At 61.0% G+C, this 50,883-nt stretch carries 49 protein-coding genes and 1 tRNA gene; 14 read left to right on the top strand and 36 right to left on the bottom strand.

The genetic code is table 11. The annotated features are described in order from the left end of the window. Positions 1–119: 119 nt before the first annotated feature. Positions 120–350 carry a hypothetical protein gene (locus CGS49_RS13945; protein ID WP_143405815.1) on the bottom strand — a complete coding sequence of 77 codons (231 nt, stop codon included), beginning with the start codon at positions 348–350 and terminating at the stop codon, positions 120–122. A 248-nt stretch (positions 351–598) separates the two neighbouring features. On the opposite strand from CGS49_RS13945, the gene aroD reads away from it, so the two are divergent. Both aroD and CGS49_RS05225 read left to right on the top strand, forming a co-directional pair. Next, positions 599–1,354 (top strand): type I 3-dehydroquinate dehydratase, encoded by a 756-nt coding sequence (gene aroD / locus CGS49_RS05230; protein WP_097800854.1) that lies wholly within the window; start codon positions 599–601, stop codon positions 1,352–1,354. Between the two features lie 40 nt (positions 1,355–1,394). Continuing rightward, positions 1,395–1,916, top strand: a complete 522-nt coding sequence (locus CGS49_RS05225; RefSeq protein WP_097800853.1) for a GNAT family N-acetyltransferase — start codon at positions 1,395–1,397, stop codon at positions 1,914–1,916. A 204-nt stretch (positions 1,917–2,120) separates the two neighbouring features. Here the strand turns inward: CGS49_RS05225 and CGS49_RS05220 are convergent, their stop codons facing one another. The 8 genes from CGS49_RS05220 to CGS49_RS05185 all read right to left on the bottom strand — a co-directional run bounded on the left by CGS49_RS05220 (position 2,121) and on the right by CGS49_RS05185 (position 11,239). Continuing rightward, complete coding sequence (locus tag CGS49_RS05220; RefSeq protein WP_097800852.1) at positions 2,121–3,332, bottom strand: NADP-dependent isocitrate dehydrogenase; 1,212 nt, start codon at positions 3,330–3,332, stop codon at positions 2,121–2,123. Between the two features lie 77 nt (positions 3,333–3,409). Continuing rightward, entirely contained in the window at positions 3,410–4,597 is a 1,188-nt protein-coding gene (locus tag CGS49_RS05215) for a pyridoxal phosphate-dependent aminotransferase (RefSeq protein WP_097800851.1), read from the bottom strand. Between the two features lie 126 nt (positions 4,598–4,723). After that, positions 4,724–5,905 (bottom strand): cation diffusion facilitator family transporter, encoded by a 1,182-nt coding sequence (locus CGS49_RS05210; protein ID WP_097800850.1) that lies wholly within the window; start codon positions 5,903–5,905, stop codon positions 4,724–4,726. A 182-nt stretch (positions 5,906–6,087) separates the two neighbouring features. Then, positions 6,088–7,728, bottom strand: coding sequence for a phosphoenolpyruvate--protein phosphotransferase (gene ptsP / locus CGS49_RS05205; protein ID WP_097800849.1), 1,641 nt, complete (start codon positions 7,726–7,728; stop codon positions 6,088–6,090). A gap of 99 nt (positions 7,729–7,827) precedes the next feature. Beyond that, entirely contained in the window at positions 7,828–8,091 is a 264-nt protein-coding gene (locus CGS49_RS05200) for an HPr family phosphocarrier protein (RefSeq protein ID WP_097800848.1), read from the bottom strand. A gap of 290 nt (positions 8,092–8,381) precedes the next feature. Further along, a complete protein-coding gene (locus CGS49_RS05195; RefSeq protein ID WP_097800847.1) occupies positions 8,382–9,113 on the bottom strand; it encodes a DUF4830 domain-containing protein in 732 nt (243 codons plus the stop codon). Between the two features lie 101 nt (positions 9,114–9,214). Continuing rightward, positions 9,215–10,057 carry an HAD-IIB family hydrolase gene (locus CGS49_RS05190; protein WP_097800846.1) on the bottom strand — a complete coding sequence of 281 codons (843 nt, stop codon included), beginning with the start codon at positions 10,055–10,057 and terminating at the stop codon, positions 9,215–9,217. 12 nt (positions 10,058–10,069) lie between these two features. Beyond that, positions 10,070–11,239 carry a GH25 family lysozyme gene (locus CGS49_RS05185; protein WP_242975376.1) on the bottom strand — a complete coding sequence of 390 codons (1,170 nt, stop codon included), beginning with the start codon at positions 11,237–11,239 and terminating at the stop codon, positions 10,070–10,072. A 339-nt stretch (positions 11,240–11,578) separates the two neighbouring features. Here CGS49_RS05185 and CGS49_RS05180 point away from each other — a divergent pair, with 339 nt between their 5' ends. Together CGS49_RS05180 and CGS49_RS14535 are read left to right on the top strand one after the other, a co-directional pair. Further along, positions 11,579–12,637, top strand: a complete 1,059-nt coding sequence (locus CGS49_RS05180) for a PTS sugar transporter subunit IIC (protein WP_097800844.1) — start codon at positions 11,579–11,581, stop codon at positions 12,635–12,637. Positions 12,638–12,967: 330 nt separating this feature from the next. Then, positions 12,968–15,370 carry a beta strand repeat-containing protein gene (locus CGS49_RS14535; RefSeq protein ID WP_097800843.1) on the top strand — a complete coding sequence of 801 codons (2,403 nt, stop codon included), beginning with the start codon at positions 12,968–12,970 and terminating at the stop codon, positions 15,368–15,370. Positions 15,371–15,476: 106 nt separating this feature from the next. On the opposite strand, the gene CGS49_RS05170 is transcribed toward CGS49_RS14535, so the two are convergent. Continuing rightward, positions 15,477–15,986: an NUDIX hydrolase gene (locus CGS49_RS05170; protein ID WP_097800842.1), complete on the bottom strand. Its 510-nt coding sequence runs from the start codon at positions 15,984–15,986 to the stop codon at positions 15,477–15,479. A gap of 173 nt (positions 15,987–16,159) precedes the next feature. Then, complete coding sequence (locus tag CGS49_RS05165; protein WP_097800841.1) at positions 16,160–16,750, bottom strand: RICIN domain-containing protein; 591 nt, start codon at positions 16,748–16,750, stop codon at positions 16,160–16,162. 224 nt (positions 16,751–16,974) lie between these two features. On the opposite strand from CGS49_RS05165, the gene CGS49_RS05160 reads away from it, so the two are divergent. From CGS49_RS05160 to CGS49_RS13935, 7 genes are all read left to right on the top strand, one after another. Next, the gene (locus CGS49_RS05160; protein ID WP_097800840.1) at positions 16,975–17,496 is read left to right on the top strand and encodes a nitroreductase family protein; all 522 of its coding nucleotides are present in this window, start codon (positions 16,975–16,977) and stop codon (positions 17,494–17,496) included. Between the two features lie 8 nt (positions 17,497–17,504). Then, positions 17,505–17,999: a GNAT family N-acetyltransferase gene (locus CGS49_RS05155; RefSeq protein WP_097800839.1), complete on the top strand. Its 495-nt coding sequence runs from the start codon at positions 17,505–17,507 to the stop codon at positions 17,997–17,999. Between the two features lie 112 nt (positions 18,000–18,111). Next, positions 18,112–18,414: a YerC/YecD family TrpR-related protein gene (locus CGS49_RS05150; RefSeq protein WP_097800855.1), complete on the top strand. Its 303-nt coding sequence runs from the start codon at positions 18,112–18,114 to the stop codon at positions 18,412–18,414. 128 nt (positions 18,415–18,542) lie between these two features. Continuing rightward, positions 18,543–19,094: a DJ-1 family glyoxalase III gene (locus tag CGS49_RS05145; protein WP_097800838.1), complete on the top strand. Its 552-nt coding sequence runs from the start codon at positions 18,543–18,545 to the stop codon at positions 19,092–19,094. Between the two features lie 15 nt (positions 19,095–19,109). Next, the gene (locus tag CGS49_RS05140) at positions 19,110–19,994 is read left to right on the top strand and encodes a fumarylacetoacetate hydrolase family protein (protein WP_097800837.1); all 885 of its coding nucleotides are present in this window, start codon (positions 19,110–19,112) and stop codon (positions 19,992–19,994) included. 149 nt (positions 19,995–20,143) lie between these two features. Beyond that, positions 20,144–21,094 carry an ROK family glucokinase gene (locus CGS49_RS05135; RefSeq protein ID WP_097800836.1) on the top strand — a complete coding sequence of 317 codons (951 nt, stop codon included), beginning with the start codon at positions 20,144–20,146 and terminating at the stop codon, positions 21,092–21,094. 1 nt (position 21,095) lies between these two features. Further along, the gene (locus tag CGS49_RS13935; protein ID WP_143405814.1) at positions 21,096–21,281 is read left to right on the top strand and encodes a hypothetical protein; all 186 of its coding nucleotides are present in this window, start codon (positions 21,096–21,098) and stop codon (positions 21,279–21,281) included. 52 nt (positions 21,282–21,333) lie between these two features. Here the strand turns inward: CGS49_RS13935 and CGS49_RS05130 are convergent, their stop codons facing one another. The 7 genes from CGS49_RS05130 to CGS49_RS05100 form a co-directional block, all read right to left on the bottom strand. Further along, positions 21,334–22,752, bottom strand: a complete 1,419-nt coding sequence (locus CGS49_RS05130) for a M56 family metallopeptidase (RefSeq protein WP_097800835.1) — start codon at positions 22,750–22,752, stop codon at positions 21,334–21,336. Positions 22,753–22,762: 10 nt separating this feature from the next. Then, complete coding sequence (locus tag CGS49_RS05125) at positions 22,763–23,122, bottom strand: BlaI/MecI/CopY family transcriptional regulator (RefSeq protein WP_097800834.1); 360 nt, start codon at positions 23,120–23,122, stop codon at positions 22,763–22,765. A gap of 161 nt (positions 23,123–23,283) precedes the next feature. Next, positions 23,284–23,868 carry a sugar O-acetyltransferase gene (locus tag CGS49_RS05120; RefSeq protein ID WP_097800833.1) on the bottom strand — a complete coding sequence of 195 codons (585 nt, stop codon included), beginning with the start codon at positions 23,866–23,868 and terminating at the stop codon, positions 23,284–23,286. A gap of 15 nt (positions 23,869–23,883) precedes the next feature. Further along, a complete protein-coding gene (locus tag CGS49_RS05115; RefSeq protein WP_097800832.1) occupies positions 23,884–25,680 on the bottom strand; it encodes an ABC transporter ATP-binding protein in 1,797 nt (598 codons plus the stop codon). 154 nt (positions 25,681–25,834) lie between these two features. Further along, complete coding sequence (locus CGS49_RS05110) at positions 25,835–26,557, bottom strand: YggS family pyridoxal phosphate-dependent enzyme (RefSeq protein ID WP_097800831.1); 723 nt, start codon at positions 26,555–26,557, stop codon at positions 25,835–25,837. Positions 26,558–26,563: 6 nt separating this feature from the next. Beyond that, entirely contained in the window at positions 26,564–27,124 is a 561-nt protein-coding gene (locus CGS49_RS05105; protein WP_097800830.1) for a TIGR01440 family protein, read from the bottom strand. Between the two features lie 15 nt (positions 27,125–27,139). After that, positions 27,140–28,453 carry an SMP-30/gluconolactonase/LRE family protein gene (locus tag CGS49_RS05100; RefSeq protein WP_097800829.1) on the bottom strand — a complete coding sequence of 438 codons (1,314 nt, stop codon included), beginning with the start codon at positions 28,451–28,453 and terminating at the stop codon, positions 27,140–27,142. Positions 28,454–28,712: 259 nt separating this feature from the next. On the opposite strand from CGS49_RS05100, the gene CGS49_RS05095 reads away from it, so the two are divergent. Together CGS49_RS05095 and CGS49_RS05090 are read left to right on the top strand one after the other, a co-directional pair. Further along, the gene (locus CGS49_RS05095; protein ID WP_097800828.1) at positions 28,713–29,402 is read left to right on the top strand and encodes a response regulator transcription factor; all 690 of its coding nucleotides are present in this window, start codon (positions 28,713–28,715) and stop codon (positions 29,400–29,402) included. 15 nt (positions 29,403–29,417) lie between these two features. Continuing rightward, the gene (locus tag CGS49_RS05090; RefSeq protein WP_097800827.1) at positions 29,418–30,941 is read left to right on the top strand and encodes a sensor histidine kinase; all 1,524 of its coding nucleotides are present in this window, start codon (positions 29,418–29,420) and stop codon (positions 30,939–30,941) included. Between the two features lie 172 nt (positions 30,942–31,113). On the opposite strand, the gene CGS49_RS14180 is transcribed toward CGS49_RS05090, so the two are convergent. From CGS49_RS14180 to ruvC, 18 genes are all read right to left on the bottom strand, one after another. Next, on the bottom strand, positions 31,114–31,275 hold the full coding sequence (locus tag CGS49_RS14180) for a hypothetical protein (protein ID WP_179859033.1): 162 nt from the start codon (positions 31,273–31,275) through the stop codon (positions 31,114–31,116). 36 nt (positions 31,276–31,311) lie between these two features. Then, the gene (locus CGS49_RS05085) at positions 31,312–32,259 is read right to left on the bottom strand and encodes a pectinesterase family protein (protein WP_097800826.1); all 948 of its coding nucleotides are present in this window, start codon (positions 32,257–32,259) and stop codon (positions 31,312–31,314) included. A gap of 79 nt (positions 32,260–32,338) precedes the next feature. Continuing rightward, positions 32,339–34,627, bottom strand: a complete 2,289-nt coding sequence (locus CGS49_RS05080; protein ID WP_242975374.1) for a PP2C family protein-serine/threonine phosphatase — start codon at positions 34,625–34,627, stop codon at positions 32,339–32,341. A 186-nt stretch (positions 34,628–34,813) separates the two neighbouring features. After that, a complete protein-coding gene (gene gltX, locus CGS49_RS05070; RefSeq protein WP_097800824.1) occupies positions 34,814–36,277 on the bottom strand; it encodes a glutamate--tRNA ligase in 1,464 nt (487 codons plus the stop codon). Between the two features lie 158 nt (positions 36,278–36,435). Beyond that, complete coding sequence (locus tag CGS49_RS05065; protein WP_097800823.1) at positions 36,436–36,879, bottom strand: DUF6773 family protein; 444 nt, start codon at positions 36,877–36,879, stop codon at positions 36,436–36,438. A gap of 3 nt (positions 36,880–36,882) precedes the next feature. Further along, positions 36,883–37,080, bottom strand: coding sequence for a helix-turn-helix transcriptional regulator (locus tag CGS49_RS05060; RefSeq protein ID WP_097800822.1), 198 nt, complete (start codon positions 37,078–37,080; stop codon positions 36,883–36,885). Positions 37,081–37,237: 157 nt separating this feature from the next. After that, positions 37,238–39,547 (bottom strand): ATP-dependent Clp protease ATP-binding subunit, encoded by a 2,310-nt coding sequence (locus CGS49_RS05055; RefSeq protein WP_097800821.1) that lies wholly within the window; start codon positions 39,545–39,547, stop codon positions 37,238–37,240. A gap of 29 nt (positions 39,548–39,576) precedes the next feature. Next, on the bottom strand, positions 39,577–40,272 hold the full coding sequence (locus tag CGS49_RS05050; RefSeq protein WP_097800820.1) for a hypothetical protein: 696 nt from the start codon (positions 40,270–40,272) through the stop codon (positions 39,577–39,579). A gap of 79 nt (positions 40,273–40,351) precedes the next feature. Further along, on the bottom strand, positions 40,352–41,581 hold the full coding sequence (locus tag CGS49_RS05045; RefSeq protein ID WP_097800819.1) for a DUF5711 family protein: 1,230 nt from the start codon (positions 41,579–41,581) through the stop codon (positions 40,352–40,354). Between the two features lie 41 nt (positions 41,582–41,622). Continuing rightward, positions 41,623–42,423, bottom strand: a complete 801-nt coding sequence (gene truA, locus CGS49_RS05040; RefSeq protein WP_242975371.1) for a tRNA pseudouridine(38-40) synthase TruA — start codon at positions 42,421–42,423, stop codon at positions 41,623–41,625. Between the two features lie 236 nt (positions 42,424–42,659). Further along, on the bottom strand, positions 42,660–43,475 hold the full coding sequence (locus tag CGS49_RS05035; RefSeq protein ID WP_097800818.1) for an energy-coupling factor transporter transmembrane component T family protein: 816 nt from the start codon (positions 43,473–43,475) through the stop codon (positions 42,660–42,662). Continuing rightward, complete coding sequence (locus tag CGS49_RS05030) at positions 43,469–44,389, bottom strand: energy-coupling factor transporter ATPase (protein WP_097800817.1); 921 nt, start codon at positions 44,387–44,389, stop codon at positions 43,469–43,471. The genes CGS49_RS05035 and CGS49_RS05030 overlap by 7 nt, the downstream gene beginning before the upstream one ends. Before the next feature lie 15 nt (positions 44,390–44,404). Beyond that, entirely contained in the window at positions 44,405–45,247 is an 843-nt protein-coding gene (locus CGS49_RS05025) for an energy-coupling factor transporter ATPase (RefSeq protein ID WP_097800816.1), read from the bottom strand. A 173-nt stretch (positions 45,248–45,420) separates the two neighbouring features. Beyond that, positions 45,421–46,296, bottom strand: a complete 876-nt coding sequence (locus tag CGS49_RS05020) for a class I SAM-dependent methyltransferase (RefSeq protein WP_097800815.1) — start codon at positions 46,294–46,296, stop codon at positions 45,421–45,423. A gap of 104 nt (positions 46,297–46,400) precedes the next feature. Beyond that, positions 46,401–47,756, bottom strand: coding sequence for a phosphoglucosamine mutase (glmM, locus tag CGS49_RS05015; protein WP_097800814.1), 1,356 nt, complete (start codon positions 47,754–47,756; stop codon positions 46,401–46,403). 156 nt (positions 47,757–47,912) lie between these two features. Further along, positions 47,913–48,968 carry a Holliday junction branch migration DNA helicase RuvB gene (ruvB, locus tag CGS49_RS05010; RefSeq protein ID WP_097800813.1) on the bottom strand — a complete coding sequence of 352 codons (1,056 nt, stop codon included), beginning with the start codon at positions 48,966–48,968 and terminating at the stop codon, positions 47,913–47,915. Positions 48,969–48,971: 3 nt separating this feature from the next. Further along, positions 48,972–49,586, bottom strand: a complete 615-nt coding sequence (gene ruvA, locus CGS49_RS05005; protein ID WP_097800812.1) for a Holliday junction branch migration protein RuvA — start codon at positions 49,584–49,586, stop codon at positions 48,972–48,974. 110 nt (positions 49,587–49,696) lie between these two features. Beyond that, the gene (gene ruvC, locus CGS49_RS05000) at positions 49,697–50,209 is read right to left on the bottom strand and encodes a crossover junction endodeoxyribonuclease RuvC (RefSeq protein ID WP_097800811.1); all 513 of its coding nucleotides are present in this window, start codon (positions 50,207–50,209) and stop codon (positions 49,697–49,699) included. 235 nt (positions 50,210–50,444) lie between these two features. On the opposite strand from ruvC, the gene CGS49_RS04995 reads away from it, so the two are divergent. Further along, positions 50,445–50,520 (top strand) — tRNA-Val (locus tag CGS49_RS04995). Positions 50,521–50,883: the final 363 nt, after the last annotated feature.

Genomic DNA, 50,883 nt, shown 5'->3' with positions numbered 1-50,883 from the left:
GTTCGTCCTGAGCCAGGATCAAACTCTTTATAAATGATATTTATCACTTTTAAAGTGTTAAATCTTGTTCGCTCAGCACGCAATCGCTTGCGTCCTGTGTGAATTACTTTTGGAATTGTTTAACGTGTTTTTCCAACACGAAAATAGGTTCCGTTACAAGTTTTTCGATATTGTTCAATTTTCAAGGTCCTGTGCGCCTCAGCCTTAGCGGCTGACGACTTGATTATTTTACCACAGAAGTGGTTTTTTGTCAAGTCTTTTTTCGAAGCTTTTGAACTTTCTGAACTTGAATCATCTTGAAGTTCCTCGGCGCTAACCGGTCTTTCTTGACGTTCATTGGTTCTTTTCAAGGGCTTCGTGCTGAAGTCATTCTTTTGCCTCCGCGCTTGGCGCTCAAGTATAATACCACACCCCGGGACAGTTGTCAACACTTTTTGACATCTTTTTTCCAATTTCTTTGCGGCGGGGTAAATGCTCCTGTTTTTCTCCTATTATAATAACCGTCTTTTCTTGACAAGGCGGCGGGCAGAACGTATTATGGAGTCATTCTAGTATCCTGTATGATGTAGTTATCCTTATTATATAAAGGAGAAGTGCCATGTCCTGTGTCAACATCCGCAGCTACCGCATCGGGGAGGGCCGTCCCAAGGTCATTCTGCCCATTGTGGAGCGCACCGAAGCTGCTATTCTGGAAAAGGCTGCGCAGTTTTCAACCTTGCTGGCCGATTGTGTGGAATGGCGGGCAGACTGGTTCGAGAGCTTTCAGTCCCCCGCTGCCATTGCCCGCTGTGTACAGAAGCTGCGGGTTGCCCTGCGGGACAAGCTTCTGCTGGTGACCTTCCGTACCAAGGCAGAGGGCGGCGAGCGGGCGCTCTCCCATCCGGAATACCTTGCCTTTCTGCACCTGATCCTCGATACCGACTGCGCCGACCTGCTGGACATCGAGTTCTTCACCGCCGGGGCAGACCTGCCCAAGCTGGTGGAGCAGGCACATTCCGCCGGGGTCGCAGTGGTGTGTTCCAGCCACGATTTTGCCAAGACCCCACCCCGGGCAGAACTTGTCCATCGCATGGTACAGATGCAGCAAGCCGGTGCAGACCTGCCCAAACTGGCCGTGATGCCCCAAACCCGCACCGATGTGCTGGAATTGCTTGCCGCCACTGCTGAGATGGCTGACCGGCACCCGGAAACGCCCGTCATCACCATGAGCATGGGCGCTCTGGGGGCTGTGAGCCGTCTGGCTGGGGAGACTTTCGGCTCTGCCATGACCTTTGCCAACCCCGGGCAGGCAAGTGCACCGGGGCAGGTCTCGCTGAACATCGTAAATGAAGTGCTGAATGCACTGCATTTGTAACCAACAAATCGGAAGTTGTACCTCAAAGGAGTGATTCACCATGAACATTGAACGAATTACCAGCGAAACGCATCCGTTGTATCAAAAGGCAATGGAACTTTATAATATCAGTTTTCCGGCACACGAGCAACGTGAAACTCGTTCACAGAATCAGATTTTGACGAAGGATGCCTACCATTTCGATATAATCTGTGATGAGGGAGAATTTATCGGTGAAATTCTCTATTGGGAAATTGCCGGTTTCTTTTATATTGAGCATTTTTGTGTTCTGCCTGCTATGCGGAACAAGCACTACGGACAAAAGATTCTGAACGCTTATCAAGCGACTCCTTTAATTCTTGAAATAGACCCACCCGTGGACGAAATATCCATTCGTCGGAAGGGATTCTACGAACGTTGTGGTTTTGTGAAAAATCCCTATCGGCATATCCACCCGCCCTATCATGCAGAAAATCAGGGGCATGAACTTGTCATTATGAGTTCGCCTAGAATGTTGGAGGCTGATGAATATGAGTGTTTCAACCATTATTTGCAGGACACTGTGATGAAGAACGTATATTGACAACTTCGCGTTTGTGGAGCGAAGCAGAACAATGAAAGCCCCAGTGGGGCTTTTAAGCGACAGAACGGTCTTGCGTAGCAAGATGGAGGGGCTTTGCCCCGACAAGTTCCAGTTTGTCGCACATCCTGCCTAAAACATAAACCGGAACGATCTTCCCTTTTTCGGGTGGATCGTTCCGGTTTTTATGTTATATTGAAAATCGTTTTATGCCAGCTTGGCTTCCAGACGCTCACGGATGGCCTTGATAAAGCCCTCGCTGTCCACAGCGGTGGGGGTGATGCCCTCTGCCAGACCGCACAGGTCCTTGGTCATGATGCCCTCGTTCAGGGTCTGCAAGCTTGCGGCTTCCAGCGCCTCGCCAAAGTGCACCAGCTCCGGCAGATTGTCCAGCTCGCCGCGCTTCTTGAATGCGCCAGACCATGCAAAGATGGTGGCCATGGGGTTGGTGGAGGTCTTTTCGCCCTTCAGATACTTATAGTAGTGGCGGGTGACGGTGCCGTGGGCGGCCTCGTACTCGTACTTGCCGTCCGGGCTGACCAGCACACTGGTCATCATGGCCAGCGAGCCAAAGGCGGTGGAGACCATATCGCTCATCACATCGCCGTCGTAGTTCTTGCAGGCCCAGACAAAGCCGCCCTCGCTGCGGATGACGCGCGCCACGATATCGTCGATGAGGCTGTAGAAGTAGGTGATGCCGGCAGCTTCGAACTTTTCCTTGTACTCGGCATCGTAGGTCTCCTGGAAGATATCCTTGAAGGTGTGGTCGTACTTCTTGGAGATGGTATCCTTTGCGCCGAACCACAGATCCTGCTTCACGTCCAGTGCGTAGTTGAAGCAGCTGCGGGCAAAGCTGCGGATGGAATCATCCTTGTTGTACTGACCCTGCAGCACACCGGCACCCTCAAAATCAAAGACGGTGGCGCGCTGCTGGCTGCCGTCTGCACCGGTGAACACCAACTCTGCCTTGCCTGCACCGGGAATGCGGAACTCGGTGCACTTATACACATCGCCGTAGGCGTGGCGGGCGATGGTGATGGGCTTTTTCCAGTTCTTGACCACCGGATGAATGCTGTCGATCATAATGGGTGCGCGGAACACGGTGCCGTCCAGCACAGCGCGGATGGTGCCATTGGGGCTTTTCCACATCTCGTGCAGCTTGTACTCATCCATGCGCTGGGCGTTGGGGGTGATGGTGGCACACTTGACCGAGACGCCGTACTTCTTGTTGGCGAGGGCGGCATCCATGGTCACCTTGTCGGCGGTGGCGTCGCGGTTGGGCAGGCCCAGGTCGTAGTATTCGGTCTTGAGGTCCACAAACGGAAGGATCAGCTCGTCCTTGATCATCTTCCACAGGATGCGGGTCATCTCGTCGCCGTCCATCTCGACGAGGGGCGTGGTCATTTTGATCTTTTCCATAGCAGGGTTCCCTTTCCTCTCTGATGTATATTCCCAGCCCCGCGCCGCCAAACGCCGCGCCGGAGCGGTTCGGCTTTTTATTTGCGGTAGGCCGCCGCCAGCTTTTCGAGGGCAGGCAGACTGCGGCGCACCTTTTCAGTGTCGATGCAGTAGGCAAGCCGCACATAGCCCTTGACGCCAAAGGTGTCGCTGGGCACCAGCAGCAGGTCGAATTCCCGGGCTTTCATGCAGAAGGCGTTGGCGTCCTCCTCCAGAGCCTTCGGGAAGATGTAGAAGGTGCCGCCGGGGCGCTCCACCTCAAAGCCCAACTCGGTGAGCTTATCGTACAGCAGGTTCATGTTGGTCTCGTAGACGGACAGGTCGCTGGTGACCTCCTGGCAGCGGCCCACGGCACGCTGGATGATGCTGGGCGGGCAGTTGTGGCCGGTAAAGCGGGAGATCTGGGCCATCATATCCACAAGGATGTCCTCACCCTCACAGCCCGGGCGCACCGCCACATACCCCAGACGCTCGCCGGGCAGGCTCAGGCTCTTGGAGTAAGAGAAGCAGGTCAGCGTGTGGGGGTAGAATGCCGCCGGGTAGGGCACGGTCTTGCCGTCAAAGGCGATGTCGCGGTAAGGCTCATCGCTGACGAGGAAAATGTTGTGTCCGAAGGCCCTGCTCTTTTCGGTCAGGATGTCGGCCATGCGGGTGAGGGTCTCGGCCGAGTAGACCACACCGGTGGGGTTGTTGGGCGTGTTGATGAGCACCGCCGTCACCTTCTCGGTGAGCATTGCTTCAAACGCGTCCAGATTGGGCTGGAAGGCCGGGGCCTGCGGCGGCACCCCCTTCAACTGTGCACCGGTGCCCTCCACATAGGGACCATACTCCGGGAAGTAGGGCGCGAAGGTGAGCACCTCGTCGCCGGGCTGGGTGACGGCACGGATGGCGTGGGCAATGGCACCCGCCGCACCGGTGGTGGGGAAGATGTGCTTTTGCTCATAGGGCAGGCCAAACGTTTTCGTCAGGTGTGCTGCCACATCGGTGCGGAAGCCCGGGTCGCCCTGACTGGGGCAGTAGCCGTGCAGGTTGACCGGTTCTTCATTGGCCAGCAGGTCCTGCATAGCTTCGGTGAACTGGGGCGGGCAGGGCACGCTGGGGTTGCCCAGCGAGTAATCGAACACATTCTCATACCCGATGGCGGCAGCGCGCTGCTTGCCGTACATGAAGGTCTCGCGGATGACGCTCTTGTTGCCGAGCATCGCGCGGTAAGTCTCGTTCAGCATAATACTTCCCCCTGAAATTCTTGTTATCCTGGCTCCCCTTTGGGGAAGCTGGCAAAACCGAGAGGTTTTGGCGGAGAGGGCGAGGCCGTGAAGCAGCAAGCACCGGCTCACCTTCAGAAAGCTGTTTTATTTGTGGGCAGCCGTATAGCTCTGCTCCACCTTGATGATGCAGCTATAGGCCGCATCCTGCTCTTTGATGAACTGTTCCAGCTGGCTCAGCAGCTCCACCTGATCGCCGGTGTAGCCCGCCGGGAGCACCAGATCGAACAGCACGTTCGTGTGGGTCTTGCCCGGCACGATGCGCAAATCGTGCAGCGAGAGCTCCGGGTCGAGCTGGCGCAGCTTTTCGGTCAGCCGGGCGCGCAGCACGCCCACAGCCGCATCCGAGGTGACGATGGGGTCATAGTGGATGGTGACCATCAGGCGGTCGTTTTTCAGAAAGTCCCGCTCGATGTTGTCGATCAAGTCGTGGGCATCCAGCGGGTCCTGCTCGGCGGGCAGCTCCACATGGAGCGAGGCGAACTGATGACCCGGACCGTAGTCGTGCACCATCAGATCGTGCATGCCCAGCACGCCGGGGTAGGAAAGCACCTTCTGCTCGATGTGGTCCACAAGGTCCTCGCTGGGGCTTTCGCCCAGCAGCGGGCTGAGGGTGTCCCGCACAAGGCCCCAGCCGGAAACAAGGATGAACACCGCCACGGCAACACCCATCAGGCCGTCCAGAATATCCCAGCCGGTCACATGGCACAGGATCGTGGCAAAGAGCACCGCACCGGTGCTCAGCACATCGTTGCGGCTGTCGGCAGCGGTGGCAATGAGGGTCTCGGACGCAATGATGCGGCCGATGGTGCGGTTGAAGCCGCTCATCCACAGCTTGACGAGGATGGACGCCGCCAGCACGGCTACCGTCAGTCCGCTGAAGACCACCGGCGTCGGGTGCAGCACCTTGACCACCGATTCCTTCAGCAGCGAAAATCCGATGCCAAGGATGGTCACGCTGACTGCAAGCCCGGCCAGATATTCATACCGGGCATGGCCGAAGGGGTGTTCGGCGTCCGGGGCCTTGCTTGCCAGCCGGAAGCCCACCAGACTGACCACATTGGACGAGGCATCCGAAAGGTTGTTCAGCGCATCTGCCGTAATGGCGATGGAGCCGAACAGGGTGCCCACGGTCAGCTTGCCCAGGCACAGCAGCAGGTTGCACACCATGCCCACCACGCCGGCAAGGTTGCCGTAGGCGGCACGCACCTTGGGGTCCTGCGCATGGTCGGGCTGGCGGATGAACAGACGAATCAAGAATTGTGTCATAATCTCCTCCACGGGCAGCGCTGGACACCTGCATACCCTGTCACAGCTTATAGTATAGCATTTCGCTTTAGCGTTTTAAAGTATTTTCCGTAAACTTTTGGCCCGTATACAAAGACCCCGGCAGAGCGTGACGCCCTGCCGGGGGTTCTTATGGGAACGGTAAACCGGGATTCTCTTGTTCCTTACTTTTCAGAAGGCTTGCTCAGGTCCACGCTGCGGATGATCTTGCGCACCGGCAGGATGCTCTTGGCGTTCATGGACAGCTCGTCCACGCCCATGCGCAGGAAGGTCTCGGTGAGGGCGGTGTCTGCGCCCAGTTCGCCGCAGATGCCCACCCAGATGCCGTGGCGGTGGCCAGCCTCGATGGTCATCTTGATGGCACGCAGCACAGCGGGGTGGTGGGGGTTGAAGAAGGGCTCCAGCTTTGCGTTCTGGCGATCCAGCGCGCAGGTGTACTGGGTCAGGTCGTTGGTGCCGATGGAGAAGAAATCACACTCGGCGGCCAGCTCGTCCGCGATGAGCACGGCGGCGGGGGTCTCGATCATGGTGCCCACTTCAATGTTCTGGCCCATCTTGACGCCCTCGGCGGCCAGCTCTGCACGGCACTCCTCCAGAACAGCCTTGGCGTCCTGCAGCTCCCGCAGGCTGGTGATCATGGGGAACATGATGCTCATGTTGCCGTAAGCGGAAGCGCGCAGCAGCGCGCGCAGCTGGGTCTTGAAGAAGTCCTTGCGGGTCAGGCAGATGCGGATGGCACGGTAGCCCAGGGCGGGGTTGTCCTCGTGGTCCAGCTTCATGTAGTCCACGGTCTTGTCCGCGCCGATGTCACAGGTGCGCACCACCACCTTGCGGGGGGCCAGGCTCTCCACCACCTGCTTATAGGCTTCGAACTGGTAATCCTCGCTAGGGTAGTCCTTGCAGTTCAGGTAGACGAACTCGGTGCGGAACAGGCCCACGCCGCCGGCGTCGTTCTGCTGCACAGCGCCCACATCGCCCATGCCGCCGATGTTGGCAAACACATTGATGGTCTTGCCGTCCAGCGTGGTGTTGGGCTTGCCCTTCAGCTCCTGCAGCAGGGCCTGCTTTTTCTGGTCCTCCTGCTGGCGCTTTTTCAGGCTCTTGAGCAGGTCGGGGGTGGGGTCCACATACACACAGGCGTTGTAGCCGTCGATGACGGCCATCTTTCCGTCCCAGTCGTCCTGGATATCCTTGCACTGGATCAGGGCGGGGATGTTCATGCTGCGGGCCAGAATGGCGGTGTGGCTGTTGGAGCTGCCCTCGCGGGTGATAAAGCCCAGCAGCAGGCTCTTGTCCATGCGCACCGTCTCGGAGGGAGCCAGATCCTCCGCCACCAGAATGCTGGGCTCGGTGCCCTGCAGGCTGGCATTGTCCACCCCCTGCAGAATATCCAGCATGGCCTGCGCAATGTCCAGCACATCGGCGCTGCGGGCCTGCAGATACGGGTCGTCCATGGCAGCGAAGACGGCTGCCTGGTTGTTGCCGGCGGTCTTGACGGCATATTCGGCGCACATCTTCTGCCCGTTGATGATCTCCTTGATGGCATCCACGAAGTCGTCGTCGTCCAGCATCATAGCATGGATGTTGAACACCTCGGCGATGTCCTCACCGGCTTCTGCCAGTGCCTTTTCATACAGTGCGGTCTGCTGCTCGATGGCCTTCTGCCGGGCAGCTTCAAAACGCTCCAGTTCTGCGGCGGTATCTGCCACAGGAGCGGTGGAAATAGCGGTATCTTTTTTCTTGTAGATCTTCAGCTTGCCAATGGCGATGCCATTGAGCACGCTTTTGCCGGTGCCTACCTGCATTGTGCACTCTCCTTCTTTCTCATCGGGACATTTCGTCCCGTACCGTCCAAAAAAGCCCCCGCAGCTCAACCGCGAGGGCTTTCGTCATCACGCTGCCGATCAGACGTTCTCGGTCAGGAACTTCTGGATTGCTGCGGCTGCAGCTTCCTCGTCGTCGCCCTCGACCTTGACGGTGATGGTCTCGCCCTGCTTGACGCCCATGCCCATCAGAGCCATCAGCTTGCGCAGATCGCAGCTCTTGCCGTCCTTCTCGAGGGTGGCGCTGCTGGTAAAGCCCTTGACGGTCTTGACGAGCAGGCCGGCGGGACGTGCATGGATGCCGCAGGCATCCTTAACGGTATACTGGAATTCCTTCATAATCATTTTCTCCTTACTTGATCCCACGGGACGCCGTTTTTTCGCGTCGATTGCGGCCGCGCCGCACCGTGAGTTGATACTTCTATTATAAACCCTGTCCCAAATTTTTTCACCATTTCATATTGCTAATTTTTTGCGCATTTTTTTGGTACAATTGAACATAAGAATGCGACAAAAATGCACAGGTTTCACTTTTATTTCCGATTGTGCGCAAATTTTAGGCATTTTGCTCTCCGGTTCGACGCAGTTTTTCGCCCGGTTCCCGGCAGTTCCGGCGCGCAGCAGGCGTTCCCGCGTCATTCCACCGGGTAGCCCTCGGCGTCCAGCGGCAGGTCTGCCGGGTCGATGGCTGCGGGCTGGGTGTCCGGCTCGCCGGAGGTCTGCTGGGCGTCCAGCTCCTCGTCATGGCGTTCGCCCCAATCGCCGCTGTAATCCTCGCCCGAGGTCTGCTGCGCCTGGCCGTCCAGCGTCTGGGCGTCCAGTTCTTCGTCGTGGCGCTCGCCCCAGTCGCCGCTGTAATCTTCACCGGAAGTCTGCTGGGCTTCGGCCTCGGCCATGGCGGCCTGCATATCCTTCAGCCCCACCACGACGCCGGAGGGCCGCTCCAGCAGGTAGGCCCCCACGGCCTTTTTCTTGTACACCAGCAGCACGCCGTAGCGGCTGGCGTCCCCATTGCTGGCCGCCGGGATCAGCGCCGTCCATTTCTCCACGGTCTTACCCTTGTAGCGGGCAAGGTCCATGCCGCTCTGCTGCACCACCCCGTTGAAGGCCGAAAAGCTGTCGTCCCACTTGCGGGGGATCTTGACCTTATCGGCCGTGATGGACGCGCCGTCCACATCCAGCCCGTAGCCGGTGAACCAGGTCTGAATGTCCTGTGCGCTCTCGATCTTGTTCACGGACGCCGACGCCGTGACGGTGCGGCTGCTGATATAACGCCCCAGCAGGGCGCTGCAGACCACCAGTGCGCAGCACATGGCCCCGAGACCCAGTTTTTTCAGGCTTGTTTTGCTCAATGTGACTACAAACATATCCCCATGCCTCCCCAGCCAGTTTTCTCTGAGAACAATTTATGGGGAATGTGCTTTGGATATGACAAAAGGCAGGCGTTTCGTGCCTGCCTTTGAATTGTTCAGTGTGCTTTTGTAAAATCTTCCGGGCTTACATTGCCGTGCTGGCGCAGCACGGTTTCCAGCACCTGCATCACGCCGTAGTCCCGGTGGGAGGGTGCCAGGAACGGCACATTCGCCCGCAGCGGTTCGCTGCCATTCTCCATCAAAAAGCCGTACTTTGCGGTGGTGAGCATCTCGGCGTCGTTGTAGGTATCGCCAAAGGCCATCATGCTGTCTGCCGGGATGCCCAGCAGGGCCCCCACCCTGGCCAGAGCTGCCCCCTTGTGCACACCGGGGTTCATCACGTCCACCCAGTTTTTGCCCGCCACGGCCACCGAGAATGCGCCGCCGTTGCCGGTGTGGAACGCACCATACGTTTCGTCAAAGGCCTCCTGCGCATTGTCGTGCGGCAGATAGACCGTGAACTTATCCGCTGCCGCTTCCACGGCGGTCAGGTCGTCCACATATTCCACCCGGGTGTAGAAGTTCTTGAACACGGCATCGTACTGTTCGTCCTGCTTTTCGGCATAGGCTGCCTGCAGCCCGCACAAAAGGCCCACATCTCCGGCCTGCTTTGTGCTGCGGGCAAGGCTGCGCCAGCCTGCGGCAGGCATCTCGGAGACGAACAGGTCCCTGCCCTTCCAGCGGGCCGCACCGCCGTTGTCGCCGATAAGGATGATCTCATCCAGCAGGTCCGGGAACATGGTCTCCAACGTATACAGCGGTCTGCCGCTGGCGGCGGCGAACAGGATGCCCTGCCCGGCCAGTGCGCGGATGGTGTCGGCAAACTTTAGCGGCAGCTGGCTGTGCTCGTCCAGCAGGGTGGCGTCCATGTCCGACGCGATCAGTCGAATGCGGTCCATAGGCTCCCTCTCTTACCCGATATAGCTGATGTTCACATCCAGGTCGCCCTTGTAGCCGGGCAGGCGCGCGGTGCAGGTGCCCTGCCACAGGGCGCAGTCGATGGGGCTGCTGGCAACACCATAATGCGCGTTCCAGATGGTATATTTTTTCAGGCTGTTCAGATTGACACGCTTGCGGTACCACAGGGTAGAGGCATACACACCGGGTTTGTAGCCCTGTGCCTTGACCTCCTCACAGAAGGCGATGGCGCACTTGGTGCGGTCCTCCATACCCAGACCGTCGGCGCGGCCGGAACCATTGGAAGCGCCGGATGCTTCGGTGTCAAAGAAGATGGGGTAATCCAGCTTGCGTCCGTTCAGTACGTAGGCGCAGGCAAAGGCTTCCTCCTTGGCTTCCTCCTCGGTGGTGGCCTGACTGAAGAAATACACGCCCACCTTCAGGCCCGCATTCTTCACATTGGTGAAATGCTCCTCGAACATGGGGTCCAGCACCAGCGTGCCGGAAGCACCATAGCCGCGGTAGCCGATGCGGACGATCACAAAGCTCACGCCTGCCTTTTTGATCTGCTCCCAGTCGATGTTCTTCTGGTATTTGGACACATCCACGCCGAAGGTCTTGCCCTTCTGCAGCACACCGTCGGCGTCAAAATAATAGAGCTTGTCGTCGATGCACTGGATGCCGGTCACCGGCTCGTGGGTGGTGGAGCTGTAATAATAGGTCTTGCCGCCCGTGGTGCGCCAGCCGGAATACACCGGTTCGGCCTTGTCCAGCCAGCCGAACAAAAAATTCACCAGCCAGGTCCAGAAGCCGTTCTCGCTGCCAAAATCAAGGCACTGGGCCTCGGCCTCGTTCAGCGCACCGGCGTCCAGTGCTTCGCTGATCTGTTCCGGCGTCAGCACCACGCTGTTTTCCGGCGTGTGCTGGTTCACGCTGTTCTCCTCGGCCTCGGTGGCCTGGGCGGGGGGTGCTTCCGGGTCCTCGGCGGCCAGCTCCGGGGTCTCGGGCAGCAGGGTGGGCCGGTCGGTCTCCTGCACTTCCTGCGTCTGCGCTGCCGCGGCAGTCTCCGGTTCTTCCGGCTGGGCCGCCAGCGCCAGCGGTGCCCCCAGCGAGAAGGTCAGTGCCAGCGCCAGCGCTGCCGCTGTGCCCCGGACCGTGCATTTTTTCCAGAACGTCTTTTTCATGCTGTGCTCCCAAACTTCATCTATTTCTCGGACGCCGCCCCGCAAAAAAGGACAGCATTTCATTTTTCAGTTACGCTTCCAGTATACACCCGCGGGCAAGGCCGCGTCAATTGCCGCGCACGGGGGCGCGCGGTTTTCTTTGCGGCGCACCCCGCACCCGAAAAATGCTCCAAAAGAAATACGTCCCGCGCCCGCAAATCATTGCACAAAGCCAAAATTTGCAGATATTTCCAGCAAAAATGCGGTTTTCGCTTGCTGTCTTGACATGTGTATGGTATTATACATGACATGCAGTTTCTGCACAAAACAAACATCTCTGGAACAGAAAGGCAGTTTCTCATGTCAAATGTGAAAGATTTCTTAAAACGCAAGGATATCGTCATCACGCCGCAGCGCTACCTCATCGAGGCGCTGGGTGCCATGGCACAGGGCCTGTTTGCCAGCCTGCTGATCGGCACCATCATCAAGACGCTGGGCCAGCAGACCGGTCTGGACGTGCTGGTGGATCTGGGCGGCTACGCCACTGCCATGAGCGGCCCCGCCATGGCCTGCGCCATCGGCTGGGCGCTGCACTGCCCGCCGCTGGTGCTGTTCAGCCTGATCACCGTGGGCTACTCTGCCAACGCGCTGGGCGGCGCAGGCGGCCCGCTGGCGGTGCTGGTCATTGCCATCGTCGCGTCCGAGCTGGGCAAGGCGGTCAGCAAGGAGACCAAGGTGGACATTCTGGTCACCCCGCTGGTGACCATTTTTGCAGGCGTGGGCTTGTCCATGCTCATCGCCGCGCCCATTGGTGCCGCCGCCAGTCAGGTGGGCACCCTGATCATGTGGGCCACCGAGCAGGCCCCGCTGGTGATGGGCATTCTGGTGTCGGTGATCGTGGGCGTGGCGCTGACCCTGCCCATTTCCTCCGCCGCCATCTGCGCGGCGCTGGGCCTCACCGGCCTTGCGGGCGGTGCCGCCGTGGCGGGCTGCTGCGCCCAGATGATCGGCTTTGCGGTCATGAGCTATAAGGAAAACGGTGTGGGCGGCCTAGTCAGCCAGGGCCTTGGCACCAGCATGCTGCAGATGGGCAACATCGTCAAGAACCCCCGCATCTGGATCGCCCCCACCCTTGCCAGCGCCATCACCGGCCCGCTGGCTACCTGCGTGTTCCACTTTGAGATGAACGGCGCGGCCGTTTCCTCCGGCATGGGCACCTGCGGTCTGGTGGGCCAGATCGGCGTGTACACCGGCTGGGTCAACGACATCGCCGCCGGGACCAAAGCCGCCATCACCCCCATGGACTGGGCCGCCATGGTGCTGCTGTGCTTTGTTCTGCCCGCCGTGCTAAGCGTGGTGTTCTGCGAAGCAGAGCGCAAGCTGGGCTGGATCAAAGAGGGCGACCTGAAGCTGAACTGACCTTTCGTCATTTTGTCCAAAACCGGAGCCTGTGCGCCGCCTTCCGGGGCGGTGCGCGGGCTTTTTTGTTTGGTTTTTGCGGTGCGGGGCAGCGAAAATGCGGCGAAACCCACCCACTTTTTCCATGCCTTGCACAAACTGCGCAAGTTTCTTTGTGAACTTTGACAAATTTCACCCTGCATCAGCATTTTTGTCACTTTTACTTCTTGAAATTTACCCCTCCCCCCCTATAATTAGGGCACAAATGACTTGTTCCCGGAGAAGCCGGGCGCACGCCATTGGAGAGTATACAGGCCGTTGGGGGCCTGCTAAAAGTGGAGGTAATTTCTTATGCGTGTAAAATCAAATAAGCTTGCCCTGCGGGTGCTTTCCACCGCCACGTTTCTGGCAATGGTGTCGTCCTGCGCCACCGCAGCATTTGCAGGCACGTATTACATGGAGGATGGCAGCATCAGCATCGTTGCCAAAACGGACGGCAACTACATCACGCAGGGTACTACCATCAACGATCAGAAGGACGCGGGCGAAACGGTCATCACGAACCACGACAGCGAAACCGCTTCTAAGAACACCGTCACCATCAAAGCGGAGGAGGATTGCACCGCCAATGTCACGCTGGACAACGTGAACATTGATGCCAGCGACACCGGCAAGGCCGCCATCCACACCGAGGGCAATGTGACGCTGGAGCTGGACGGCGACAACACCCTGACCGGCGGTACCGGACATGCGGGTCTGGAAAAGAACGACAATACCGGTAATGGCACCCTCATCATCAAAGACGATAAAAACGATGATGGCACTGAGAAAACAGAGGAGCAGAAAAAAGCTGAGACAGAAAGCGGCAAGGGTGCCGGTTCACTGACCGCCACCGGCGGCGCGGGCGGTGCCGGCATCGGCGGTGCAAGTTCCAGAAGCAGCAGCAACATCACCATCACCGGCGGCAACATCACTGCCACTGCCGGCAGCAACTCCGGCACTCGCCTCGTGTACTGCGGTGCCGGCATCGGCGGCGGTGGATTCGGCGAGGGCAACAACATCAAAATCACCGGCGGCACGGTGAACGCCACCGGCGGTGAGGGAAACGGCTTTTACCATTACGGCGGTGCCGGTATCGGCGGCGGTTATCAGCGCGGTGCCAACGATATCATCATCTCTGGCAATGACACCAGGGTCACTGCCACCGGTAAGGATGGCGGTGCCGGCATCGGCGGCGGTTTTGCCGGAACCGCCACCGACATCACCATCTCCGGCGGCACCGTGGACGCCACCGGCGGCTCCCATGGTGCAGGCATCGGCGGCGGCGGCAACAGCTACCAAAGTGCAGCCGGCAGCGCCAGCAACATCACCATCTCCGGCGACAAGACCCATGTCACTGCCACTGGCGGTCTCTGGGGTGCCGGCATCGGCGGCGGTGCGGGCGGCGGTGTCAAAAACAGCACTGCAGGCAACGCCAGCAACATTACCATCTCCGGCGGCACGGTCATCGCCACCGGCAACGGTTCGGCTGCCGGTATTGGCGGCGGTTCCGGTGTGGCATTTGTTAGGGTGCCCAAAGCCGGCAGCGCCACCAACATCACCATCTCCGGCGGCAATGTGACCGCCATCGGCGGCAAGGGGTTTGACTCCATAAGCGGCGGTGCCGGCATTGGCGGCGGCACGGACAGTCTGGGGCAAAGCAACGGCGGTGCCGGCAGCAACATCACCATCTCCGGCGGCACCGTGAACGCTGTGGGCGGCCGCAACAGTGCCGGCATCGGCGGCGGTGACGGTGCGGGCTGCAGCGGCATCACCATCTCCGGCGGCACGGTCACCGCAAGCAGTGAAGACGGCGCAGCCGGTATCGGCGGCGGGCGCTGGGCCGGTGCAGGCACAGCAGACAGCGCCGGCGTGACCATCACGAACGGCACCGTGACTGCCAACGGCGGTGCAGGCGCGGCAGGCATCGGCGATGGTGCAAATAATGTTTCCGACGTTGGCTCGGTCATTTCCATCACCGGCGGCACCGTGACTGCCAACGGCGGCGCAGGCGAAGCCGCAGGCATCGGCAACGGCGAAAACGATGCCCGTGATGCTGCCGTGAGCATCAGCGCCACCAATGCCGCTCTTGACGTCACTGCCGTGACGCAGGGCAGCGGAGAAGCCATCACCGGCGGCGATGACCTGACCATGGCAAAGCTGGACAACCTGTTCAGCGGCGTGGTGCGCTTCTTCCACGGCGAGGACCACTACAACACCGTGCACAACGGAAAGTATGTGGGCATGGACGACAACAACGCCGATGAACACAAGAAAACGGATGCCCACATCTGGGGCAGCACCGAGATCATCCGGCAGGCAACTCCCACCGAACAGGGCATCCTGCGCCACCACTGCGCGGTGGACGGCTGCAAGGGCTACTACGAGGAGTTCTTTGACTACGTTGCCCCCACAGAGCCTGTGACCCCCGCGCCCACGGACCCGGACACCCCGGATGTGCCCGGCACTTCGGACAGCACCCCGGGCACCCCCGCACAGGGCACCCCGGCAGATGCGGCAACGGCAGACGCCGTCCCGGGCGCTGCAACGGCGGAAGAAGTCTCTGTGACGCCCTCCGGCGCACAGACTGTCACCGCCGCCGCCCTGCCCAAGACCGGTGTCAACTGGCTGGCAGCGGTGGGCAGCGCCATCAGCGGCATGGTCCTGCTGGCAGCGGGCTATGTGCTGGACCGCAAGAGCCGCAGACAGAACTAATTGCAATCCCCGCCTGCCGCGCGGTTCCGCAAGCAGCGCGGCAGTTTTCCCCTTCATAACAGGAACAGCGCCCCGAGACCGCAATCCCGGGGCGCTGTTCTGTTTTTTATAACAATGGTTCGCCGTCCAGCACGGCCCGCGTGAGGGTGTCGCCGTCATACACCAGTTTGAGCGAGAAATACGGCCGGTTCTCGTTCAGCAGCCGGAAGAAGATTTTGTCCCCTTCCCAGATGGGCAGGGCCGTCATCTTGTCTTTCGGCACCCATTCCAGCACCCCTTCCCGGCAGGCATCGCGCGGCACCATCTCGCCTTCCCAGCGGTCGGCGGTGTACAGGTGGATGAACTCGGTCATGTTGCCCAGCACAAAGGTCAGCAGCCCCCGGGCGCGGTAGCGGGTCAGGGTCAGGCCGGTCTCCTCCCGCACCTCGCGCACAAGGCACTCCTCCGGGCTTTCGAACCGCTCGAATTTGCCGCCCACGCCCACCCATTTGTCGTGGTTGTAGTCGTCCTGCTTTTTGATGCGGTGCAGCATCAGATAGGCGTCCTCCCGCTCCAGATAGCACAGCGTGGTGCTGAAAATGGGGTATTCCGGGTCCAGAAACGCTCCTAAGTTCATTGTGATCTCCTTTTTGTGTGTAACCCTCTCAGGCGAAAACCATGCTGCCGATCGTCACGGCTCTTTTTGTGAAAATGCAATTCCGGGCAGACCGCAGTCTGCCCGGAATTGCTTATTAAAAATAATTTTTCCTCTGAATGTGCCCGGAGCATCGCGGCGGGCATTCTAAATCGTCAGGCTTTTCGGCCTGCCCTGCCCTTGCCCGCATTGTTCAGCTTGCGCACCAGGTCATTCTGGTGCTTGCGCTGCGAAGCCGTGGGCTGGGGGTCCAGTGCTTCCTCGGGGCGTTTGCCGGTCTGCACCGCGTCCGGGTCGATGCGCTCCAGCGTCCACTCCTGATTGCCGCCGGACACAAAGTTCCAGATCTGGGCCTGTGCACCGTTGGCGGTGTTCATGCCCACCAGATCAATGTATTTGTCCGCCAGCGCATTGCGGATGCGGGTGCGGCCATTGCGGGTGGGCTCCAGCTCCCAGCACTGGCTCATGCCGCTGGTGCGGCTCCACTGGTGCAGCCAGGTGCCTTCCACCACGCCGCCCAGGGCCAGGTCGATCATCTTGCCGGTGAACCGGTTGCAGATGCGCCAGCGCCCGCCGCCTGCGTCCACGAACTGCCACTGCTGCCACGGATGGCCTGCGTAGCTCCACAGCTGGATGGCGGCGCCGTTCTCCGTGTTGAAATTCTTTACTTCCAGCACCTTCCCGTTGGGGGCTTTGATGATGTAAAATTCGTTTTCCAGGATCAGGACCTGTGATGCCTTTGCCATAGAGCTCGACTCCTTTCCACTATGGTAGCCCTATTATACCCGATTTGCGCAGTGGCAACAAGAATGCTTTTCCATAATCTTTTTGCGTTTTATTGTGCATTTTGACGTGATTTTCGCAACTAAAACGTTTGCGTGCAACAGAAGTGTTTCACGCAAGGATTCCTTTGCACTCCACACCGTGTTGTGATACAATAAAGGCACACGTTTTAAGGGAGGGAATTGCTATGACCAACGAAACATTGGAAACCATCAAAAAACGCCGCAGCTGCCGCGCCTATAAGCCCGAGCAGATCACCGACGAAGAACTGAACGCCGTGCTGGAAGCCGGCACCTATGCCGCCAGCGCCATGGGCCGCCAGAGCGCAAAGATCGTGGTCGTGCAGGACGCTGCCACCCGCGCCCAGCTCACCCGCATGAACGCCGCTGTCATGGGCACGAACAACGACCCCATGTATGCAGCCCCCACCATTCTGGTGGTGCTGGCCGATGCAAACAGCAAAAACGCCGTGCAGGACGGCAGCCTTGTCATGGGCAACCTGATGCTGGCTGCCGCCTCTCTGGGGCTGGGCAGCTGCTGGATCAACCGCGCTAAGGAGGAGTTTGACTCCGACGAGGGCAAGGCCCTGCTCAAAAAGTGGGGTATCGAGGGCGAATGGGTCGGCGTAGGCCACTGCATTCTGGGCTATCCCGCAGCAGACCCCAAGCCTGCCGCACCCCGCAAACCCGATTATATCGTAAAAGTCTAAGGAGAACTATGAAGCCTGATTACAAGCTGGTCGCCAAGGCCAAATATATCCACGCCACCGCCGACCTCGCCAGCGAGCTCTGGCACGAGGTCTACAAGCGCTATTACCCTGCAAAGCAGCTGGACACCCTTGTGGAGGAGCTGCAGAGCGCCGACGCCATTGAGGAAGACATCGACAACGATGTGAACTACTTCCTCGTGGTGCTGGGCGGCAAGACCATCGGCTACTTTGCCTGGAAGATGGAGAACACCTCCCTGCACCTGATGCACCTCTACCTCAAGCCCGAGTACCGCGGCAAGGCGCTGGGCCGGGACATCGTGCTGTCCTGCGAGCGGCTGGCCCGGGGCGAGGGCAAGGGCCGCGTGTGGTGCACCGTCCACGCCAAGGCCCTGCCGGTGCAGCAGTTCTTCAAGGCGCTGCGCTACCGCAATCTGAAACCTGCCGAGCAGGAGACGGGCACCGTCCCCCGCGACGAGCTGGTGTTTGAGCACACACTGGGCTGATTTTGCCGCAAAACCCGCAAAAAGCTATTGAAATTTTTCTCCGTTTGTTCTACACTAATGTAGTGTAATAAAGTGCCCGCCTGTGGGCGGCATCTGCAAAAAGGAGAACGACATGGCAAAAGATCATCCCACCGGAAAATCCGGCCTGTATCAGGCATTTTTGCAGCTCAAGACCCCGGAACAGTGCTACCGCTTTTTGCAGGATGTGTGCAGCTATTCCGAGCTGAGCGCAATGGAGCAGCGCTACAACATCGCCGAAATGCTGGTGGACAAGCGCATCTACACCGAGATCATGGACAAGACCGGCGCGTCCAGTGCCATCATCAGCCGGGTCAGCCGGGTGCTGAGCGCCGACGACAGCGTGCTGCGCGCCCTGCTGGAGGCCGAAAAACCTGCCGACGAGCCCAAAAACTGAATCATCACGCAAGCTGTGCCGCGTGCCGCCCGTGCGGTATGCGGCCTTTTCATTCAACCGGGAAGACCGGAGTCCCCGCGTCAGCGGGGCCCTCTGGCCGCTTTCCCACATCAGGAGGTTTGATTAAAATGAGCAAAGCCGTAGTCTTTTTTGCCGAGGGCACCGAGGAGTGCGAAGCCCTTCTGGTAGTGGACCTGCTGCGCCGCGCCAAGGTGGACGTGACCATTGCCAGCGCCACCGGTAACCGCGCCATCACCAGCAGCCACAAAGTGCACATCACCGCCGACGCACTGGCCGAGGACATTGATTACTCCGACGTGGACATGGTGGTGCTGCCCGGCGGCATCCCCGGCACGCCGAACCTTGCCGCCAACAAGACGGTGACCGACACCTGCGTTTCCTTTGCCAAGAGCGGCAAGAAGGTGGCCGCCATCTGCGCCGCACCCAGCGTGCTGGCATCCCTCGGCCTGCTGGAAGGAAAAAAGGCCACGGCCCACGCCGGTTTCCAGGATAAGCTCACCGGTGCCGAGGTGCTGGACACCGAAGTCGTGGTAGACGGCAATATCACCACCAGCTACGGCCTGGGCGGTGCCATCCCCTTTGCACTGGAGCTGGTGCGCCAGCTGGCCGGGCAGGCCGAGGCTGACCGCATCCGCAGCGCCATCGCCTACCGCCACTAAAAGGAGGGAGCCGTCATGCGTTTTGTCACCTGTCTCACCCCGGACGGCGTGGAGGAACCCGCCGTCCTCTCGGCCGACGGCACCGCCGTCACCCCGCTGCGCTGGCTGGGCCTGCCCTGCGACACCCTGACCGAGGCCATCCCCCAGCTGACGCCCGCCGTGCGGGCCGGGCTGGCACTGGCCCTTTCCGCCATTCCGTCCGTGCCACTGGACGCGGTGCAGCTGCAAAGCCCCATCCCCTGCCCCGCGCAGGACGTGGTGTGCCTTGGCATCAACTACATGGCCCACTCGGACGAAGCGGAAAAATACTCGGCCGACGCCTTCTCGACGAAGCATCAGGACGCCATTTATTTTTCCAAGCGGGTTTCCCGTGCTGTGCCGGACGGCGGCTTCATTGAAGCCCACTCGGACCTTGTGCAGAAGCTGGACTACGAGTGCGAGCTGGCCGTGGTGCTGGGCCGCGACGCCAAAGACGTGCCCGCCGGGCAGACGAAGGATTACGTCTTCGGCTACACCATCCTGAACGATGTCTCCGCCCGCGATGTGCAGACCGCCCACAAGCAGTGGTATTTCGGCAAGAGCCTGGACGGTTTCACACCCATCGGCCCGTGCATCGTCACAGCGGACGAGTTCGACACCTACCCGCCGCGCCTGGGCATCCGCAGTTTCGTCAACGGCGAAAAGCGGCAGGATTCGAACACCGGCCTGCAGATCTTTGATATCGACCACGTTATCCACGAGCTGTCGCAGGGCATGACCCTGAAAGCCGGCACCATCATCGCCACCGGCACCCCGGCAGGCGTCGGCATGGGCATGGACCCGCCGCAGTTCTTAAAGCCCGGTGACACGGTGCGCTGCGAGATCGACGGCATCGGTGCTTTGACCAACACCGTGCGCTGAGCACTGGCATTTGTGCCAAAGTTCCGCCGCATTTTCCGTCCGTTTGCATGAAAAGCCGCTGCGGCACTGCTCTTTTACGGGCGGGTGTGGTATACTGAATGATATGAAATCTTGCGGCCAACGGCCGTCAAAAAAGGGGTAAATGAATCATGAAGGAATACGCATTCGGCATTGATCTGGGCGGTACTACCGCAAAGATTGGCCTGTTCAAGACCACCGGCGAGCTGCTGGAAAAATGGGAAGTGCCCACTGATACCTCCAACGCCGGAGAACACATTCTGGAAAACCTGGCTGCTGCCGTGCAGGGCAAGATGCAGGAAAAGGGCCTTTCCGCCGCGCAGGTGGAGGGCGTGGGCGTCGGCGTGCCCGGCCCCGTGCTGAACAGCCGCATCGTGCCCATCATCTGCGCGAACCTGGGCGGCTGGGGCAAGCGCAACGTTTCTGAGGAGCTGGGCGCTCTGCTGGGCGGCATCAAGGTGCTGGTGGGCAACGACGCCAACGTGGCTGCCCTGGGCGAGATCTGGATGGGCTGTGCCAAGGGCTGCAGCAGCGCGGTCATGGTCACGCTGGGCACCGGCGTCGGCGGCGGCGTCATCGTCAACGGCAAGGTCATCGACGGCTCCCACGGTGCCGGCGGCGAGATCGGCCACATCACCGTGAACCGCCACGAGACCGCCATCTGCGGCTGCGGCAAGCACGGATGCCTGGAGCAGTACTCCAGCGCCACCGGCGTTGTGCGCTGCATGAAGAAGCTGCTGGACGAGAACCCGGACACTCCCTGCACCCTGCGCGGCACCGACTTTGAAGCCAAGGACGTATTTGACGCTGCCCGCAGCGGCGACGCCCTTGCTGCCCGCGAGGTGGACGAGATGACCGACACGCTGGGCATGGCGCTGGCCAACGTGGCCAACACCGTGGACCCGGAAATGTTCATGGTGGGCGGCGGCGTATCCCGCGCAGGCGACGTGCTGTTCACCCCGCTGCGTGAGCACTTCAAGACCTACGCCTTCAAGTCCTGCCGTGAGACGCCCATCGTCGCCGCCACCCTCGGCAACGACGCCGGCATTTACGGCTCCGTCCGCCTGATCGTGGGCGAATAAGATGAATGAACCGATGGACAAAAGCTGGGTCACCCCATTGAATGACGAAGATCGGGAATATTTTGCCTATTTCCGCACCGTCTGCAAGCGCTACAACATCGACCCTTCCAGAGCCAATCGTCTGGAATACGATTTTGTGACGCGGGTGGCTGAAAGCGAATTTTATCTGCAGAAAGCTGCAACCTGATTTATTCTCCATACAAGAAGCGAGGCGCTGCCAATGGCAGCGTCTCGCTTCTTTATTTTGTGATAGCTGCCGTGCCCATTTCCCGGTCTTCCAGGTCATAGACCACCAGCACATCATCCTGCCCATCCACGGTTTTGGAGTACATCATCCCGTTCTTGATGTCCTGCAAGGTCTCCTCGTACAGGGCGATGGTCTCGTCGATTTTTTCCTGTGTCCAGACGAATTCCTCGCCGCCGTTCACAGAGCCCCTTTCCCCCAGCATACTCTGCAGCTGGATTTTTTCGTTGTCCAGCCATGCCTTGTATTCGTCATAGGTCCACCACTCGATGTCCTGCGTCGGGTAGAGCGCTTCCAATTCCGCGTCGGTCAGCGGGGTGAAAGTCTTGCCGTCGTCAAAACTGTAATAGGTTTTGCCGTCGTCCGGGTTCACATAGGACATCATGGTTTCTTCCTCGGTGACGGTATGCGATGCTTTTTGATTCATCTGCCGGTCTAATTCTTCTGTGCTTGCCGGTGCCGAGGTCGCAAAGGCCGTCGTGGTGCCCACAACGAGCGCACCTGCCAGCAGCACCGACACGATAGTCGTTTTTCCTGTTTTCATAATAGCCACGATCCTTTCTTCCATTGCATTGCTGCTGAAGCTGCTGCAAAGGGGAGCAAAACCGTTCCTGGTTTCTTCCATGCGGATGAGGGCGCGGGCGTAGTCGGCGCGGGCATCCCGGCCAAAGCGGTGCAGCACGGCTTCGTCACAGGCCAGCTCGATGTCCCGGTTGGCAAGGGCATACAGCACCCACACAAAGGGGTTCGGCCAGTGCACGCACACCGCCGCCGTGAGCAGCAGCTTTGTCACCGCGTCGAACCGCCGGATGTGCACAAACTCGTGTTCCAGCACATACTGCAGGGTGGCTTCGTCCCGCCAGTCGGTTTTCTTCGGCAGCAGGATCACCGGGTGCCGCACACCGAAGGTGAGCGGCGAGGTGATGAACGCACACTGCCGGATGGTGATCTTTCGCCGCAGCAGATGCGCCTGCAGCCACTGCCGGGCAAACGGCTGCTCCACCGGGAAGGACATCTGGAATTTCTGCCAGTTTTTCCGGTAGGCTGCGACGAAAAATGCAGCCAGAAGCAGCGCACCGGCCAGCCAGATAACCGCCCACACCGGCACCGCCTGCACAGCCGCCGGGTGCGGTGCAGCAGCTGCTTCGGCTGCCATGCCTGCCGTAAAATCACCCGGCAGGGTCGGGCCTGCCGCCGGGCGGTTTGTCCCGGTCACAGCCTGCGTGCCGCGCTGCACCAGCGCATAAACGCTGCCGCCGAAGGGCACGGAGAAGGGCACCAGCAGCCGGGCCAGCGCGATCTGCCACAGCACCAGAAAAGTCCTCTTGGGCAGGCGTTCCAGCAGCAGCGCCCGCAGCACCGTGATGACAACGATCATCACCGCGCCGGACACGCTCATTTGCCAAAGGCTCATACAAACTCCCTCATTCCAGTTCGTCCACGATCTGCTTCAGCTTGCGGATCTGCTCTGCCGAAATTTTGTTGCTGCCCAGAAGGGCTGCAAACAGCTTGTCGGCAGAGCCGTCGTAGACCTTGTTGATGAGCTCCTCGGTTTCGGCCTCCTGCACAGCGGCTTTCGGGATGAGCGCATGGCACACAAACCCCGGCTCACTGCGCCGGATCGCGCCCTTGTTGATGCACCGCTTGATGAGCGTGTAGGTGGTGTTCACGTTCCAGCCCAGCTCCTCGGTCAGCTTGTGGGCGATCTCGCGGGCAGGGGTGTCCCCTTTTTCCCAGAGAACGTCCATCACTTTCAATTCTGCGTCAAACAGTTTGACTTCCATGGTTCAGGTCTCCTTGGTTTGGATTTGCCCCGCCGTCATAAGACGGGTGTCGTAGCTACGCCTTGATACTACCACAGTCTTATTGCATTGTCAATACTACTCCAGTCTTATTCTTGAAAATAAAAATGCTGCGCAGCTCTGGCGGCTCCGCAGCAGGAGGTTCACTTCTTGAATGCAATGCTGTCTTTCTCGGTAATGAGCCGCAGCACCCTGCAGGGGTTGCCTGCGGCCACCACACCGGCGGGGATGTCTTTCGTCACGACGCTTCCCGCGCCAATGGTGGTGCCTGCGCCGATGGTCACACCGGGCAGGATGGTCACATCGCCGCCCAGCCAGACGTTATCCTCCAGCGTGATGGGCTTTGTGTTTTCCAGGCCCTTGTTGCGCTCCTCCGGCAGCAGCGGGTGGATGGCGGTGTACATGCCGCAGTTCGGGCCGATGAAGCAGTGCGTTCCGATGGTGATTTTCGCGCAGTCCATCAGGTAGGCCCCGTGGTTGATGTAGGTACCTTCGCCGATGCTGCAGTTATAGCCGTAGTCGGTGTAGAAGTGCGGCAGAATGACCACATCTTCGCCCATGCCGGGCAGCAGCTTGTGCAGCAGCTCGGCCCGCTTTGCCTTTTCAGACGGGCGGGTCTGGTTGAACGCGGTATAAAGTTCCTCGGCCTTTTCCCGCTCGGCGCAAATTTCCGGGGCGTAGTTGGCGTCGTACCAAAGGCCCGTTTCCCATTTTTCGCGTTCGGTCATGTTCAGTTCCTCCGTTTACAGCGTATCTTCCCCGGGCAGCTGGTTCCACAGGCGGTAATAGACGCCTTGCTTTGCCAGCAGCTCGTCGTGGGTGCCCGCTTCCACGATGCCTTCCTCGCCCAGCACCAAGATGCGGTCGTAGTCCTTGATGGTGGTCAGGCGGTGGGCGATGGTCAGAGTGGTGCGGCCATGGGCCAGCTTTTCAAGGCTCTGGCCCACCAGGATCTCGCTTTCGTTGTCCAGCGCGCTGGTGGCTTCGTCCAGAATGAGGATGGGCGGGTTCTTGAGGAACACCCGCGCAATGGCGATGCGCTGCTTCTGCCCGCCGGAAAGTTTGACGCCGCGCTCACCCACATAGGTGTCGAAGCCGTCCTTCAGGGCCAGAATGAACCGCTCGGCCCCGGCCAGACGGGCGGCTTCGATAATTTCTTCTCGGGTGGCACCGGGCTTGCCGTAGGCGATGTTCTGGGCCACCGTGCCGCTGAACAGGTACACGTCCTGCTGCACGATGCCGATGTCATTGCGCAGGCTGCGGAGGGTGACATGGCGGATGTCCTGCCCGTCAATCAAAATTTTGCCGCTGGTCACCTCATAGAAGCGTGGGATGAGGTTGCACAGGGTGGTCTTGCCGCCGCCGGAAGGGCCGACGAGGGCCAGCCGTTCGCCCGCCCGGATATCCAGACTGACGTTGTGCAGCACCTTATTGTGGTCGTCCGGGTACTCAAAGCTGACGTTCTCGAACCGAATGGCACCGGGGCCGGGCTGCAGCGGCACAGCGTCCGGCGCGTCGTCGATGGTGACGGGGGTGTCCATGATCTCGGCAAAGCGCTCGATGCCGGTCATGCCGCGCTGGAACTGCTCGGCGAACTCCACGATGCGGCGGATGGTGGCAATGAGGGTGGTGACGTAGAGCATATAGGCCACCATGTCACCGGCGGTGATTTTGCCGTACACCAGTGACAGACCACCCGCCAGAATGACCACCAGATACATCAGGCCGTCAAACAGGCGGGTGGAGGTGTTGAAGGCACCCATGGCGTAGTAGCTCAGGGTCTTGATCTGCTCAAAGGCCTTGTTGCCCTGCAGGAACTTTTCGCGTTCCTCATCCTCGGCGGCAAAGGCTTTTACCACGCCCTGCCCCAGCAGGCTGTCCTCGATGGTGGAGTTCAGCTCGCCGATCTGCACCCGCTGCTGGCGGAACCGTGCCCGCAGACGGCCGTTCAGGTACACCGACACCACGCCCATCAGCGGCACGCAGGCAAACACCGCCAGCGTCAGCGGCACACTGGCCTGACACAGGATGACAAAGGACACCACAATTTTAATGGCCGCAATGAAGAATTCCTCCGGGCAATGGTGGGCAAACTCGGTCACATCGAACAGGTCGTTGGTGATGCGGCCCATGATGGTGCCCACTTTTGTGTTGTTGTAGTAGGTGTGGTCCAGCTTGAGCAGATGGTCAAAGGCGTCGCGGCGCATATCGGTCTCGATGTGCACACCCATGATGTGGCCGATGCTGGACATATAATACTGGGCCGCGCCGTCGATGAGACGCAGCACAAAGTACACTGCCGCCAGCCGCAGCACGATCTGTGCCGTCAGGGTGATGCCCACGCCCATGGCGGCGTTGGTGATGGTGCTCATGATCTTGGGCAGCACGATGTCGCACAGGGTGGTCAGTGCCGCGCAGAACAGATCGAGGAACAGCGTTTTCTTATATTTTGCCAGATACGGCAAAAAGCGCCGGATGAGCGCGCCGCTGCTGGTGTGGTGCGCGCCGGGGTCGGTGATGGTCGTTTTTTGCTTGGACATGATACCTCCTGTTGGACACCCTCATCCGTCCGCTCGCTCTGCTCGCGTCCACCTTTCCCCGTCTGGGGGAAGGCTTTTCGGAAACTGCTGCGCACAGGAAGGCTTCCCCCGGTCGGGGGAAGCTGTCTGCGAAGCAGACTGATGAGGGCGAATTTTACACTTTCTTACTGTAATCCCGCTCGCCGTAGATGGCGGTGCCGATGCGCACAAGGGTGGCACCTTCGCGGATGGCGTTTTCAAAGTCGCCGCTCATGCCCATGGAGAGGGTCTCCATCTGCACGTTCTGATAGCCGCGCTCCCCGGCCTGCACGAACAGCTTGTACACCTCAGCGAGGTACCGGCGGTTCTGGGCATCGTCGTCGTTCACGGGCGGGATGGCCATCAGGCCCTTCACCCGGATGTGCTCCTCGGCGGCGGCAGCGTCCAGCAGCGGCCAGAGGGCTTCCGGTGCCACGCCGGTCTTGCTTTCTTCACCGCCGATGTTCACTTCCAGCAGCACATTCTGCACGATGCCCGCCTTGGCGGCTTCCTTCTCGATGGCGTTCAGCAGGTGTTCGCTGTCCACGCTCTGGATCAGGCTGGCACGGCCCAGCACCTTTTTGATCTTATTGGTCTGCAGATGGCCGATGAAGTGGCTGGGCTTGCCGCAGTAAGCGCCCGCGTCAAAGTTTGCGCACAGCTCCTGCACATGGTTCTCGCCGAACACATCAATGGGCAAAGCGGCGCTGGCGGCCACGGTCTGGGCGGTGCGGGTCTTGCAGGCGGCGCACAGCTGCACCGCTGCGGGGTCACGGCCCGCTTCCCGGGCGGCTGCGGCCATCTTTTCGCGGATCTCCGCCACAGCTTCCTTCATCTGTTCCAGTGTTTTCTCAGCCATACTGCTTTAGTCCTCCTCGGTATACTTGGCGCGCTCGCCGCCGATGAGCTTCGGGCGGGTGCGGGCACACAGGATATTCGCTTCGCCGATCTTATTCAGGCTCAGCCGCACCGGCACGGCCACCCGCTTGAGGTGCATCCCGATGAGGGTGCCGCCGATGTCGATGCCTGCGTGGGCGCGGATTTCTTCCACGGCCACCGGCTCTTTGAAGTTTTTCCAGCAGGTGGTAGCCCAGCTGCCGCCCGCATGGGGCCGGGGCACCACACACACTTCCTCCCAGCCGTATTTCTCGGCGGCTTCCCGCTCGAGGATAATGGCACGGTTCAAATGCTCACAGCACTGCGCTGCCAGCCAGATGCCGTTTTCCGCCAGCACCGGCGCAATGCCCGCATACACGGCCTGCGCGGCTTCCAGACTGGAATCCTTGCCGATGTGGCCGCCCACGATCTCACTGGACGAGCAGCCCACCACGAACACGTCACCTTTTTTCAGGTTTGCCTGGGCCAGCAGTTCGGTCACGGCCTGCCGGGCTTCGGTCTCGATTTGCTGTTTGAATGCTTCGGTCATTTCAAAACACTCCTTTTATACTCTTGCCTGCAGCAGGCGTGCAGAGCCCACTGCACCAAAATACACTTTGCTGCCCACCGGGCACGCCGCTGCGCAGCTGTTCATCGCCCGGCCGGTGATGGTGCGCTTCCACGCCCCGGTGGCCGGGTCCACTACAGCGGCGCAGGGCGCATCCGCCGTCATGCGGAACAGCTTCTGCTGCAGGTTCTGGCCTGCACGCAGGGCCACCCCGCGCAGGAAGGTGCTGTCGGCATTCTGTTCCAGCCAGTCGCTGCGGCTCCAGCGGAAGCTGATGTACAGCGCACCGTCTTCGTCCAGCGCCAGCGCACCGGGGTAGCCCGGCAGGCTGTCGGCGGCGCTCCCGCAGTCTCTGCCGCCCGCCGTCAGCTCCCGGGCGGCGGCGTCCACGCTCCACACGCAGCGGCTGCCGAGGTCCGAGACGTAGAGCGTTTCACCGTCGGCCGAGAGGGCCAGGCCGGAGGCCCCGGCCACGCCGCCCAGCACCCGCTGCACGGAACGGTCTGCCGGGTCGTAGACGTACACCCAGCCGGTGCCGGTGTGGGCCAGCAGCTCGGTGCGCAGGGCGCTTTCCAGCCCGTTATCCACCGGTTCATCTCCCACCACGGTAAAGTACACCTTGCCGTCCGGGCCCACTTCCACGGCCGAGATGGCTCCCAGCGGTGCCCCGTCGATCTGGGTGACCACCTGTTCCACCGCGGCCCCCCAGCTGTCGTGCCGGGCACGGCACAGCGCCCCGCCGGAGGTGGTCACCACGGTGAGCCACAGGTCGCCGTTCTGGTCAAAATCGAAGCCGGTCAGCTCACCCTCCACCGAGAGAATGGCCGCATAGTGGCCGCCGTCGGTGCGCACAAGGTCGCTCGTGCGCTTTTTCAGCGCCGCACCGTTGTAGGCCGCCGCGTACACAAGGCCGTCCTGTTCGCGGATGCAGTCCACGCCCTGGTACTCGCCCAGGTCCCAGCTGTCCTTGCTGTCGGTGGAAAGCGCGGTCTGCGCCGCGCCGGTGTCCTGCCGGGTCTCGGGCGCTTTGTAGCGCTGCGGCGGCGTGTCGATGGGCCGCAGCACCAGCGCATACACCAGTGCCAGCAGGATGCACACCCCAAACACGGTGCTGGCCGTGCGGAACCGCTTGAGCAGCGCGTCCCGCTCGGCGGCGGCCTGGGCGGCATATTCGGCCCGGCGGCGGGCAGCCTGAGCGCTGGCGCGGTTGGCGCGGCGCATCCAGCGGTCCACAAAGAGCGCCACCTGCGGGCCGACGGTCAGCGACGCAATGGCAAGGATGAGCAAAAATTCAACAAGTCCGATTCGCATAGGGCTTTTCCTTTATCTTCCAAAAGCTTCGGGCAGTGCGCTGCCCCTTATCGTTTCAGTATAGCATTCCCTGCCCGGCAGTGCAAGCGCCGGGCTTTTCTTCGCGCAAAATGCCCTGTGCACCCAGGCTTTTGTGTGGTATACTGAGAGCAGGAGACTGCTTTTTGCAAAGCATTCATGCAAACTTCACAGCTTTTTCCCATTCTTGCAGTATTATAAAACCGTGAAAATAGACGAATCTGAGGAAGGGGTCTGTCCTATGGCAAAAATCCTGATCGTTGACGATGAGCCGCGCATCCGCGAGCTGATCAGCGAACATTTACAATATTCCGGTTATGTGTGTGCAGAAGCAGGCGACGGCACCGCCGCGCTGGCCCAGCTTTCCGGCGGGGCCTTCGATCTGGTCATCCTGGACCTGATGATGCCCTTCATGGACGGCATGACCTGCCTGCGGGAGATGCGCGCCCGCCACATCAACACCCCCGTCATCATCCTCACCGCCCGCGGCGAGGAATACGATAAGCTGGCGGGCCTGGAGAGCGGTGCCGACGACTATGTGGTCAAGCCCTTCTCCCCCCGCGAGCTGGTGGCCCGCGTGAAGGCCGTGCTGAACCGCACCATGCCCAAGCCCGCTGCCGCCGACAACATCATGACCTTCGGCGAGCTGACCATCGACACCGCCAGTCACACGGTGCGGGTCTCCGGCGAGGATGTGGCCCTGACGCCCAAAGAGTTCGACCTGCTGGTGTTCCTGGCGTCCAACAAGGGCATCGCCCTCAGCCGCGAGAAAATTCTGCAGAAGGTGTGGAACTACGACTACTTCGGCGAGGACCGCACCGTGGACACCCACGTCAAGATGCTGCGCGGCCATCTGGGCAAGTGCCGCAGTTACATCGCCACCGTGTGGGGCATCGGCTACAAGTTTGACCCGGACGCAGTGCGCGGCTAAAAGGAGAACACATCCATGCGGCATCATCGTTCTCTCGGCATCCGCGGCCAGCTGATGTGGTTTTTGTGCTGCATCTGCCTGTTTTTGCTGGGGCTGTTCTGGTTCCTTTCCACCCAGCTGCTGGAGCCGCTGTACACCAAGCACATCGAGTCCCAGCTGACCACGCAGGCAGAGAGCATCGCCTCGGAGCTGGACAAGGCCCTCGCCGACGGCGAAACGCTCTCGTCCTGGTCCTTCGGGCGGCTCTATGTCAACGGGTCCTTCTTTGACAAGCTGGCCGCCCAGCTGTACGCCAGCGGCAACCTGAACAGCTTTTGTGTGGACATCTCAGATTCCACCATGCGCACCATCTACAAGATCGAGAACCAGTCCTACTGCAACCTGCACGAAACGCTGCTGTCGGACGCTTCCAACAATGATATGATCGTCTCCACCGCCGTGGCCATGCGCAAAAAATGCCGCACCACCGGCGGTTTCGTGCAGACGCTGAACCCGCCCCGGCTGTCCGGCTCGGCCCAGCTGCTGGTGGGGCGCAACACCTCCGGCGGTGAGTACACCGTGCTGGTCACCACCAGTCTGGTGCATGTGGCCGAGGCCGGCAATGTGCTCAGCACCGTGCTGCCCATGACGGCGGCGCTGATCTTCATTATGGCACTTTCGGCCGCGTGGCTGTTCAGCGCGTGGTTCACCAAACCCCTGCGCCAGCTTTCCAGTGCCGCGCGCCAGATGGCCCTGGGCAATTACGCCGTGCAGGTGGACAGCAGCCGCCGGGATGAGCTGGGCGACCTTGCCCAGGACTTCAACCACATGGCGTCCGAGGTGCAGCACGCAGCCCAGATGCAGCGGGATCTGCTGGCCAATGTCTCTCACGACCTGCGCACCCCGCTGACCCTCATCAAGGGCTACGCCGAGACGGTGCGCGACATCACCGGCGACGACAAGGCCCACCGCGATGAGCAGATGAACATCATCGTGGACGAGGCCGACCGCCTGACCGCACTGGTTTCCAGCGTGATGGAGCTGAGCAAGGTGACCAGCGGTGCGGACAAGTGCGAGCGGGTGCACTTTGACATGGGCCAGCTGTGCGACGAGGTGAGCGAGCGCTACGACGCCATCTGCGCCCAGAACGGCTGGCAGCTCAAGCTGGAACTGCCGGACGAGGAGCTGCCCGTCTACGCTGACCCGGACATGATGCAGCGCGCTTTGCATAATCTGCTGGGCAACGCCATGCACCACATCGGCAAGGATGGCATCTTCATCCTGCGGGCACAGCGCTGCACCGAGGGTGTGCGTGTGGAAGTGGAAGACCACGGCCCCGGCATCTCGGCCGACGACCTGCCCTACATCTTCGACCGGTATTACCGCTCCCGCTCCGACTCCGGCAAGCAGGGCACCGGTCTCGGTCTTTCCATCACCAAAGCCATCTTCCAACAGCATGGCTTCCGCTTCGGTGTGCAGAGCGCCATCGGCATGGGCACCACCTTCTGGTTCATCATGAACGACCTGCCCGCCAACGAGAAAAAGGCCGCACAGGAATAAATGATCCACAAAAGCCGGAACGACTGCAGTCGTTCCGGCTTTTGCTTTTCCACATCTATTTCTCGTGAAAAAGCAGCTCGGAAAAATCCGTGGATTTTTTCGAGCTGCAATTATAAAAATAATGCTTCCGCCGTTCATGGCCAAAGCGCACGCGGCGGCCATTCAAAATTGTTTACGAATTGGAATCCGTCGTGCGGTAAATCCCAAATGTATTGTCCGGTGCAGGCATCTCCACCCGGGAAGCCCGGTCGTTCACCTTCCACATCATCCAGCCCATGCCCACGAGCACCAGCAGGATGATGAGCCATTTGACAGAATTCGGCAGCTTTTTCATAGATATCCCTTATACATTCCTTTATCTTTTTCGCAATTATTCCGGTCTGCAGAGTTTCCGTGCCCGTTTGAGCAGGTCTGCGGCCTGGGCGCTGTCCAGCTGCTTCACCCAGCCGCCGCGCGCTGCCGCGCCCGCACCGGTGCTGCCCGCCTCGGCAAAGCAGGCAAGGTCCGAGTCGGTGCGGCTCTGCCACGGTGAAAAACCTTCCGGCGCAATGTGGGCCCCCAGGCGGCAGTCCAGCACGGCCGTCTTTCCGGTGGGCCGCCACGGCCTGCCCAGAAAGACGGTGCCCGCCGGGCAGCCGTCCGAGACGAAATCGCAGTCCCAGAACACAAAACCCAGCCCTTCGGCGGAGCCGGAAGGCGCGGTGACGTAGCTGGCCGGGAGGTGGTTATTCACGGTGCGGATGGTGCACTGCTCAAACAGCGCGTCCGCCCCGCCAAAGATGAAGTCGATATCGCCCGCGATCTCGCAGTGCTGGTAATACTGGGCCGTGGGGCGGCGGGGCGCAAGGCCGCGCGGGCCGAGGAAGCCGTCCTTCTCCCGCTCCTTCTCCGGCAGGGGCGCGCAAAAGAGGGTATCCTGATTGCCCAGCAGCCGCACGTTTACAAACGCCGCATGGGCGCTGTCCACATAGGCCGCTACGGCCTGCCCCACCTGCGCACCCGGCCCGGCGTCGTTCTCGATCGTCAAATCTTCCACCCGCAGGCGTTCCCCGCTGAAAAATGCGGTGTAGCTGCGGAAGGTGTGGGTGGGCCTGCCGTCCGGGTGCGGCAGTCTGCCGCCGTCCCCCCACACGATGCAGGTCTTATCCGGGCCTGCGCCGATCAATGTAATATCCTGCTTTTCGCAGACCAGCTTTTCCCGGTAAACGCCCGGCCCGATGCGGACCTCTGCCGCACAGGCATAAGGCACAGCCAGCACCGCTTCGGACACCGAAGCAAAATCGCCGCTGCCATCGGCCGCCACTGTAATGTTGAGCATTTTTACCGCCTCCTGTTCCTGCATTCATATCTACATAGTATACCCTCCCTCCGATCGAAAATCAACGAAAAACAGGACATCAGCCGCATTTTTCCAGCCGCAGCACCGCCGCCGTGATGTCATCCGGCCGGCCGGTCTTCTGCGCCCGGGCGCGGGCCGTCTCCACCAGCGTCTTTGCCAGCTTGTCCGGCGCTTCACCGGCGGCCGCCGAGAGTTCCAGCTGCTTTGCCACCCAGCCGGGGCCGTCCACCAGCAGCCCGTCCGACACCAGCACCGCGTAGTCCCCGGCAGTCAGGTGCACCACCCGGCTCTGGCCGTTCACGCCGCCCAGGATGCCCACCGGCAGGCTGGCGTCCCCCACGGCCCGCACCCGCCCGCCGTGCACCAGAAAGCCCGGGGCCGCCCCGGCCTTGAACAGCCGTGCCGTGCCGGTGTAGAGGTCCACACTGATGAGGTCCAGCGTCGCGCCGCTCTCGTCCTCACTCTTGAGGGCCAGCGCCACGTTGACGAGCCGCGCCGCCAGCTCGGCGGTAAAGCCCGCCTTCAAAAGCCGGGCGGTGAGTTCGGCGGCAAGGTTGCCGTCCACGGCGGCGGGCCGCCCGGTGCCCATGCCGTCACACAGGATCATCTGCGCCGCCGCCGGGCTGCAGAACTGCTGCACCGCGTCGCCGGAGATGCTGCCCCGCGCCGCCGCGCCCGCCATGCCGAACACCGCCCGCAGAGCCGGTTTTTCGCTGAACAGCAGGGTGGTCAGCCCCTTGCAGGAGAGCACCTGCGGCGTTTCCAGCGTGCGGCGGCAGATGCGGCCCACCTCTCCGGCCAGTGCGTCCAGCTCCTGGGCCGAGAACCGGGTGCGCGGCAGGGTAACGGCTGCATGGGTGCGGCCCAGGTCGTCCAGCGTGACGGCACACTCCTGCGGCGGGGAACCCAGCGCAGTGAACAGGTCGGCCACCCGGCCGGATTTGTAGGGTTCCGGGTCGCCCGGGCGGCCCAGCTGTTCGCCCAGCACACCCAGCGCTTCGGCCACAGCGCTGTACTGCTCGGTGAGGGCGGTGCGCATGGCTTCGGCGTGGATGCGGGCCTCCTTGCGGCTGCGGTAGAGCGCGAAAGACCGCCCCGCCGCCGCGCACAGCGCCGCCGGGTGGATGCACCGGGACAATTGCCCGGGCAATTGCGCCGCTTCCAGCCCGCCGTTTTCCAGCAACGGGCGCAGGGCCTCCATGCCCTCCATGGTGGCGGCATACTCCTGCTTCCAGCAGGTCTCCCGCCGCCCGCAGTTAAAACAAAGAGTATCATAAGTGTTATCAATTACCCAGTGGAAATCCTCCTGCCGGTGCGGCAGGGCGTCGTAGACATCGTTGACCGTCTCGGCCAGCGAAGAAAGGCTCTGGGCCACCTGTTCCAGCCGGGTGGCGGCGGCGCTGAACCGGGGCCGGTCCATGGGTGCAGGCGCGGCTTTTTCTTCCGGTTCCGGGGCCAGCCACCCGGCCGGCAGCGCCGACACCACCGCCAGCGCCCCGCAGACATTGAACAGGTATTGAAAGGCATTCCCGGGCGGTTGGACACAGAGCGCCCCGGTGACACAGCCGCCTGCATAGGCGGCGACGGTCTCGATGCGCTGACCCGGGGCCAGCACCGCCGCGGCCGCCGTCGCGCAGGAAAGGCCCGCCGCAGCCGGGGCGAAGGCCGGGTCGGCCCCGCAGAGGGCGGCACCCAGCACCGCGCAGGCCGCCAGCGCGGCTTTTGCCTGCCCCTTGCAGCACAGATACAGCTCCAGCGCGGCGCATACCGCCACCCCGGGCCAGAGCTTCCACAGCTGTACACTGCCGAGGGCTGCCGCCGCGGCAGCGCCCACCAAGAGCATCCCGGCCCCGGGCTGTTCCGGCGCGAACCGCCGCAGGCATAACCCCATGGCCGCCGCCAGCAGGGCATCTGCTGCGCTGTAGAACACCAGTTCTGCCCCGCCATTGCCGCCGAGGGCAAAGCACAGCGCCACGCCCACCAGCGTGCCGCAGCCTGCCAGCGCAGTCACGGCCAGCTTTTTGGCACCCATCCACCGCACGGCCACGGCGGCACCCAGCGCACACAGCAGGCAGATGCTGCGCAGCGAAAGCGCCCCGAAGCTGTGCAGCAGCACCCCCAGCGCCGCGCCTGCCGCGCAGGGCGCAAAGCAGTCCTCGGCAAAGCCCAGCACAAACCCAAGGCCAAAGGGCATCAGTGCACCGTACAGAACGGCCCAGCCGCCTGCAAATCCCACTGCCACAGCCGCCAGTCTGCGCGCCGCAGGCCGCAGCTCGGCCCGCAGTGTCCGCGGCGTAAACCGTGCCCGGCCTCCGTTCACCGATAAAAGCCCCATCCGCTCTGTCATCTTTACTCCCCGCTTTCCGGCGGGGCATTCTGTGGTTCTGTTCCCCGCGCTTTCTGCATATACTGTAGCGCGGGGCAGCGGCGTTTTTTGGCGCGGTGCGCAGAACCCCCGCAAACCGGCCCAAAGACGCAAAAAAGCCCTGCGGCTGTCATTTTGCCGCAGGGCTTTGGGGGGATTTTGTAAAACTTAACCGTTCAGCTTTGCAAGGGCATCCTGCACGCGCTCCAGGGTCTTCTCGCGGCCCATCATGCAGGCGAGGTCGGTGCCGCCGCCGGGGGTGCGCTGCTTGCCGGAGAGGGCAATGCCCAGCGGGTAGAGCAGCCAGCCGTTCTTCTTGCCCAGTTCTTCGGCCTTGGCCTTGCAGGCATCGAACACGGCGTCACGATTATCAAAGTCTGCATTTTCCAGCACAGGCAGCAGGGCTTCCAGCGCTTCCTTCGCAGTTTCAGGCGTGGTCTTCTGCTTCTTGTTGGCGTACAGGCTCACGTCGTAGTCCGGCATGGCGTCAAAGAAATCCAGCTGTTCGGGAATTTCACCCAGCACTTCGCACCGGGGCTGCAGGTTCGCGCACAGCAGCTTCTTGTTGATGGGAGTGTGCACGGCCTGGTCGATCCAGGGCTCTGCCTTCTTCTGGAACTCCTCGGGAGACAGGCGGCGGATATACTCCGCGTTGATGGCCCGCAGCTTGAGGGGGTCGAAGATGGCCGGAGACTTGGAGATGCCGTCCGGGGACCAGATCTTCACCAGCTCGTCCAGGCTGAAGATTTCCTGCTCGGCGTACTCACCCTTGGGGCTCCAGCCCAGCAGGCAGATGTAGTTCATCACGGCATCGCTCAGGTAACCCTTGGCCACCAGGTCCTGATAGCTGGCGTCGCCGTTGCGCTTCGAGAGCTTGTTCTGGGCGTCCTTCATGACCGGCGGGCAGTGGATATAGGTGGGGATGTCCCAGCCGAAGGCCTGATACAGCAGGTTGTACTTGGGGGTGGAGGACAGATACTCGCTGCCGCGGATGACGTGGGTAATGCCCATCAGGTGGTCGTCCACCACGTTGGCGAAGTTATAGGTGGGCATCCCGTCGGTCTTGATGAGGATCTGGTCGTCCATCTCGCTGTTGTTCACCTCAATGTGGCCGTACACCACATCGTCGAAGCCGGTCACGCCCTCTTTGGGGATCTTCTGGCGGATGACATAGGGCTCGCCTGCTGCCAGACGCTTTTCCACTTCCTCCTTGGGCAGGTCGCGGCAGCAGCCGTCGTAGTGGGTCATCTCGCCATTGGCGCGCTGCTCGGCGTGCAAAGCTTCCAGACGTTCCTCGGTGCAGAAGCAGTAATAGGCCTTGCCCTCGGCCACCAGCTGCTCAGCGTACTGCTTGAACATGCCCATGCGCTCGCTCTGCACGTAGGGGCCAACCGGACCGCCCACATCCGGGCCTTCGTCCCACAGCAGGCCGGTCTCCCGCAGGGTGTTGTAAATGACATCCACAGCGCCTTCCACATAGCGGCCCTGGTCGGTATCCTCGATGCGCAGGATGAAGGTGCCGTCCTCGTGCTTTGCCATCAGGTAGGTGTACAGGGCAGTACGCAGGTTGCCAACGTGCATATAACCCGTGGGCGAGGGTGCAAAACGGGTGCGGACTTTATTGCTCGGCATAGAAAAACGCTCCTTTATTCTCATGCAAAAAAATTTGCGGATAGCTATGTTTTATTGTACTGATTCTGCGCAGATTTGTCAATGCGGGATAATATCATGCACCCATGCAAAAAGGGGCTGCTGCATCAAATGATGTGCAGCAGCCCCTTTTTATAATATTATTCTCCGTCCTTCGGGTCATCCAGATGTTCGCGCCGTTTGCGTGTCAATGCGGCGCACAGCTGCAGCAATGCAAAGCACAGGATGCCGGTAAAAACACCGGTAAAAGCGGCACCGACCCAGTATCCACGGGAAAACCCGATGATCAGCGTAACCGCCACCGCAGCCACCAGAGACCACACGGCATTGGCCGGGGGCGTATCCGAAAAGTGGCGATCCCACAGACCATTGCGCAGACACGCGACACCCGTATAGATGCAGCCGATCATGAATACGACCCACTCTCCGGCGGCCTTGTCCGCAGCCCCGAACACCGTCTGCACGATCCACGCCGCCAGAAGGCTGCCCCATAGCAGCCAGAAGCCATGGCTTTCAATTTTGCGCATGGTCTGCTCCTGCATCTCGTCCAACTGGTTTTTCTTGCTATATAGTGAAAATTTCATAACTCATTCCTCCCAGAACAGTTCATCCAATGTCTTATCCAGAATTTTACAGATACTGCGGCAAAGGTTGATGGTGGGGTTGTACTCCCCTTTTTCAATGGCGTTGATAGTCTGGCGCGAAACCCCTGCCGCCTCGGCAAGCGCGCCTTGCGTCATGTCCTTTTCCGCACGGGCGACCTTTAATTTCAGGTTCTTCGGCATTGATACGCTCCTTTCCTGCCGGGTCGGCATTTGTTTTATCCTCTGGACATATAGTAGCATTTACCATTCTAAATGTCAAGTATATATTACAAAAAGTTTTTATGAGCAGACAAAAAGCACCCCAGCTGTTTTCAGCCGGGGTGCTTTGCGGTTATGATTATTTCAGCACGACTTCGCCGTTTTCATCGGCATCCACCACAAGGGTGCTGCCGGAAGCAAGGGTGCCGTCGATCAGGCGCTCGGCGGCGGGGTCCTCCACAGCCTTGCGGATGACCCGGCGCAGGTCACGGGCACCAAACTTGCCGCCCTGGCTCTTTTTCACCAGTGCCTTGAGGGCCGCCGGGGTGTAGCTATAGGCAATGCCCTTAGCGTCCATGCCGGACTTGTATTCGTCCAGCATCAGGGCCGCGATGCCCTGCAGCGTTTCCTCGCTGAGCGGCTTGAAGGCAATGACTTCATCCACGCGGCCAAGGAACTCCGGCCGCAGGAACTGGGCCAGCGCCTTGCGGGTCTTTTCCTCGCTGCGCTGCTCCTCGCTCTTGTTGAAGCCGAGGCCGCCGGTGGTTTGGTCGCTGCTGCCCGCGTTGGAGGTCATGCAGATGACCGTGTTGGAGAAGTCCACGGTGCGGCCCTGCGCATCGTTGATCTTGCCTTCGTCCAAAATCTGCAGCAGGATGTTCATCACATCGGGGTGAGCCTTCTCGATCTCGTCAAACAGCACCACGCTGTAGGGGCGGCGGCGGACCTTCTCGGTGAGCTGACCGGCTTCCTCGTAGCCCACATAGCCCGGAGGCGAACCGATCATGCGGGACACTGCGTATTTTTCCATATACTCGCTCATGTCCAGCCGGATGAGCGGGTCCGGGCCGTCGAACAGCTGGTTTGCCAGCTGCTTGACCAGTTCGGTCTTGCCCACGCCGGTGGGGCCCACAAAGATGAAGCTGGCCGGGCGGCGGCGGCCGGAGAGGTCGGCACGGCTGCGCTTGATGGCCTGCGCCACCAGATGCACGGCTTCGTCCTGGCCGATGATCTTCTTTTTCAGCTCGCCTTCCAGATTTGCCAGCTTTGCGAACTCGGTCTCGCGGATCTTCACCGCCGGGATGCCGGTCCACAGCTCGATGACCTTGGCCACATCGTCCATGGTCACCTGAATCTCGCTGGCAGCGGCCTGCTTGGCGGGCAGGTCGGCTTCCAGCTTGGCGATGCGGGTCTTGCGCTCGGCCACGCGCTCGTAGTCAATGGGCTCGTTGACGTCCGCATTCTCCATGTCGGCTTCTTCCTGCCTGAGAGCGTCCAGTTCCTTCTGCATCCCGAGGTATTCGGAAATGACCGGGTGGGCCAGATTGCAGCAGGCGCAGGCCTCGTCCAGCAGGTCGATGGCCTTATCCGGCAGGTAGCGGTCGGTGATATAGCGCTCGCTCAGGGTGACGGTGGCGCTGAGCACATCGGCAGGCACCTGCACATGGTGGTGCTGCTCGTAGTAGCGCTTGATGCCGTTCATCACAGCGATGGTATCGGCCACGCTGGGTTCCTCCACCCGCACGGGCTGGAAGCGGCGCTCCAGTGCCTGATCCTTCTCGATGTACTTGCGGTACTCGTTGAAGGTGGTGGCACCAATGACCTGGATCTCCCCGCGGGAAAGCGCGGGCTTCAGGATGTTGCCCGCGTTCATGGCACCTTCGCTCTCACCGGCCGAGGTGATGGTGTGGATTTCATCAATGAACAGGATGACATTACCGGCCGCCTTCACCTCGCTCAGCAGGCCCTTGACCCGCTGCTCGAACTGGCCGCGAAACTGGGTGCCCGCCACAAGGCTGGTGAGGTCCAGCAGATAAATTTCCTTATCTTTCAAACCGATGGGCACCTGCCCCTTGGCAATGCGCTCGGCAATGCCCTCGGCGATGGCCGTCTTGCCCACGCCTGCCTCGCCGATCAGGCAGGGGTTATTCTTCTGTCGGCGGCTCAGAATTTGAATCGTGCGGTAAATTTCGCGGTCGCGGCCAATGATATCGTCCAGCTTGCCTTCCCGGGCCTTGCGGGTCAGGTTCTCGCAATAGGTGTCCAGGAATTTGCGCTTGGGCGGCTTTTTGCCGTTCTTGCGGTCGGCTTTTTTGTCGCCGTCCTTTTTCTCGCTGCTGGTGAACCCCAGCGGGAAGGTGGCATTGCTGCCGGGAACAAGATCTTCGTCCATGCCGTCCGGGTCGGCGTCCTCGCCGCCATTTGCCATGTTCATCATCATGGAGAGCGGGTTTGCGTCACCCAGTTCTTCCATCATGCTTTCCATGCGGTTCTCCATGTTGTCAAGATCCTGATCCGACATGCCGAATTGCTTCATCAGATCATCCACCGGCTTGATGTGCAGCTCCCGGGCACAGTGCAGACAGTACCCCTCCTGCTTCATCTGACCATTGTCCATCCGCTGGATGAAAATGATCGCCGGCCGTTTCTGGCATCGAATACAGACCATAGTCCCTCCTTACTGCTCTGCCCGCCGTCTTACAGGAACGGGTTGAACAGATTAAACACTTTATAGTAAAGGCTGGTGCTCATCACCGTGTCGTTGAGCACATTCAGGTTGCCGCCGGTGACGACGATGATGCCCCACAGCACGCACAGCACCAGATAGATGTCCAGCAGTGCCGTGCCGCCGCCCACGATCCAACCCAGGGCGCGGTTCATCGTGCCGATGACCGGCAGCTTGTTCACAAGGCCCAGCACCGTGACCAGCATACTGACCAGCAGACGCAAAAGCGCGTAGAACAAGAAGAACAGCACCAGCGTGATCACCGGTGTGAGCAGCGGCTGCAGCACGTTTTCCACGATGGTATCGGCCAGCACCACGGCGTTGTCCGCCAGCACAGCGCCAATGGAGCGCTCGCAGGCTGCCACGATGGAAGCGCGGAAAGAAGCAGGCAGGAAGCCCGCATACTTTTCCGCAATGCCGGTCAGGTCCACGACACCTCCGGCGGAAAGGCTGGCCGCGATCTGGGTGCGGAACCCTCCGGCCAGCATGTGCTCGAACACCCAGCCCGCGCAGGCTGTGGACAGCTGCCGGGCACCCAGCAGACTGATCAGATTGCCCACCAGCTGCACCATGGACGAAAGAAAGCCCTTGTGCGCATAGCGGATCATCAGGATGATCCAGGCTGCCGTACATATGATATCAAAAAGAAATGACGGATTCTTGAACATACCTTGTTTTCCCTGTAATTTTTATCATTCTCGCCGCAGGAGTGCTAAAACGTGCGCGATTTCCCCCTCAAAAAGCAGCTCACTGGCTGCTGGAAGCTTCCTCCGGCGGGGTGACCGCCTGCACCGTGTTGCCGGTGAACACCAGGATCTGCTTGCCCTCGATCAGCGCCTGTGGCCGGGCCGGAAGGGTCTGGCTCCACTGGAACTGCCCCGCATGGTCGAACCGCTCCACCGTGCTGTCGGTCAGCAGGTAGAAGCCGTCGTTCTGCGCAAGGACGATGTGGTTGGCGGCAGGCACGCTGCCGCTGTACCCCACCTGAAGCTCCCCGTCCAGCAGCACGGCGGTGCAGGTCTGGCCGCTGCTCAGCAGCAGGGCCGCACCGCTGTTCCCGGCAGACACGCTCACAAGGGTGGCACCGCCAAAGTCATAGCTGGCGCGCTCGCCGATGCTGCCGCCGGTGGTGTTGTAGAGCACAGCACGGTTCTCATAGAGCACCAGCAGAAAGCCGTTGGACATCCAGCCCATCCACTGGGGCACGCTGGCTTCGGTGCCCAATTGCACCGGGTCTCCCTGGGAAAGGGGCAGCGCATAAAGGTTCGTGGCCAGCTGGCCGCCGGTGGCCGTCACGGCCGCCACCGCAAGGCGGCGGCTGTCCGGCGAAAAGGCCATGCGCAGCGGCGTGCCCTGTTCGCTGGTCAGGTTCCAGCTCAGCGCCTGCTCCATGGCGGAGTTATACACCGTCAGCTTCGCGGCGCTGTCCGTGCTGTCGGTGACCACGGCCACCTGCCCGGCGTCCGCCACGGCGCACAGCGCGATGGTGCTGTCCATGGTTTTGGTGTAGAGGTTCTGGGTGCGGCTCTCCACCCGCAGCTCGTTGCCGGAGCGGTTGTACAGCACGAAGCGGTTTTTGCCCACGGCGATGGCCGGGCGGGCGTAGCCGCTCTGGATGCTGTTCAGGCGGGTGCCGCTCAGGCTGTAGACCGCACAGCTGTCGCCGCCCTTTTCCACAAAACTGCCGGACATGGGCACCACGGTGTCCGGGTCGGTGATGCCGGTCTGCTGCGGCCAGCCGGAAGCCGGGGTCAGTGCGATGTGCACCGAATCCACCAGGTCCTTGGCCCGGGCGATGGAAGACCCCACCATGCCGGTGGCGAACAGGATGACGATGGTCAGCGCCGCCACGATGATGACCGTGCGGCGGATGTGCTTTGCCCGGGCGCGGGCACGGGCGGCTTCGAGGTATTCGACCCGCCCGGCCGAAAGCGGCTCGCCCTCGGCCGAGCGGCCGCCGCGATGAATCTTGCTCATAGGTTTTTTCTCCTTTGTGCCGGTCTGGCCGGCACTTCCGGTCAGGTTCTTGGCTCTCCCTCTGGGGGAGCTGCCGCCGAAGGCGGCTGAGAGGGCGCGGCCCCGTATTCCACACACTTCAAAAACAGGCCCTTTGCGGGCAGAGTGGGCCCGGCGCGGCTGCGGTCGCGGCTGGCGAGGATGGCTGGAATTTCCGCCGGGTCCAGCCTGCCGGCACCTGCTTCGCACAAGGTGCCCGCGAGGATGCGCACCATGTTGTACAGGTAGCCGTCGGCGGTCACCTCAATGTCCACTTCGTCCCCTTTGCGGGTGACATGACAGTCGGTGATGGTGCGCACCGTGTCGCCGTGGGCCGCCGCCGAAGACCCCGCCGCGCACAGGGCCAGGAAATCGTGCCTGCCCACGAACTGCTGCGCTGCCCGCTGCATCTTTGCTTCGTTCAGCCGCTTCGGCACACGGGTGTAATAGGCCGCATCAAAGGGCGAATCAATGGGGTGGTTGTGGATGCGGTATAAATAGGTTTTGGTGTGGGCCGCATACCGGGCATGGAAGTCCTCCGGCACCACCTGCGCATCCAGCACCCGGATATCCGGCGGCAGATGCTGGTTCAGCGCCAGCGGCAGCTTTGCCGGCGGGATGCGGGTGTCGGTGTGGAAGTTGAGCCGGAAGCCCAGCGCGTGCACGCCCGCGTCGGTGCGGCTGCAGCCCTTGATGTCAGGCCGGGTGCCCAGCACGGCTTCCAGCCCGTCCTGAAAGGTCTCGGCCACACTGCGCCCGTTGGGCTGCACCTGAAAGCCGCAGTAGTTCGTGCCGTCGTAGGCTAACGTAAGTAAAAAGTTCATCGAAGAAATTACAACTTTCCCGTTTCGTCTTGTTCAAAATCGGAAAACCACAAAAAGCGTTAAAGCGATAGCGCCGACTGGCGCAGCGCTAGCTTTTTGTGGTTTGACTTCTGCTTTGGGATTGTTAAGGGCGTGCAGCCCTTAACTCGTCAGGGGTAAGTGGAGTCCAGAGGATGAGAGGGGCGCGTCGAAACGCCCCTCTTGTCCTCTGGCCCAGCGGAGCGTCCCCCCGTTCCTTAAAAATTCGGGAACACCAGCCGGGAGGACAAAATCACCGCAAAGCAGGCGATGCACACAGCCAGGTCAATATAATCCCGCTTCGTGCAGCGCAAAACTTTCAACCGGGTGCGGCCGTCGCCGCCGCGGTAGCAGCGGCACTCCATGGCCATGGCCAGCTCGTCGGCACGGCGGAAGGCCGAGATGAACAGCGGGATCAGCACCGGCACCAGCGCCTTGACGCGCTCGGTCATCTTGCCGGTGTCCAGCTGGGCACCGCGGGCCTTCTGAGCGTTCATGATCTTGTCTGTCTCCTCAATGAGGGTGGGGATGAAACGCAGGGCAATGCTCATCATCATGGCAAGCTCGTGCACCGGGAAGTGCAGTTTGCCCAGCGGCTTCAGCAGCTGCTCGATGGCGTCCGTCAGCACGATGGGGCTGGTGGTGTAGGTGAGCAGGCTGGTGCCCGCGATCAGCGCCATGACGCGCACCGCCATCAGCACAGCATAGCGCACACCCTCGGCGTAAATGGTCAGAAACCAGATGTGCACCAGCGGTTCGCCCTCGCCCGACACAAAGAACAGGTTCAGCACCGCTGTAAAGATCACGATGGGCAGGATGGGCTTCAGGCTCTTGCCGATCATCTTGAGCGGAATTTTCGCCACTGTATACATCGCGGCCAGGAACAGGATGGAAAGGGTCAGGCCCAGCGGGTTGGACGCTGCGAACAGCAGCACGATATAAACGATGGTCAGCACCAGCTTCAGGCGCGGGTCGAACCGGTGCACCAGACTGTTGCCGGGGAAGTGCTGGCCGATGGTGATATCTCTCAGCATGTGGCAGCGCCCCCTTCCTGCTTTGCTTCGCGCGGCAGCACAAGGCTTTCGCCTGCGTCGCGGCGGCGTTTGGCTTCCACGATCATCTTGACGGCATAGGGGATGGTGTACACGTCAGCGGGTACATCCACGCCCATCTCCCGCAGTTTGAGGAAAATCTTCGTCACCTGCGGCACCGAAAGGCCCAGCTCCAGCAGTTCCGGGGCCCGGGCAAACACTTTCTCCACCGTGTCGTACATGGCGATCTTCTTATTGCTCATGACGAGGACGCGGTTGGCGTACTTGGCAATATCCTCCATGCTGTGAGAAACCAGCAGCACGGTGGTGCCGGTCTTTTTGTGGTACTCCTTCACTTCGGAAAGGATATCGTCCCGGCCCTCGGGGTCAAGACCGGCGGCAGGCTCGTCCAGCACAAGGATGCGGGGCTTCATGGCCATGACACCCGCCACCGCCACCCGGCGCTTCTGGCCGCCGGAAAGCTCAAAGGGGCTGCGCTCCAAAAGCGCCGGGTCTAAGCCTACAAAGTCTGCGGCTTCATGCACGCGGCGGTCGATCTCGGCATCGTCCAGGCCCATGTTTTTCGGGCCAAAGGCGATGTCCTTATAGCAGGTCTCCTCGAACAGCTGGTACTCCGGGTACTGGAACACCAATCCGGTGAGGAAACGGAAATCACGGATCTTTTCCGGGTCTGCCCACAGGTCGCGGCCGTCAATGAAAATTTTGCCGCTGGTGGGCTTGTTCAGGCCGTTCATGTGGGTGATGAGGGTGCTCTTGCCGGAGCCGGTGGCACCGATGATGCCCACAAAGTCGCCTTCTTCCACGGTGAAGCTCACGTCATCCAGCGCGGTGACTGCCGTCGGCAGGCCGGGGTTGTAGACGTAGCTCAGGTGTTCTACCTTGATGATATCTGCCATTTGCGTCCCCTCCCCTCACTGCAGCAGCTCATACAGAGCCTGTGCGCATTCGCCGGTGTCGATGATGCCCTCCGGCATCGGGATGCCAGCCTTCACCAGCTCGTCCCGCAGCTCGGCAGCCTGCGGCACATCGAGGTGCAGAGAGCGCACCTTCTCGGTCTGGCTGAACACCTCTTTCGGGGTGCCCTCCATCACGATGTGGCCCTTGCTCATCACCAGCACACGGTCGGCCTGTGCGGCTTCTTCCATATAGTGGGTGATGGACACCACGGTGATGCCCATGTTCTTGTTCAGGTGGTGGATGGTCTGCATCACCTGCTCGCGGCCGCGGGGGTCCAGCATGGCGGTGGCTTCGTCCAGAATCAGGCAGTCCGGCCGCATGGCCACAACGCCTGCAATGGCGACGCGCTGCTTCTGGCCGCCGGACAGGTTGTGGGGGGCACGCTCGCGGTATTCGTAGATACCGGCCATCTTCATGGAGTCATCCACACGGCGGCGCATCTCCTCGGGCGGCACACCGAGGTTTTCCAGCGCAAAGGCAACGTCTTCCTCCACCACGGTGGCCACGATCTGGTTGTCCGGGTTCTGGAACACCATGCCCACGGTCTGGCGGATGTCGTAAATTTTGTCATCGTCGGCGGTGTCCATGCCTTCCACATACACCTTGCCGCTTTCCGGCAGCAAAATGGCGTTGAAGTGCTTGGCCAGCGTGGATTTGCCGCAGCCGTTGGCCCCCAGCACCGCCACGAACTCGCCGCGCTTCACCTGCGTGGACACGCCGTCCAGCGCGTAGACCGGCTGGTCGCTGACGTCATAGCGGAACTTTAAATTTTCTGCTGTTAAAATCGTCTCGTTCATTTTTGTTTCTCTTTCTGGTGGTGCGCCCCTCCGAAAGGGGCTGTACCCCATTCTTAAGTCTTCCTGTGAAAATGTGTTTGGAGCGGCCCGCAGGCCGCGACAAACACGAAACTAAAAGAATATTTTCTTCTGAACATGGCCAAAGCGCACGCGGCGGCCATTTAAAATCGTTATCACTCTTCCCAGATGGCGGTTGCACCGCAGGGCACGACGCCGCCGGTGGCGGACACCGGCAGGCCGATCTCATCGCAGGAGGTCTGCCCGCCAAAGCGAGGGATGAGGGTGGTCTTGAGCATATACTCCATGACGGCCGGGGAAAGGCCGGTGGTGTAGCTGTTCACCGCGAAGAACAGCGGCTTGTCGCTCAGCACTTCTTCGCACTGGCTGATGAGGTCGTAGATGCAGTCTTCCAGCTTCCAGATCTCACCGCCGGGGCCGCGGCCATAGCTGGGCGGGTCCATGATAATGCCATCGTAGGTGTTGCCGCGGCGCTTTTCGCGGGCCACGAACTTGGCGCAGTCATCCACCAGCCAGCGGATGGGCCGGTCGGCCAAACCGCTTGCCACGGCGTTGTCCTTGCCCCATGCCACGATGCCCTTGGAGGCGTCCACATGGCAGACGGTGGCACCCGCCGCCGCGCAGGCCAGCGTGGCACCGCCGGTGTAGCCGAACAGGTTCAGCACCTTCACGGGGCGGCCGGCGGCGCGAATTTTCTTCTCGTACCAGGCCCAGTTGACGGCCTGCTCCGGGAACACGCCGGTGTGCTTGAAGCCGGTGGGGCTGACGATGAGGGTGAGCTTATCCTCGCCCTCGCCGCAGCTGATCTTCCACTTTTCGGGCAGGCGGCGCTTGTATTCCCACTCGCCGCCGCCCTGATTGGAGCGGTGGTACACCGCGTCTGCCTTGGCCCACAAGGGGCTCTGCTTGGGGGTCTTCCACACCACCTGCGGGTCCGGGCGGATGAGAATGGTCTCGCCCCAGCGCTCCAGCCGGTTACCCTCGGTGGCATCCAGCAATTCATAGTCTTTCCAGGTATCTGCAGGGCGCATAGCGTCCTCCTTTCAGTTTGCCGTTTCAGCCCTCTGCTTTTTCAGGCAAAGCCTTCCCCCGCCCGGGGGAAGGCGGCACCGCAGGTGCCGGATGAGGGCGCTTTTTACTGTCCCAAAATGCGCTTATTGATCTTATCCACGATGCGTTCTGCGCAGCGGTGGATGGCGTCCAGATCCTGGCCCTCCACCATCACGCGAATTTTCGGCTCGGTGCCGGATACGCGCACCAGCACGCGGCCCATGCCCATGAGCTTCTGCTGCTCGTTCTCGATGAAACCGGCCAGCACTTCGTCTTCCTTATAGGCGGCCTTCTGGGCGGCGTTAGCGGTCACGTTCACCAGCACCTGCGGGTACTGGGCGTAGATGCCGTTCAGCTCGCTCATCTTCTTGCCGCTCTCGGCCAGCAGCTTGAGCAGCTTGCCGGCGGTCAGCTCGCCGTCACCGGTGGTGGCGTGGTGCAGCAGGATGACATGGCCGCTCTGCTCGCCGCCGATGGCGTAGCCGTTCTCCCGCATGTTTTCCAGCACATAGCGGTCACCCACGGCGGTCTTTTCGGTGTGGATGCCCTGGCTCTCCATGTACTTGATGAAGCCCAGGTTAGACATCACGGTGACCACGGCGGTGTCGCCTTCCAGACGGCCCTTTTCCTTCATGTCCATGGCCAGCAGAGCAATGATCTTGTCACCGTCCATCTCCTGGCCCTTCTCGTCGCAGGCAAGGCAGCGGTCGGCGTCGCCGTCAAAGGCGATGCCGCAGTCAAAGCCGCCCGCGACGACCGCCTTTTCGAGGTTATCGAGGTGGGTGCTGCCCACGCCCTTGTTGATGTTCTCACCATCCGGCTCCACGCCCAGGAAGGTGCACTTGGCGCCCAGACGGGGGAACAGCTTCTGGGCCACGGCAGCGGAAGCGCCGTTTGCGCAGTCGATGCAGACGTTCAGGCCGGTCAGGTCGCCATGGATGGACTCGTACAGGTGGTCCACATAGTCCTGCAGGCCGTCGTCGCGGCGGTACACGCGGCCCACCTCCGCACCGGTCTTGAGTTCGATGCCCGCGCAGTTGTTATCAATGTAGACTTCGATCTCGTTCTCCACCTCGTCGGGCAGCTTGTAGCCGGTGCCGGCAAAAATTTTGATGCCGTTGAACTCCATCGGGTTGTGGGAGGCCGAGATCACGATGCCGGCGTCTGCATTGTATTTGCCCACCAGATAGGCCACGGCAGGCGTGGGCAGCACGCCCAGGCTCTCCACGTCGGCACCCACGCTGCACAAGCCCGCGGTCAGGGCCGCTTCCAGCATGTCGCCGGACTGGCGGGTGTCCTTGCCGATGAGGATGCGCGGGCGGCGGCCGGTGCTGCCGGTCAGCACAGCAGCTGCGCCGCGGCCGATCTTCATGGCCAGCTCACAGGTCAGATCAGCGCCCGCCACACCGCGCACGCCGTCGGTTCCAAAATACTTACCCATAATAAAATATACCCCACTTTCAGGTTTACGCCCTCATCCGGCCCTTTGGGCCACCTTCCCCCGTCCGGGGGAAGGCTTTTGAAGCATCATCTCGCCGTAAGGCTTCCCCCAGTCGGGGGAAGCTGTCACCGCAGGTGACTGATGAGGGTGCTTTCTTTAAAACAAACTCTGCTGCCCGTTGTCCTCGGGCGTGCCGGTCTCCGGGGCCTTCATGCCCAAATGCTCGTAGGCCAGCTTCGTTGCGCAGCGGCCGCGCGGCGTCCGGGTCAGAAAGCCCATCTGCATCAGATACGGCTCGCACAGGTCTTCCAGCGTGACGGCTTCCTCACCGAGGGCCGCCGCCAGCGTTTCCAGACCCACCGGGCCGCCGTTGTACATCTCAATGATGGCGCGCAGCAGGCTGCGGTCCAGTTCGTCCAGACCCAGCGCGTCCACGTCCATCCGCTTCAGGCCCATCAGGGCCACATCCCGGTCAATGACGCCGTCGCCCAGCACCGTGGCAAAGTCGCGGATGCGCTTCAAAAAGCGGTTCGCCACGCGGGGCGTGCCCCGGCTGCACTTTGCCAGCTCGTAGGCGCCTTCCGGCGTGATGGGCTGGTCGAGGATGCCCGCCGAGCGCTGAATGATGCGGGAGAGCTCCTCCGGGCCGTAGAGCTCCAGCTTGAGCAGCACGCCGAAGCGGTCGCGCAGCGGGCCGGTGATCTGTCCGGCGCGGGTGGTGGCACCCACCAGCGTGAAGCGCGGCAGGTTGATGCGGATGCTCTGGGCGCTGGGGCCCTTGCCGATCATGATATCCAGCGCGTAGTCTTCCAGCGCCGGGTAGAGCACTTCCTCCACCTGCCGGGACAGGCGGTGAATTTCATCAATGAACAGCACATCGCCCTCCTGCAGATTGGTCAGCAGGGCGGCCAGGTCGCCGGGCTTTTCGATGGCCGGGCCGCTGGTGATGCGGATCTGCACCCCCATCTCGTTGGCGATGATGCCCGCCAGCGTGGTCTTGCCCAGGCCCGGCGGGCCGTAGAGCAGGATGTGATCCATGGGCTCACCGCGCCGCTTGGCGGCTTCCAGATAGATTTTCAGGTTTTGCTTGACCTTTTCCTGCCCGATGTAGTCTTCCAGCCGCTGCGGGCGAAGGTTGTTCTCCTCACTGTCCGCAGCTGTCATGCCGGGCTGCATCATTTTTGCGCCGTACAGCGCGGTTTCGTCCTGCATTGTTTACCTCCTGCCTGCGGCCATGCTGCGCAGGGCCAGCTTGATGATCTCCTCCACGGGAAGGGTCGGGTCGATCTTGGAAATGGCCAGCGCCGCTTCGCTCTGGCTGTAGCCCAGCGACACCAGCGCCGCGATGGCCTGGCTGCTGCCCTGCGTGGCCGGAGTGTCGGCCGAAGCGCCCGCCACATCTTCCAGCGAGATGCCGTCCACAAAGCCCTTGGCCACTTTGTCTTTCAATTCCAGCACGATGCGCTGGGCCAGCTTCGGGCCAACACCGGAAGCCGACTTGAACGCCTTGTGGTCGCCCGCCGAGATGGCCAGCGCCACACGGTCCGGCTCCATCACGCTCAGGATGGCAAGGCCCACCTTCGCGCCCACGCCGGACACCGAAGTGAGCAGCTCAAAGCAGGCCTGCTGCTGCTCGGTGGCGAAGCCGTACAGGCTCACATCGTTTTCCGTCACGCTCATCACAGTGTAGATGGTGGCTTCCTTGCCCACGCCGGGCAAAGCGCCCGCCACGCTGGCCGGGCACTGGGCATAGTAGCCCACGCCGCCGCAGCTGAGCACCACGGCATTCATGCTTTTTTTGACGATTTTTCCAGTTAAGCAGTAGATCATTTGAAACCCTCTCAGTTTCTGTATCAGCCCGATCTTCCTCTATTCCCGGCTCCCCCTTCGGGGGAGCTCCGGCACCGCGCCGCCGTAGGCGGACGGGACCGGCGAGAGGGTCAGATTGGCCCGGCCACACGGCGGACGAAGCGGTTGAGCTGGTTGCCGTTGGTGTGGCAGAAGGTGATGGCCATGGCCAGCGCATCGGCGGTGTCGTCGGGCTTTGGGATGGCGGGCAGGTGCAGCAGCACCCGGGTCATCTCCTGCACCTGTTTTTTCACGGCCTTGCCGTAGCCGGTGACAGCCTGCTTGACCTGCATGGGGGTGTACTCGTAGATGGGCAGGCCCGCCTGCGCCGCCGCCAGCAGGATGACGCCGCGCGCCTCGGCTACGCCGATGACGGTGGTCTGGTTGTGCTGGTAGAACAGCTTTTCGATAGCCAGCGCCTCGGGCCGGGTGCGCTCGATGACCTCTTTGATGCCCGCGTACACCTCGTCCAGACGCCGCTCGAACGGTACGCCCGCGTCGGTGCACACCGCGCCATAATCCACCGGCGCGAACCGGTTGCCCGCATAATCCACCACGCCCCAGCCCACGATGGCATAGCCGGGGTCGATGCCCAAAACTCTCATGCTGTGATACCTTCCGATACTATTCCTATTATAAATCAGTTTATTATACCACGCCAAAACGGTGTGAGCAATACAAGGCTGGCCGGATTCTTGCCCGAGAAGGGCGCAGCTGCGTAAAAAAGCCGGGGTCCTCCCCGGGGTTTCAAAAAAGTTTTACAATTTTTGAAAAAATGCTTGCTTTTTTGAAGAAGGTATGGTAATATAGACAAGCTGATTTCGGCAGAAAACAGAATATGGACGGTTAGCTCAGCTGGTAGAGCATCTGCTTGACGTGCAGGAGGTCACAGGTTCGAGTCCTGTACCGTCCACCATACAGTTCGTACTCGAACCCGATTCTTTATGAAAAAGGGTTCGGGTACGTTTTTTGTTTACAGGAAGTTCTGCGGAGGGAGTACGTAGAACGGTAAGCAGGAGCAAGTAAAGGCAGGGTATCACCATGGCGGTGGTGCCCTGCCTTTTTGCTTTGTATTTCCCTATATTGCGCTTTTCGGACTAATCGCTGCGTACGTCCGTACATGGTCGGTACGCACGTACGCAGGAAAAAGGGCAGGGTCTGATATATAACAGTAGTCTTTTATTGTGTAATATGATATACTCAAGTCAACATAACAATTGTGAACGAGCGCAATTTCAAATGGACATCAATCGTATTTTAAGTGAACGAGCTATCTAAA

Source organism: Faecalibacterium langellae (assembly GCF_002549775.1).
In the GTDB taxonomy this organism is placed as follows: domain Bacteria; phylum Bacillota; class Clostridia; order Oscillospirales; family Ruminococcaceae; genus Faecalibacterium; species Faecalibacterium langellae.
The sequence above is the reverse complement of the archived record's forward strand: the minus strand, read 5'-3'. Positions and strand labels throughout refer to the sequence as shown.

What these genes read in the sequence shown, in the direction of transcription:
- CGS49_RS05115 (WP_097800832.1), bottom strand. Translation starts at nt 25,680, where the DNA reads ATGTCCAAGCAAAAAACGACCATCACCGACCCCGGCGCGCACCACACC.
- CGS49_RS05190 (WP_097800846.1), bottom strand. Translation starts at nt 10,057, where the DNA reads ATGGACCGCATTCGACTGATCGCGTCGGACATGGACGCCACCCTGCTG.
- truA (WP_242975371.1), bottom strand. Translation starts at nt 42,423, where the DNA reads ATGAACTTTTTACTTACGTTAGCCTACGACGGCACGAACTACTGCGGC.
- CGS49_RS05085 (WP_097800826.1), bottom strand. Translation starts at nt 32,259, where the DNA reads ATGCTCAACATTACAGTGGCGGCCGATGGCAGCGGCGATTTTGCTTCG.
- ptsP (WP_097800849.1), bottom strand. Translation starts at nt 7,728, where the DNA reads ATGCAGGTAGGCACCGGCAAAAGCGTGCTCAATGGCATCGCCATTGGC.
- CGS49_RS14180 (WP_179859033.1), bottom strand. Translation starts at nt 31,275, where the DNA reads ATGAAAAAGCTGCCGAATTCTGTCAAATGGCTCATCATCCTGCTGGTG.
- CGS49_RS05195 (WP_097800847.1), bottom strand. Translation starts at nt 9,113, where the DNA reads ATGTTTGTAGTCACATTGAGCAAAACAAGCCTGAAAAAACTGGGTCTC.
- CGS49_RS05165 (WP_097800841.1), bottom strand. Translation starts at nt 16,750, where the DNA reads ATGGCAAAGGCATCACAGGTCCTGATCCTGGAAAACGAATTTTACATC.
- CGS49_RS05045 (WP_097800819.1), bottom strand. Translation starts at nt 41,581, where the DNA reads ATGAGCAAGATTCATCGCGGCGGCCGCTCGGCCGAGGGCGAGCCGCTT.
- glmM (WP_097800814.1), bottom strand. Translation starts at nt 47,756, where the DNA reads ATGGGTAAGTATTTTGGAACCGACGGCGTGCGCGGTGTGGCGGGCGCT.
- CGS49_RS05095 (WP_097800828.1), top strand. Translation starts at nt 28,713, where the DNA reads ATGGCAAAAATCCTGATCGTTGACGATGAGCCGCGCATCCGCGAGCTG.
- CGS49_RS05060 (WP_097800822.1), bottom strand. Translation starts at nt 37,080, where the DNA reads ATGCCGAAGAACCTGAAATTAAAGGTCGCCCGTGCGGAAAAGGACATG.
- CGS49_RS05150 (WP_097800855.1), top strand. Translation starts at nt 18,112, where the DNA reads ATGGCAAAAGATCATCCCACCGGAAAATCCGGCCTGTATCAGGCATTT.
- CGS49_RS05050 (WP_097800820.1), bottom strand. Translation starts at nt 40,272, where the DNA reads ATGTTCAAGAATCCGTCATTTCTTTTTGATATCATATGTACGGCAGCC.
- gltX (WP_097800824.1), bottom strand. Translation starts at nt 36,277, where the DNA reads ATGCCGAGCAATAAAGTCCGCACCCGTTTTGCACCCTCGCCCACGGGT.
- CGS49_RS05020 (WP_097800815.1), bottom strand. Translation starts at nt 46,296, where the DNA reads ATGCGCCCTGCAGATACCTGGAAAGACTATGAATTGCTGGATGCCACC.
- CGS49_RS05155 (WP_097800839.1), top strand. Translation starts at nt 17,505, where the DNA reads ATGAAGCCTGATTACAAGCTGGTCGCCAAGGCCAAATATATCCACGCC.
- CGS49_RS05140 (WP_097800837.1), top strand. Translation starts at nt 19,110, where the DNA reads ATGCGTTTTGTCACCTGTCTCACCCCGGACGGCGTGGAGGAACCCGCC.
- ruvB (WP_097800813.1), bottom strand. Translation starts at nt 48,968, where the DNA reads ATGCAGGACGAAACCGCGCTGTACGGCGCAAAAATGATGCAGCCCGGC.
- CGS49_RS05065 (WP_097800823.1), bottom strand. Translation starts at nt 36,879, where the DNA reads ATGAAATTTTCACTATATAGCAAGAAAAACCAGTTGGACGAGATGCAG.
- CGS49_RS05210 (WP_097800850.1), bottom strand. Translation starts at nt 5,905, where the DNA reads ATGACACAATTCTTGATTCGTCTGTTCATCCGCCAGCCCGACCATGCG.
- ruvA (WP_097800812.1), bottom strand. Translation starts at nt 49,586, where the DNA reads ATGATCTACTGCTTAACTGGAAAAATCGTCAAAAAAAGCATGAATGCC.
- CGS49_RS13935 (WP_143405814.1), top strand. Translation starts at nt 21,096, where the DNA reads ATGAATGAACCGATGGACAAAAGCTGGGTCACCCCATTGAATGACGAA.
- CGS49_RS05055 (WP_097800821.1), bottom strand. Translation starts at nt 39,547, where the DNA reads ATGGTCTGTATTCGATGCCAGAAACGGCCGGCGATCATTTTCATCCAG.
- CGS49_RS05170 (WP_097800842.1), bottom strand. Translation starts at nt 15,986, where the DNA reads ATGAACTTAGGAGCGTTTCTGGACCCGGAATACCCCATTTTCAGCACC.
- CGS49_RS05215 (WP_097800851.1), bottom strand. Translation starts at nt 4,597, where the DNA reads ATGCTGAACGAGACTTACCGCGCGATGCTCGGCAACAAGAGCGTCATC.
- CGS49_RS05185 (WP_242975376.1), bottom strand. Translation starts at nt 11,239, where the DNA reads ATGAAAAAGACGTTCTGGAAAAAATGCACGGTCCGGGGCACAGCGGCA.
- CGS49_RS05125 (WP_097800834.1), bottom strand. Translation starts at nt 23,122, where the DNA reads ATGGAAGTCAAACTGTTTGACGCAGAATTGAAAGTGATGGACGTTCTC.
- CGS49_RS05090 (WP_097800827.1), top strand. Translation starts at nt 29,418, where the DNA reads ATGCGGCATCATCGTTCTCTCGGCATCCGCGGCCAGCTGATGTGGTTT.
- CGS49_RS05110 (WP_097800831.1), bottom strand. Translation starts at nt 26,557, where the DNA reads ATGGCTGAGAAAACACTGGAACAGATGAAGGAAGCTGTGGCGGAGATC.
- CGS49_RS05225 (WP_097800853.1), top strand. Translation starts at nt 1,395, where the DNA reads ATGAACATTGAACGAATTACCAGCGAAACGCATCCGTTGTATCAAAAG.
- CGS49_RS05180 (WP_097800844.1), top strand. Translation starts at nt 11,579, where the DNA reads ATGTCAAATGTGAAAGATTTCTTAAAACGCAAGGATATCGTCATCACG.
- CGS49_RS05105 (WP_097800830.1), bottom strand. Translation starts at nt 27,124, where the DNA reads ATGACCGAAGCATTCAAACAGCAAATCGAGACCGAAGCCCGGCAGGCC.
- CGS49_RS05025 (WP_097800816.1), bottom strand. Translation starts at nt 45,247, where the DNA reads ATGAACGAGACGATTTTAACAGCAGAAAATTTAAAGTTCCGCTATGAC.
- CGS49_RS05200 (WP_097800848.1), bottom strand. Translation starts at nt 8,091, where the DNA reads ATGATTATGAAGGAATTCCAGTATACCGTTAAGGATGCCTGCGGCATC.
- CGS49_RS05030 (WP_097800817.1), bottom strand. Translation starts at nt 44,389, where the DNA reads ATGGCAGATATCATCAAGGTAGAACACCTGAGCTACGTCTACAACCCC.
- CGS49_RS05100 (WP_097800829.1), bottom strand. Translation starts at nt 28,453, where the DNA reads ATGCGAATCGGACTTGTTGAATTTTTGCTCATCCTTGCCATTGCGTCG.
- ruvC (WP_097800811.1), bottom strand. Translation starts at nt 50,209, where the DNA reads ATGAGAGTTTTGGGCATCGACCCCGGCTATGCCATCGTGGGCTGGGGC.
- CGS49_RS05080 (WP_242975374.1), bottom strand. Translation starts at nt 34,627, where the DNA reads ATGACAGAGCGGATGGGGCTTTTATCGGTGAACGGAGGCCGGGCACGG.
- CGS49_RS05035 (WP_097800818.1), bottom strand. Translation starts at nt 43,475, where the DNA reads ATGCTGAGAGATATCACCATCGGCCAGCACTTCCCCGGCAACAGTCTG.
- CGS49_RS05135 (WP_097800836.1), top strand. Translation starts at nt 20,144, where the DNA reads ATGAAGGAATACGCATTCGGCATTGATCTGGGCGGTACTACCGCAAAG.
- CGS49_RS05160 (WP_097800840.1), top strand. Translation starts at nt 16,975, where the DNA reads ATGACCAACGAAACATTGGAAACCATCAAAAAACGCCGCAGCTGCCGC.
- CGS49_RS05220 (WP_097800852.1), bottom strand. Translation starts at nt 3,332, where the DNA reads ATGGAAAAGATCAAAATGACCACGCCCCTCGTCGAGATGGACGGCGAC.
- CGS49_RS05145 (WP_097800838.1), top strand. Translation starts at nt 18,543, where the DNA reads ATGAGCAAAGCCGTAGTCTTTTTTGCCGAGGGCACCGAGGAGTGCGAA.
- CGS49_RS05120 (WP_097800833.1), bottom strand. Translation starts at nt 23,868, where the DNA reads ATGACCGAACGCGAAAAATGGGAAACGGGCCTTTGGTACGACGCCAAC.
- CGS49_RS14535 (WP_097800843.1), top strand. Translation starts at nt 12,968, where the DNA reads ATGCGTGTAAAATCAAATAAGCTTGCCCTGCGGGTGCTTTCCACCGCC.
- aroD (WP_097800854.1), top strand. Translation starts at nt 599, where the DNA reads ATGTCCTGTGTCAACATCCGCAGCTACCGCATCGGGGAGGGCCGTCCC.
- CGS49_RS05130 (WP_097800835.1), bottom strand. Translation starts at nt 22,752, where the DNA reads ATGAGCCTTTGGCAAATGAGCGTGTCCGGCGCGGTGATGATCGTTGTC.